Genomic DNA, 56,622 nt, shown 5'->3' with positions numbered 1-56,622 from the left:
GCAGATAGGAAAAGTCATGAAACAGGCTTCTGCCGTCATACGATTTTCCGATGGCCTCTGCTTCAATGACCTTTTTGCCGAGACGGCTGGAGAGGGCGGAGAGCGTCAGCGTTTCCTCCTGCTCCTGCACGGGCTGGCTGCTGAGCTCCTCAAAGCGGTTGATGCGGAACTGCGCCTTCGTACCGCGGGCGCGCGCGCCGCGCTGGATCCAGGCCAATTCCTTTTTCAGCAGGGCCTGCCGTTTGCGTTCGCTTGCGGCCTGCATTTCCTCGCGCTGGGCTTTGAGTTCGAGATATTTGGAGTAATTTGCGGGATACTGATAGAGGGAACCGTTCTGCAATTCCACAATGCGGTTGGAGATCCGCTCGAGAAAATACCGATCGTGCGTGATCATGACGACGGCCCCGTTGAATTTTGCGAGAAAGTCCTCGAGCCACAGGACGGTGTCCATATCGATGTGGTTCGTCGGTTCGTCCAGAATGAGCAGGCGGGCGTGTCCCGCGAGAGCGGCGGCGAGCGCCGCACGCTTCTTCTGGCCGCCGGAAAGCTGGGAGACATCCTGATCCAGATCGCGCAGGCCAAGGCGCGTCAGCAGCGCGCGGCATTCGTATTCCGCCGAGTCTCCCGAAGCGGCGTGCAGCATGGTCTGCCGCAGGACGGACAGTCCCTGGGTGAACTCCGGATTCTGCGGCAGATAAGCTGTGCGCAGTCCTGTCATGCGCGTGACGCTGCCGCTGTCCGGTGTTTCGAGACCGGCCAGGATTTTGAGCAGGGTGGATTTTCCTGTCCCGTTGACGCCGATCAGGCCGATCCGATCGCCCTCGTTGACCGTGAGAGATACGTTTTCAAGCAGCGTTTTCTCGCTGTAGCTTTTGCTGATGGCTTCCGCCGTGAGATAAACCGTCATGTGTCTGCGCCCGCCTTTCCACTTTTCCGCGCGTTGCGTTTCGCGCGGCGCTTTCCTATTGTACACGATCCGGCGCGGAAAAGCAAAGGCGTTTCGGAAAGGCTTCGCCCTTGAAAACGGGATCGGATGCGCCTATAATGAAAGCATCACGACTTGCCGGAAGGAGGCTTTTTTATGTCGGTTGGTCTTGTGCTCGAGGGTGGAGGAACCCGCGGCGCCTACACAAGCGGCGTGCTGGACGTTTTGCTGGAGGAAGGGATTTCCTTTCCGAGCGTCTATGGGATTTCCGCGGGAGCGTGCAACGCGGTCAGCTTTCTGGCAGGCCAGTATAAGCGCAACTATGAGATTTTCTACAACTATATCCGCGACGAGCGGTATCTGAGCGTGACCAGTCTGTATAAGACGGGAGCGATTTTCGGCTTTGACTTTATTTTTGGGGAGCTGTTTCACAAGCTGGTTCCCCTTGATTATGATGCCCTGTTTTCCTCGCCGGTTCGCCTGCGCACAGGCGCGACCGATCTGAAAACGGGCCAGGTGGTCTTTTTTGACAAGGAGGAGATGGACGACATGCTCGTCCCGGTGCGCGCGTCGAGTTCGCTGCCGTTTGTTTCCCCGATCGTCTCCTACAAGGGGTATGAGCTGCTGGACGGCGGTTGTGCGATGCCAATTCCGCTCGAACAGTCGATGGTGGACGGCAACCGCCGGAATGTGGTTGTGCTCACGCGCGATCCTGCCTACCGCAAAACGCCGAAATCGGATTTTCCGCGCGCCGTGCTCCGTGTAAAATACGGCGATTATCCGAATTTTGTCCAGACAATGCTGGACCGCAGCCAGATTTACAACAGTGAGATCGAGCTGTGCCGTGTGGAGGAACGGCTGGGCAACGCCGTCGTTGTGCGCCCGCGCACCCCCCTGCTGGTGAGCCGGTATGAGAAGGATCCCGAACGGCTCAAAGCAATCTATGAGCTGGGCTGCGAGGACTGCCGTGCCAAGCTTCCGCAAATTCGTGCCATTCTGGCACGTGACGCACAGGAAAGCGGCGCATCCTTTGCGCATACATAACCAGAAAACAAGAGGAGGGGGAGTGCCCGTGGAGCGTGAAGAGCTTTTGAACGTTGCGACGCAGGCAGGAAGTTTGCTGCTGTGCAGCGGTGCGGAGATTTACCGTGTGGAGGAATCCATGACACGGATTTTCGAAGCGTATGGCGTCCGGGACAGCAACATCTTTGCCATCCCAAGCTGCATCTATGTCACCATCAACACGCCCGGCGGTGCTCCCATTACCCGCGTCAAACGGATTTTGAACCGGCAGACAAATCTGGATCGCGTTGACAAAGCCAACGATGTGTGCCGGCGTATCTGCCGGGAATGCCCCTCGTTTGAAAAAGCGCGCGAGATGCTCGCGCAGGTGGAGGCGCGTCCGGTTTACGGACTTGGCGCCCAGCTTGCGGCGGCTCCGCTGGTGGGCTTTTTCTTTTGCCTGTTTTTTGGGGGAAGCTTTGAGGACGGTCTGTGGGCGGCTCTGTGCAGCGCTGTGATGCGTCTGCTGCTGTATGGGCTGGAGCGGCTGCGGGTCAACGCTTTTTTCTGCAACCTGTTCGGCGGGGCGGTATCGGGTTTCATCACGCTTGGAGCCGTCACGCTTGGGTTTGCCGTCAACACCGACAAGATCATCATCGGTGCGCTGATGAATCTGGTGCCGGGGATCGTGATCACCACCTTCATGCGCGACATGATGGCGGGAGATGTGGTCGCGGGGCTGATCCGTTTTTGCGAAAGCCTGCTGGTGGCCACGGCGATCGCGCTCGGTGTGGGCGTTTCGCTCATGCTGCCGCGTTTGATTTTCGGTGTGTAGAGGGGGTGCCGCGATGGAATATTTGCCGTGTTTTTATGCGTTTGGATGCTGTATGGCCTTTTGCGTCGCGCTGCATGTGCGCGGCGCGGCCATGTTCTGGACGTCGCTTGGCGGAGCGCTGGGCTGGTTTGTCTATGTGCTCTGCGCGCCGCTGCAAAACGACATCCTGCAATACTTTTTCGGCACGCTGGCGCTTGCCGTTTACGCGGAGGTGATGGCGCGCGTGCGCCGTTCTCCGGCCACGGGATATCTGCATGTCGCGCTTCTTCCCATGGTGCCGGGAGGCGGCATCTATTACACGATGGAATACGGCATCGCCGGGAACACGGAAATGTTTCTGGAAACGGGGATGCACACGCTGGGAATCGCGGGGGCGCTGGCGCTCGGAATCCTGGTGGTGTCAACGCTTGCGCGGATCGTGGCTCTTGTGGCGGAGGAACGTCGGGAGCGCCGCGCGGGGCGCGCAGGATGACCGAATTCTTTGCACCGTTTTTGACAAATTCTTCAAAAATATGACTTTATAAAAAGAAGGCAATATGATAAAATAGGGAGCAGAAAAAGGGAGATGCGGGGGGATTTTTGCGCCCGCGCCGCAAATTGGCCGCAAGGCCGGAAACGGGGGAAATTATGTCTGACGTAATTCGCGTATTTGTGGAGAAGAAACCGGGCTTCGATGTGGAGGCCCAGCACATCCGGGCGGATCTGGTGGAGAATCTTGGCATGAAGTCCGTCACGGACGTGAAGCTGCTCAACCGCTACGATATTTCCGGGATGAGCGCGGAGGAATTCGCGCAGGCGCGGGACACTATTTTCTCGGAGCCGAATGTGGACAATGTCTATGAGGAAACCTACGAAGCGCCCGCGGGATACCGCGTATTTGCCATGGAATACCTGCCCGGCCAGTACGATCAGCGCGCGGACTCTGCGGCCCAGTGCGTCCAGTTCCTCACGCAGGGCGAGCGCCCGCAGGTGGCCACGGCGCGCGTGGTAGCGATCGGCGGCGGCGTCAGCGACGCGGAGTTGGAAAAGATCGAGCAGTATATGGTTAACCCCGTGGAGAGCCGCCTGGCTTCCCTGGAAAAGCCGGAGGCGCTTGGCCTGCAAGCCGATGTTCCCGCCGACGTGGCGCGGATCACCGGCTTCATCTCCTGGAACGATGCGGAGATGGATGCGTTCTATGGACGCATGGGCTTTGCCATGAGCCGTGAGGATCTGTTCTTCTGTCGCGATTATTTCCGCGACAGCGAGCACCGCGATCCCACTGTGACGGAGCTGCGCGTGATCGACACCTACTGGAGCGATCACTGCCGCCACACCACCTTCTCGACGCGCCTGACGGATATCGAGGTGGAGAAGAGCCCTGTTTCCGCCGCTATTGAGGAGGCTCTGCGCCATTACTTCACGGTGCGCGACGAAGTGTACGGCCAGACGGATCGTCCCGTCTCCCTGATGGATATGGCTGTCATCGGCACGAAGGTGCTCAAGCGCCGCGGCCTTGTGCCGGATCTCGACGAGAGCGATGAGATCAACGCCTGCTCGATCCAGGTACCGGTTACGATCGACGGCAAAACCGAGGATTGGCTGGTTCAGTTCAAGAATGAAACGCACAACCACCCGACGGAGATTGAGCCGTTCGGCGGCGCGGCGACATGCCTTGGCGGCGCGATCCGCGATCCGCTGTCCGGCCGCGCTTACGTCTACCAGGCCATGCGTGTGACCGGCTCCGGCGATCCGCGCGTCCCGGTCGAAAAGACGCTGCACGGTAAGCTTCCCAGCCGCAAGATCACCACGGGTGCGGCCCACGGCTACAGCTCCTATGGCAACCAGATCGGCCTTGCCACCGGCCAGGTCACGGAGCTGTACGATCCCGGTTATGTCGCGAAGCGTCTGGAGATCGGCGCGGTGATCGGCGCGTCCCCGAAGGCGAATGTGGTGCGTCTCGAGCCCGCTCCGGGCGACGTGATTGTCCTGCTCGGCGGCGCGACAGGCCGCGACGGCATCGGCGGCGCAACCGGTTCCTCGAAGGCACACACGGAGAAGTCCGTGGAGGTCTGCGGCGCGGAGGTGCAGAAGGGCAATCCGCCCACCGAGCGCAAGATCCAGCGCCTGTTCCGTGATCCCGCTGTTTCCACGCTCATTAAGCGCTGCAACGATTTCGGCGCGGGCGGCGTCAGCGTTGCAATCGGCGAGCTGGCCCCCGGCCTGGATATCGATCTCGATAAGGTTCCGAAGAAATACGAGGGCCTCGACGGCACCGAGCTGGCCATTTCCGAGAGCCAGGAGCGTATGGCCGTCGTCCTTGCCCCGCAGGACGTGGAGGCCTTCTGTGCCGCCGCCGCGCGCGAAAACCTCGACGCTACGGTGGTAGCCGTCGTGAAGGCGGATCCCCGTCTCGATATGACATGGCGCGGCGATCGTGTTGTGAGCCTGGCGCGTTCCTTCCTCGATACGAACGGCGTGACCCAGAACGCGAAGGTGGAGATTGCCGCCGTTGACCCGGAGAAGAATTACCGGACGATGGTTCCCGCCGATCTGGCCGGCAAGAGCACGGCGCAGGCGTTCCGCGAGAACCTGTCCCGTCTCGAGGTCTGCTGCCAGAAGGGTCTGGCCGAGCGCTTTGACGCATCCATCGGCGCGGCGACCGTCAATATGCCGTTTGGCGGCAAATACCAGCTTACCCCGGAGGAGGCCATGGCTGCGAAGCTGCCGGTGCGCCATGGCGTCACCGACGACGCGACCGCGATGAGCTTCGGCTACATTCCCGGCGTGTCCCGCTTCTCGCCCTTCCACGGCGCGGCCTGGGCTGTGGTGGAGAGCTTGTCGAAGCTGTGCGCCATCGGCGCCGATCCGCTCAAGGCCCGTCTGACCTTCCAGGAGTATTTCGAGCGCATGACCGGCGATCCGAAGCGCTGGGGCAAGCCTGCCGCCGCGCTGCTCGGCGCGCTGGAAGCCCAGCTCGGCCTGGGCCTGCCCGCCATCGGCGGCAAGGACTCCATGAGCGGCACCTTTGAGACGCTCGACGTGCCGCCGACGCTGGTGAGTTTTGCCGTCACGATGACGAAGGCCAGCAAGACGCGTTCCGCCGCCTTCACAAAGGGCGGTTCCAAGGTGTGGCTGCTGCCCCTGCCGGAAAACCGTGAGACCCTTCTGCCCGACTGGGAAAAGGTCAAGGAATTCTACCGCACCGTTCTCGGCCTGATGGAGAACAGCGCGATCGGCGCGGTCTCCGTGGTGAAGGAGGGCGGCGCTGCCGCTGCCGCTGCGCGGATGTGCTTCGGCAATAAGATCGGCTTTGCGTTCGCGGATTGCAGCGAGACTGAGCTGTTTGCCCCGCTGTCCGGTTCTCTCGTGGTGGAAGCGTCCAGCGATCTGCCGGAGAGCCTTGGCGCGATCCTCCTCGGCGAGACGAAGGAGGAGCCGGAGGTGACGATCGGCGGCGAGACGATGGCGATCGACGATCTGCTGCGCCTGTGGATGGAGCCGCTGGAGAAGGTGTTCCCGAACTACGCGCCCGAGGTTCCCGTGGAGCGTGATGTGCCGCTCTTCACGGAGCGCAGTCAGAAGGCCCCGGCGATCAAGGCCGCGAAGCCGCGCGTCTTTATCCCGGTGTTCCCCGGCACGAACTGTGAATACGACACGGCGCGCGCCTTTGAGAAGGCGGGGGCCGAGACGGAGATCCTGGTCGTGCGCAACCTCTCCGCCGCCGCGATCGAGGAGACGATCGCACGCATGGAGGAGGCCGTGCGCCGCGCCCAGATCGTGATGCTGCCCGGCGGCTTCTCCGGCGGCGACGAGCCGGACGGCTCCGGCAAATTCATCGCCACCACCTTCCGCAGCCCGCGCATTGCGGACGCTGTGGCGGAGCTGCTGGAAAAGCGTGACGGCCTGATGCTCGGCATCTGCAACGGCTTCCAGGCGCTGATCAAGCTGGGCCTTGTGCCGTACGGCAAGATCACCCGTCCAAGCGAGGCTGCCCCGACGCTGACCTTCAACACTCTGGGCCGCCATGTTTCCCGCATGACCTATACCCGTGTCACCAGCGTGAAGTCGCCGTGGTTCGCGGGCGTGAACGCGGGCGACGTGTTCGCGGTGCCGGTGTCGCACGGCGAGGGCCGCTTTGTGGCAAGCCCCGAGGTTCTGGATACCCTGATCGCCAACGGCCAGATCGCCACGCAGTATGTGACGCCCTGCGGCAAAGTCAGCGGTTCGATCGAGTGGAACCCGAACGGCTCGGTCTGCGCGATTGAGGGCATCACCAGCGCGGACGGCCGCGTCCTGGGCAAGATGGGCCACACAGAGCGCAAGGGCGATCATCTGTATGCCAACGTTCCCGGCGAAAAGGATCCGCTTCTGTTCGAGTCCGGCGTGCGGTATTTCAAATAATGTGTTTCTGATCCTGTTTACCATCTGCAAGGAGGCAAGCTGATGAACTTGGACTTTATCCGCCGGACGTGGGCGGAGATTGATCTGGATGCCGTCGCCTATAATTTCCGCGAAATCCAGAAGCGCCTGAATCCCGGCACCAAGCTGTGCTGTGTGGTGAAGGCCGACGCCTATGGTCATGGTTCCGTCACCGTCGCAAAGGAATATGAGGCCATGGGTGCGGATTGGCTGGCCGTCTCCAATCTGGAGGAGGCCGAGGAGCTGCGCGGCGCCGGGATCCGCCTGCCGGTCCTGATTCTGGGCTACACGCCGCCGGAACTGGCCATGCGGCTGTGCTCCGGGAATTTCTCGCAGGCCATTCTCTCGCTCGACTATGCGCTGCGCCTTTCCGATGTCGCCCAGCGCGGCGGCTATACCGTCAAAGGCCACATCGCGGTGGATACCGGCATGAGCCGCATCGGCTTTCTGTATCAGGACAAGGAGCGCGACCGGGCAAGCATCGACGAGATGCAGCGTGCCAGCCAGCTTCCGGGGATTATTCCGGAGGGGATCTTTACCCACTTCTCCGTCGCGGACGGCGGGGAAGACGGCGGCTATTACACGGCGCGTCAGTTCCGGATCTTCACCCACGCCATTTCCCTTTTGGAGCAGCGCCGCGTAACCTTCCGCCTGCGCCATTGTGCCAACTCGGCGGGCCTGCTCGACTATCCCGAGTTTCAGCTGGATATGGTGCGCCCGGGGATCATCCTGTACGGCCTTCAGCCCTCCTTTGAGATGCAGCATCCGCTTTCCTCCCGCCCTGCCATGTGCCTGAAAAGCATGGTTTCCCTCGTGAAACAGGTGGAGGAAGGAACTACCGTCAGCTATGGCCGGTGCTTTACCGCCGACCGCAACATGATTGTGGGCACGGTGCCCGCGGGCTACGCGGACGGCTATCCTCGCGCCCTCTTTGGAAAAAGCTGGGTGACAGTCTGCGGCAAGCGCGCGCCGGTGATCGGTCGGATCTGCATGGACCAGCTGATGATTGATCTGACGGACATTCCCGAGGCCAAAGTAGGCAGCGAAGTGGTGCTGTTTGGCCGGGATCCCTCCGCTGACGAGCTGGCCTCCCTGATCGGCACGATCGGATATGAATTGATCTGCGGTGTGAGCCGCCGTGTTCCCCGCGTGTACCTGCGCAGGGGTCGTCCAATCTCCGTGGAGAACCGGATGCACCATCTCACGCCCTAAAAACATAAACCTTTCTTGCAAAGCTTCCATACAATCTCCCCTGGTATTACGCCGGGGGAGATTTTTTATTTTTATACAAAAAATTTTCTTGCACCGCGCACCTTTGCAATGATATCATAAAAAACAGCGGGAAAGAACGTTTCCCGCGCACCGAATCCCGCACCGGGCGGGAGCCGGGAGGAGAATGTGCCGTATTTGACGGCAGGGAAAGGAAGATGCAGAAAAATGAGAGAAAAGTTGGACAGCCTGATCGACAGCCTGTGCCGACAGGGAGATTACATGTGTCTGAACGTGCTGGTGCAGCGGGACGGCGAAACGGTGTATTCCAGAACAGCGGGTTATGCGGATAAAGAGCGCAACATCCCCGCGCGGGAAGATACGATCTTTCATCTGTATTCCATGAGCAAGCCTGTTACCGCGGCGGCTGTGATGAAGCTGTGGGAGGACGGTCTGCTGGATTTGATGGATCCGCTGACGCGGTATCTCCCCGCGTTCCGCGAACAGCCGGTGCGCGAGGATGGACGGCTTGTGCCGCGCCAGAGTGAGATCACCATCCAGGATCTGCTCAACATGACCTCCGGGATTCCGTATCCCGAGGGAGAGGAAACGCCGGAGATGAGCCGCTTATTTGAGGAGGCGATGGCCAAAGCCGAGGGGCCGGGCGCCTTCGGCACCGTGGAACTGGCCAACCGCATCGCCCAGACGCCGCTGGTGTTCCAGCCCGGCACGCGCTGGCGGTACGGTGCGTCCGCGGATGTTCTCGGCGCGGTCGTGGAGGTTGTGTCGGGCATGCGGTTTGGGGAATATCTGCGCCGTGAATTTTTTGAGCCGCTTGGCATGGAGGATACCGGATTTTTCATCCCGCCGGAGAAAAAGGATCGGCTTGCGGTAATTTACCGGATGCCCTCCGGCAGCGAACCGGTTCCCTACCACGACAAGCATCTGGTGATCCTCGATTCCGAGACTGAGCCGGCGTTCCAGTCGGGCGGAGCGGGGTTGGTCTCCACCGCGAAGGATTATGCCGCTTTCATGACGATGCTCATGCGGGAGGGGACAAGCGGCGGCCGCCGCTATCTGCATCCCGCGACCGTGCGCTTCCTGCGCTCGGGTCATCTCACACCGCGCCAGCAGGAAACCTTCGATTGGCCGCGTCTGCGCGGATATACCTACGGCAATCTGATGCGGATTTTGGAAAGCCCGCAGGAGCAGTGCGTCGTCTGCCGGAAGGGTGAGTACGGTTGGGACGGCTGGGCTGGGACCTATATGGAGATTCATCCTGAGGAGAAGGTCTGCGCGCTTATTATGACGGCGCAGATTGACAGGGAAAACGATTGCGCCAGACGCATGCTGCGCAACGGAATTTACCGCTGGGTGCTTTGAAACGCTTCTCTGCGTCCTTTTGCGCATAGGGCGGCTTTTTAAGGAGATAGGGGATATGTTTGAAGAAAAGCTGAGTTCTCTCCCGCAGATTTTGCATCCCGTTTGCCCCATGCCTTCGCATGCACACCTGGAGCATCTGCCGGAGAAGGAACGCGAACTGACACTGACCCGCGCGGCGCGCGCCGCGCAGACGCCGCTGTCCCGTATTCTGGCAAGTGACTGGCTGGCCTTTTCCCGCATCGGAGACCGCGCGCACTTTGAAGGCCTCTATTTTCCGCGCAGGCGGCGGCTGACGGATCTGGTGTGCGGCTTCCTGCTGAAAGAGGATTCCCGGTGGCTGGAGGAGGCGGTCAATACCATTTGGGCGCTGTGCGAGGAGAGCGCCTGGCAGCTTCCGGCTCACAATTCCTATGTGCGGGATGCGCCGCAGGCTCCGTGGCCGGATGTCTCCCGGCCTGTTGTCGACCTCTTTGCCGCGGAGACCGGCGCACTGCTTTCCTGTGCCGCCGCTGTCCTTGCGGATCATCTGTCGCAGCCGGTGCGGGATCGGATCTTTCTGGAGGTAAACCGGCGCATCCTGACCCCGTATCTGACGGAGCATTTCTGGTGGATGGGAAACGGGGACGAGGAAATGAACAACTGGACACCCTGGTGCACGCAGAACGTGCTCCTGTGCGCATTTACCCTGCCCTTCGATGAGACGGTGCGCCGCCGTGTGATCGGGCAGGCGTGCCGGTCGCTGGACTGCTTTTTGAAGGATTACGGGGAGGACGGCTGCTGCAGCGAGGGGGCGCAGTATTACGGTCATGCGGCGCTGTGCTTGTTCAGCTGCCTGCGGATTGTAGAGCTTGCCGCGCCGGGCGTCTTTGATTCTGTCTGGAAGGAAAAGAAGATTGCGAACATGGCGTCCTACATTTATCACATGCATGTGGATGGGATCTATTATTTCAACTTTGCCGACTGTTCTCCTGTTGCGGGACGGCGAGGCGCGAGGGATTATCTTTTCGCGGTTCGCACGGGAAACGGGGAGATGGCATCCTTTGCGGCCCGCGACTGGCTGGAGTCGCTTTCCGATCCGCAGGAGGATGGGGACGTGATGCGGATCAGCCTGTGGGAGCAGCTGCTGGAGCTGGATCATGCGGGCGAGATGGCACAGTATGCGGAGCGCGCGGGGAAGAACCCCCCTGCCGCCGGCGCCCTCTATCCCAGCAACGGTGTGTATACAGCGCGGCGCGGTGTATGGCAGCTGGCTGTCAAGGGAGGGAACAACGCGGACAGCCATAATCACAACGATGTGGGAAGTGTGATCCTGTACCGGGACGGCAAGCCCTTCCTGATTGATCTCGGTGTGGAAACCTACTGCCGAAAAACCTTCTCCCCGCAGCGCTATGAAATCTGGACGATGCAGTCCTCCTACCACAACCTGCCGGACTTTGACGGCGTGATGCAGTGCGACGGCGCGGCCTTCCGTGCGCGCGAGGTGCAGGTTTCCCAGCCGGACGGCGGGTTCTGCGTGTCCATGGAGCTTTCCGCCGCCTGGCCGGAGCAGGCCGGGCTGGAATCCTTCCGGCGCGTGGTCACGCTTTTGCCGGAGGGGCTGCGCCTGGAGGATGAGTGCCGGGGTTCTTATCGCCGTGCGGACATGCACCTGCTGCTTCAGGAAAAGCCGGAAATCCTTGGGGGCGGCCGGATTGCCGCCGGAGCACTGGGAGAAATCCTCTGTGAGGGTTTGACGGAATCTCCCCGCGTGGAGATTCTTTCCATCCAGAACGCGCGCCTGCGGCTGGCCTGGCCCGACACGCTTTACCGCATTGTTCTTCCGTTTTCCGATCGGCTTTCCATCCGTATCCGCTGAAAATGTTTTTTACCATGATTTTTTCTAAATATTTCTCGAAAAAAATTGATTTTTACTGCATCCTATGGTACAGTAGGTGCTGTCTGGACAACGGATATTTTGCCTTAGGGAGGAATGAAAAATGAAGGGCTTAACCCAGCGGGAAGAAAAAATGCTCTCTTGGTTTTACAAAGAAGGAAAGCTTCCTTTTGACGGGGACAAGGTGACGGTTTCCCATGAAGGGAAAGGTATTGCGGTTTCGTGCGAGAAAGGAAATGTGCAGATGCGTCTCGGGCGCGAAGCGTATTTCGGCCGTGCGCTGACGCTGCTTGAGGAAGGATTGGCCTCTGGAAAGGATTTCTCTGTGGAGGAAACGCCGGCCTATCGCGATCTGGGCCTGATGGCCGACTGCTCCCGCGGTGCGGTGCTCAACCGGGACGGTTTTAGCAAATTGGTCGTAAATCTGGCACGCATGGGCTATACGGTGCTTCAGCTTTACATTGAGGACGTTTATGAGCTTCCGGATTATCCATACTTTGGCTGGGGACGCGGCCGCTATACGGCGGAGGATCTGCGCTGGATGGATGATTTCGCGGATTCCTTCGGCATCGAGCTGGTTCCCGCGATCCAGACGCTGGCCCATCTGCGCCAGATTTTCCGCTGGCGTGTATTCCGCGATGTGCACGACCTCGACGATATCCTTCTGGCCGGAGAGGATAAGACGTATGAGCTGATCGACGCGATGTTCCGTCAGTTCTCCTCGTGTGTGAGAAGCCGCCGGATCAACATCGGCATGGACGAGGCGCATCTGGTCGGTCTGGGAAAATATCTGGATCAGCATGGCTACCGTGACAGAATGCAGATCATGCTGGATCATTTCAGCCGTGTGCATGAGCTGGCCAACAAGCACGGCCTGCATCCGATGATGTGGAGCGATATGTTCTTCCGTCTGGCAGCGGGCGGCGAATACTATGCCGAGGACTGCAAGATGGATCCGCGCATCGCGGAAACCATCCCGGAGGATGTGTCTCTGGTTTACTGGGATTATTATTCCGAGAAAAAATCCATCTATGACAACATGCTGGATCGGCATGCGGAGATGACGAAGAATATCATTTTCGCGGGCGGCGCGTGGAAATGGGTAGGCTTCTGCCCGAATAACCGGTTCTCCTTCCGCGTCACAAAGCTGGCTCATGAGAGCTGTGTCGAGCACGGCGTGAAGGAGGTCCTGGTGACCGCCTGGGGAGACAACGGCGGGGAAACCTCCTTCTTTGCCATTCTCCCGTCGCTGCAATACTGGGCGGAGCTGTGCTATGCCGGACAGGCGCAGGAGGACAGCCTGCGCAGCCGCTTCCGCTTTGCCTGCCATGCGGACTGGGATGATTTCCTGCTGCTCGATGAGCCGCATTTTACCCCCGGAAACCTCGAAAACCGCTGCTCCGTCACCGCGCACAAGTATCTTCTGTTCCAGGATGTGCTCCAGGGAATGTTTGACGCGCATGTAGAGCCGGATTCTTACGCCGCTCACTATGCCGCCTGTGCTGAAAAGCTGGAAAAAGCAGCGGAAAAAGGCGGGGAGTGGGACTTTCTCTTTGAGACGGAAGCCGCGCTCTGCCGGGTGCTGGAAATCAAGTGCCGTGTCGGGATTGATCTGCGCGCCGCTTATCTGGCCGGAGACCGCGATGAGGCAATCCGCCAGTCCGGAGAGGTCCTGCCGGAGCTGCTGCGCCGTGTCGGTCATTTTGCGGAGCTGTTCCGCCGCCAGTGGCTCATGGAAAACCGTCCCGCCGGCCTGGATGCGTTCGACGTGCGCATCGGCGGCCTGAAGGAGCGCCTTTGCTCCGCTTCCGCACGCATGGAAGGCTGGCTGACCGGCGAGGTATCGTCGCTCGAGGAGCTTGAGCAGCCGCGTCTGCCGTACGAAGGCAAGGAAATTGTGAAGGGCCGCGAGGACCTTCCCTCCATGCACTGGAACAACATCATTCTGCCCAGTGAGATCGGGGCAATCTAAGACGTTTTGCTGAAAAAAGCTGACACCGCTGTTAGCCGGTAGTCCATAAGACAGTGAACAACTAAATTATGGCGGCTGTCCGGCAGGAGCGGGGGCAAGCGGCACATGGACGAGAATCCATGTGCCGCTTCTCTTTTTGCCTGTTTCAAACACAATGGACTTATTCCCACTTTTCCGCTATAATCGTAGTAAACCCATCCATTCCTTTCCCATCCGGGAATTTTTCAAAAAATCTGAAAAAAGTTTGGAAACATTGGAACAATCCGGCCCTTCCCAAGCCATATAGAGTAGAGGGCCAGAAACGGAGGTGACGCGCATGGCACAGCAAAACGGCCCCAAAGGTTTCCTTGTGGTGCTGCCCGGAGAGATCATCGAGATACCGCAGGACGATGATAAATCGTGGCTGACCCTGTTTTACAGCCTGCCGGTGGAGCTGGCGGAGAAATGGAAGCCCGCCCTTACCCTGCCCCGCAGCCCCTATGAGGTGCTTCGGACGGACAAATACGACCCCATCATCCGGCACGATATGTTTAAGCTGCTGGTGTGGGACTGCTATTCCTGGACGGCGTGGCAATTCTTTCAGGTAAAAGACCGCAGAGGGAACTACCGGGACATTCCCGGCGACCGGGAGCAATACGCGGGCCACTCCCCCCTGTGGCGGCTGTCCTACGCCATCATCCCCTATCTCCGTATGAAGTTTGAGCAAAACGGTCTTTCCTTCCAGAGCCTGTACAATATGCCGCCGGGGATGGAGGTGCCGTGGCTGACCTACCAGCAATTCAGCAACCTTGTGGGGAACCTGACCGACATGGTGATCGCGGAGCAGAACTGGCAGCCGGTCATTGACGCGATGTGGGAGAACCGGGCGGTGGAGGACTACGACAGCCGGGGCAGCACCGTCAAGAAGGACTTTTTGCGGAAATGGCACCACGACCGCTCCGGCAAGGCCATCTCGTTAGAGGAACTGATGGAGAGCGGCGGCGAGTTTTCCCAGGTGGCAGACCCGCGGGCGGACTTTGAGAACTCCGTCCTGTCCCAAATGCAGATTGACACCTTCGCGGCGGGGCATATCAACGACACCGACAAGGAGATATTGAAGCTCCGCATGGAGGGCTATACTGAGCAGGAGATCGCGGACAGGGTGGGCTACAAGACCGCCAGCGCGGTACACAAGCGGATCGCCAAGATCGCGGGGGCATACGAGGACTTTGTACTGTCCGAATATCAGCAGTATTTAGACAGGCACGACAGCAAATAAGGCGCATGGAGCGGCAGCCGCCGGGGACGGGGGCCGCCGCTTTTTCACGGGCCGGAAAGGAGGACAAATGCCGGAACTTTTTGCAGCGTTTCCCGATGTGATGGATGTGCGGGAGCTGGCCGCCGCGCTCCACCTGTCCAGAGCGGGGGCCTACAACCTGATGAACGCGCCGGACTTCCCCACGCTGAAAATCGGCGGGCGCAAGCTGGTGATGAAGCAGGACTTGATCGCCTATCTGCGCCGCCACACCAACGGGGGCGGGAATCCCGGTCAAGAGCCGTAAAAAACGAAAATCAGGCGATAACAGCGGCCCGGAACGGACTATGACCCATCCGGGCCATTTTGAACGCAAAAACGCCGTTTTTTCCAAGTCAAGAGCCGGAAAAAAGAGGCGAAAAAGGCCCCTCTCGCGGGACGGGCCGAAAATCAAGGGAAAGGAGCGGAGGACATGAAAACAGGATTGAAGAAAAGCCAGAAAACGACTATAATTGAGTTTGACGAGCAAGGCCCCCGGATCACCGTCAGCACCCACAACACGGACTTGAAGAACCGGCTGGGAGCCTACGCCCGCCGCTGGCCGGAGTGCTGCCGGGAGGTGGACGATGACGGCTGGGGCTGCAAGACCTTTGAGATCGACAAGGGCCGCTTCTGTTTCCGGCTGACCGCGCCATACAGTGAGGAACGCCGGGAGGCGGCCAGGAAGTTTGCGAGGGAACACAATGCCACCGAAAGGTTAATATATCGTGGAGGATAATGCAATGGAACTTGGATATGATACATTTTCAACCGAACTACCAGATGATATCTTTGAACTATTACTTGAGTTGGGAAGCGAAATAGGAATTGACCCTTTTTCAAGTGTTGAAAGCGAAAACTATTTTTGTGAATTACTGAAAAATTATACTGGAAACAAAAATGAAATAAGAGAATATTTTGAGAGCGAAATAAAAAAAGATTTTCAAGTAATGAAAGAAAAACCCCAATGGATACAAGGGGATGACTGGCAGTTTAACAAGGGAAAGCCAATGATTTTTGTAGGGCAACTTGATACCATTACTAAACGAGATGGCGTGTCATACGGAACTTCTTTCTTTGTCTTTTGGGATTGTAAAGACGGAACCACGAAAACAGTTACTCAAAGTGATTAAAAAAGCAGCGGGTGTATAAATCCCTTTAGGAACCAGTCCAGCTAATAAAAATCAAGCAGAAAATCAGGACAAGCCAGCAGCCTACGCCCTCCACTGACCTGAGCATGGTCAGAAGGTACATAACAAAGAGTGGGGCTGCATGATCTTTGAGATCGGCAAGGGCCGCTTCTGTTTCCGGCTGACCGCGCCATACAGCGAGGAACGCCGGGAGGCGGCGAGGAAGTTTGCGTGGGAACACAACAGCGCCAAAAGATTGCTGAAATGGAAGGAGTGTTCAATAAAGTGAATACCATAGATATGCTGGAAAAAAGGATTGGTCTTTCACTTCCGAGTGACTATAAGAATTTTTTATGTCAACACCCGGACGGGGCAATCTATTACCCTAAAGTCATTCAAAAGAACGAGGTATTTCCCTCATTTTGCAATCCAACAAAAGATGTAGGAGATGAAGAAAGGTGGCTATGGGAACCAGATGATGGAATGATTGGACAGGTAGAAATCGAACTTTTCAAAGCTAGCGAAGCACTTGTTAATTTTCCGAGCAATGACGGAAATTGGGAAATGAAATGTATCCAGATCGGTGGCATGAATGATGATCGCATCTTAATTCTTGACTGTTTGACTGAAGATATTTATTGTTTGGAGCATGATGAAATTATATTCAGATTTGATACCCAAGAGGACTATGATAAAAACATGCCTACGAAGGCCGTTTGTTTTGCTGATTTCAAGAGTCTTTTAGACTGGTGTACTGGCGGTTGGGTCTATGATCCCACCGAAAGTAACAGACCTTATGTGGAAAAATGGAAACAGCGACAAAAGAATTATCCTAAAAATGTCATCTATTTGTGAGTTAAGTGTGGTTGCGCAAAATCCCTTTAGGAACAAGTCCAGCTAATAAAAATCAAGCAGAAAATCAGGACAAGTCAGCAGCCTGTATCCTTCCCTGACCGGAGCATGGTCAGCAGGCACACGACAATGGCTGGGGCTGCAAGACCTTTGAAATTGACGAGGGCCGCTTCTGTTGACCGCTGACCGCGCCATGCAACGAGAAACGCCGGGAGGCGGCGAGGAAGTTTGCAAGGGAACATTTGTGAAAGCAGCCTAAGAAATAGTCTTGCACTTGAAAGAAGGTGAACGAGTGAGCAGTGAGCATTATTGACAACATCAATAAACAATTAAAGTTTGATAAAGATGAAGTATATCCGGGTGGAAAAGAAATAATTAAACAAATTGTTGAAAAGGCGCCGATACAACTACCTGCTGATTATTATGAATTTTTAAGTTGTATTTCTGGTACTAGAAATATTGGCAGTATAGAATTTGAAATTGAAAGCGATGATGAAGATATTGGAAGCATACCTATTTGTCTTTGGTCAGCAAACAGGGCCTTAGGTATGCAAAATGAGTTTGCACATCCTATGAAAGAAAACTTTATCAGTAAGGTTTGGTTTATTGGTGATGATTTAGGCGATATGGTTTATTTATATGGGTTTGGCAACGATGGATTTGGCGTATATTTTGTGGAAGCAGGCAGCTTAGGTTTTGAATATGCGTATAAAATAGCAGACACACTCACAGATTTTCTCGTCAATGGAATCGGAATTGATGTTATAACAGCACTATGAGGATGTAACTGAAAACCCTTTAGGAACCGAATGGCGCACTTCTATACATAGCCTGACGGCCATGTATTCGTGCGCTCTGCGAGGCGGAACGGCGGATTGCCAGATGGAGCAACCCGCCGTTTTTGCGTCGCTACGCTCCGTCCAAGGGGGTGCCCCCCTTGCGGCGCTACCGCGCCTTACCCCGCCCGCCCCCGGAAGGGGGACACCCGCTGGCGCGTCTGTCCCCCTTCCGAGGGCCTGATAACCGAACACCGACACCCTGACCGCTCACCGGAAACACCCCGGAGGACGGTCATTTTTTTCGCCCATTTTCAGAAAAAGGAGGTCAACGACCATGAGCAAAGAGTTGGAACAGCTCCGGCAGGAGTACGCCGAGAACGAGGCCAAGTTGCAACAGTACCGGCACCGGGTACAGCGGTTGGAGCAGCGGAAGAAATACTATGAGAAGGGGGAGCGGCAGAAACGCGCCCACCGCCTGATTACCAGAGGGGCCGCCGTGGAGAGCGTGGCCCCGGAGGTCAAGCCCCTGTCCGAGCAGGGCTTCTATTCCCTTGCCGAGCAGATTTTTTCCATGCCGGAGGTGCGGGCCGCTGTCCAGGCCGCCGCCCAGCGGGAGGGCCGGTAAATGGCCCTGTTTCATTTGTCGGTCACGCAGGTGCAGCGCAGCGCCGGACAGTCTGCCATCGCGTCCTCCGCCTACCGCGCCGGGGAGCGGCTTTACAGTGAACGCTACGGCGAGTACAGCGACTACACCCGCAAGGGCGGCGTGATCTGCTCCGATATTCTCCTGCCGCCCCAGGCCCCGCCCGCCTACCAAGACCGGCAGACCCTGTGGAACGCGCTGGAAGCCGCCGAGCGCGGCAAGGACGCCCAGCTCGCATACAGCTTTGATATTGCCTTGCAGAACGAGTTTTCGCTGGAAGAAAACATCGCCCTTGCAAGGCAGTTTTTGTTGGAGCAGTTTGTCAGCCGGGGCATGGTGGTGGACTTCGCCGTACACCAGCCCGACAAAGAGGACGGGGGCATACCCAACCCCCACTTCCATGTCCTCTGCCCCATCCGGCCCATTCTGGAAAGCGGCAAATGGGGCTACAAACAGCGGCGCGTCTACCGGCTGGACGAGGACGGGAACCGCATTTTGGACGAGAAGGGCAAGCCCCTCTTTGACGCGGTGCCCACCACCGACTGGGGCCGCCCGGAAACGCTGGAACACTGGCGGGAAACCTGGGCCAAGATGTGCAACGCCAAGTTTGAGGAAAAGGGGCTGCCCTGCCGGATCGACCACCGCTCCTATCTGCGGCAGGGATTAGACCTGCTCCCCACCGTCCATGAGGGGCCAGCGGTGCGGCAGATGGAGGCGCGGGGGATCGCCACCGACAAGGGGGAACTCAACCGCTGGATCAGGGCCACCAACGCCCTCTTGAAAGAGCTGCGGCAGAAGGTCAAGGCCCTGTTCGGCTGGCTCAACGAGGTGCGGAAGGAACTGTCCCAGCCCCAGGCCCCCACCCTTGCCGACCTGTTATCCGCCTACTACGGGGCGCGGAACGCGGGCGCATGGAGCAATAAGGGCAAGGTGGGCAATCTCCAAAAGTTTGCCGATACCGTGAACTATCTGACCGAGCAGAAGCTCTATACCGTGGACGATCTGGAGGCCCGCGTCACTTCCCACAGCGGCGCGATAGACGCTTTGAAAAAGAGCATGGACAAGAAGAAAACGCGGATAAAAGAGCTGGACGGCCTGCTGGAACAGGCGGAACGCTACCGGGAGCTGAAACCCATCCACACCCAGCTCAACGCCATTCACCGCAAGGGCCAGCGGGAGAAATTCAAGGCCGCCCATGAGGGGGAGCTGCGGCAGTTTTATATGGCCCGCCGCAAGCTGGAACCCCACTTCACGCCGGAGGGCAAGCTGCCCCTTACCAAGTGGCAGACGGAGCGGGGGAAGCTGCAACAGGCGTATCAGGAGGACTACGCCAAGTACAAGCCCATCCGGGACGACCTGATGAAGCTGTACCAAGTGAAATCCACCGTGGACACCGCCCGGCGGCGGCAGGAGCAGGCCCACACCCAGCGCCGGGACAGGGATATGGAGCGGTAAGGGACTTCCCATTTCCCGCCGGGGATGGTACAATGGAATCAGCTTTGACGGGCCGCCCCTGCTGGGACACTTTGTCCCAAAGGCGGGGGCGGGCCAGCGATTGACCTGTTACTGGAGGAAGGAGAGAACTTTGTGCAGCGACCCAAGCAGCCAATAAAGAGAACCACGCCCTTGAAAAAGATCATAGCCGCCGCCCTTTCCGCCCTGCTCCTGTTTTCCCTTGCCGGTTGTGAACAGAAGGATTGGATCAAAGATGGAGAGTATTGGCCATACCCAACTCAAGAAAAAACCTTTGAAAAATTGTTCGATTTGGCTGAGGCAGGCGATATAGACGGAATCTATCAGGTGTTTTCTCGAACTGCCCAAAATGAAAATGCCGATTTGCGGGAGAAGGTAGGGGCATTTGTTCAATTCGCGCAGGAAGAAATGACCTCTTATGAGGTTGATGGTTCCAGTCGGTATCATAAAGACGCAGACCACGGAATGATCGTTGAGCGCAGGGAGATGTACGCCACACTCTACACGGACAATACAACATACCGCTGCCGCATTATAGATGTTCCACGGGACTCTTATGTCTCAGATAATGTGGGATTTTACAGCCTGATACTTTTCCCGGACAGCTTGCGGGAGGACTATAACAATTTGGGGGTACACGAAACTGGCTGCTATATCGTCTATCAGGGTGGAGCATTTGCGGAGCAGCCGATGGACGCCCTGTTAAGCTTCGCCTCTGCGGGTGACGCGGATGGATTGTATCAGATGTTTTCACAGCCTTCGCAGGAAAATGCAGATGACCTGCGGGAACAGGTGGACAAGATGGCGGCGTTTCTGCAACAGGAAATGACTTCCTGGGATTTTGATACCTGGACAACGGAGCAAAGGACACTGTTTGACATGGATGTTACCATGCGCCATTGGCTGGGGACGATCCATACCGACGATCAGGATTTTCGGTGCAGCATCCGAGATATGCTGTCCGACACAGGAGAATCCCTCGGTATTTACAGTATTTCCGTCTATCCGAAGGAGTTATATTTGGATTATAGGATGGATGGCCGGGACGAGCCGGGAGCGTTCCTGAAAATACTGACGATTAAACCGCAGGAAGACGATTTGAAACGCCTGTCCAGGGGTGAAACACACACGGTCAGGATCGTCACCAGTGTGGAGGCAGAGGTAACTGCTGCCCCAGCCCTTCCGTCAAATAATGAAATAGAAAGAGTTGTACTTATGCAAGTTGATGCGCTTACTTGGGAGGCCTCGTTTTCCGAGCTTGATTACCGAATGCCATATACCATTACGGCAACCACAGAAACAGAAAGTGTTTCCTGCAATGTGACAGTTCCGGAAGTGGAAAGCGATGATTGAAAAGTTTTGTTCCTGCCCAACGACCAGCCTACCGCCAACCTCTGGACACTTTGTCCTTCCAGTGGGCGGCATAGCAACCGAACACCACCCACCAAGGCGCGGCCAGCAAGCCGCGCCTTTCTCATGCAAAAAATGAAAGGAGCGCAAGACCATGAACGACAAGGAACACAAGGAATTTACCCCGGAGGAATTAGAGGAAATCCGGGCCTATGCCGAACAGGAGGCCGCCGCCCCGGACGAATACCGCTTCTCCAACCCCGACCCCTACGCCAAGCCGGAGCCTGCCCCGGAGGGCCAGCCCCGCCGCTTCTGGTTTGACGCGGAGGGCCATATCCGCGTCAAAAACCTTTCCGCCTTCTGGCTGCCGGAGCTTACCTTGCAGCGGGAGATCGGCGGCACCGTCTACTCCGTCACAGGCAGCTATGAGGGGACGGAAACGCTGGACAGAAAATTAAAGCGCATTATGGAGCAAAACGCCGGAGAAATGGAGGGGCAGGCATGACAAACGCCCCAAAAGCTGATATAATAAAGGCACTCGATCCTGTACGGACAGTTGCCCCCATAAAGGAGGAAACAGAAATGTTACGGGCAACTGATAAAATCACAGCGCTTTACTGCCGCTTGTCACAGGAGGACGCCAACGAGGGCGAGAGTAATTCCATATCGAATCAAAAGCGCATTTTGGAGCAGTACGCAAGGGAGCGCCGCTTCCCCAACCCCGTGTTTTTCGTGGATGACGGGTACAGCGGGACGAGCTTCCAGCGGCCCGGCTTTCAGAAAATGCTGGACGAGATCGAGGCCGGCCATGTGGCCGTGTGTATCGTCAAAGACCTGTCCCGGTTTGGCCGCAATTCCGCCCTGACGGGGATGTACACCAACATCACCTTTGCCAAGTACGGCGTGCGGTTTATCGCCATCAACGACAACTACGACACCATCGACCCCAACAGCGTGGACAACGACTTTGCCGGAATCAAAAACTGGTTCAACGAGTTTTACGCGCGGGACACCAGCCGGAAGATCCGGGCGGTGAACAAGGCCAAGGGGGAGCGCGGGGAGCCGCTGACAACGAACATCCCCTACGGCTACAAGAAAGACCCTGACACCCCGAAGGGCTGGCTTGTGGACGAGGAAGCGGCGCAGGTGGTCAAGCGTATCTTCACCCTCTGCATGGAGGGGCGGGGGCCGATGCAGATCGCCAAGGCGCTGACGGAGGCGAGGGTACTCACCCCCACGGCCTACAAGCACCGGCAGGGCCGCAAGACCCCCAACAAGGAGGGGGCCGACCCCTGCTACTGGCACCCGAACACCGTTGTCCACATTTTGGAGCGGCGGGAGTACACGGGCTGCACCGTCAATTTCAAGACCTACACCAACTCTATCTGGGACAAGAAGCAGCGGCACAGCCCGGAGGACAGGCAGGCCATCTTCTACAACACCCACCCGGCCATCATCGAGGCGGAAGTCTTTGACAAGGTGCAGGAGATACGCCAGCAGCGGCACCGGCGGACGAAAACAGGCAAGAGCAGTATATTCTCCGGCCTTGTCTACTGCGCCGACTGCGGGGCAAAAATGCGCTACTGCACCACGAATTACTTTGAGAAGCGGCAAGACCACTTTGTATGCGCCAACTACCGGAGCAACACCGGGAGCTGTTCAGCCCACTTCATCCGGGCGGTGGTGCTGGAGGAATTGGTATGGCAGCACATGGAGGCGGTGATTTCCTATGTGAGCCGCTACGAGGCCCACTTCCGGGCGGTGATGGAGGAACGCTTGAAGCTGTCCACCGGCGAGGCCATCCGGGTACGGCGGAAGAAGCTGGCGCAGGACGAAAAGCGGCTGGCGGAGCTTGACCGGCTGTTCATGCGGCTTTATGAGGACAATGTGAGCGGCAAGGTGAGCGACCAGCGGTATGCCACCATGAGCGCGGCCTATGAGGACGAGCAGGCGGCCCTGCAAGCGGAGGCGCAGACCTTAGAGAAGGAAATCGAAGTACAGGAACGACAGCTTGAAAATTTAGAACAGTTTATCCAGCGGGTACACAAGTACGCCGGTGAGCGGGAGCTGACCCCCTACGCCCTGCGGGAGCTGGTGAAGGCCATCTACATTGAGGCCCCGGACAAGAGCAGCGGCAAGCGGCGGCAGAATATCCGCATCGTTTATGACCTTGTGGGCTTTATCCCGCTGAATGAACTGATGAAAGAGGAAACGGCATGACCCCCAAAAGGCCATGCCATTCCCTCTAAAACACAATTACTTTCTTATGGCACCCCGGCTTTTTGCGGTGTCAGCTTTTTTGTGCGGTTTTGTCCAGGCGAAGCTCCAGTTCAGAAAGCCCGCCGCTGTGTGTCACCATATTCCCTGTCGGCAGGAATCCATTGCGTTCATAGAGGCGCTTTGCACCCGTATTGGTGCTGAGGATCCACAGTGTGGGGCAATCCGTGCATTGTTCGATGGCGAAGGAAAGCAGCCGCGTTCCATATCCTTTGTTTTGTTCGCTGGGCAGCACATACAGATTTTCGATCAAGCTGCCGCGCACCGACACAATACCGATTGGCCTTTCCTCTGTCAGCAGGTAAAGGCGCGCCCCCTTTGCGATCTCAGATTCCAGATAGCGCTTTTGGCGTTCGGGTGTATGGATGGCGAGAAATTCGGGGGAACATATTTCCTTGTGGGAATCTTTCCAGCTTTCGGAATGGACCATGGCGGCCTGTGCCAGATTCGTTTGCGTGACCGGTTGAATCATGGATGTGCCCCTCAAAGATCGTCAATCTTCATACGATCCAGCTCCTGCTGGTTGGCTTCCTTTTCCTGCCGCTTGCGGGATTCCCGCGTCAGATAACGGACCAGGAACACAATCCCGACCACAACAGCGGCGGTCGTGAGAAGTCCCAGAAACAGAAAGACGATTAGAATCAGCACGTTTGGAAAAATACTCATGGTGTTTCCTCCTTGTGACGGCGGTACTCCGAAATGAGGAGCTTCGCCGTATCGAAATCTATTTTTTCATCGAGAGCCAGGCGTTTGATCAGGGAAACATAGGGATCCGCAGCCCGTTCGCCGCTCAGGCGTATTTTCTGGATCAGGCGGTCCAGGCGCAGGCGCACGGTGGGATAGGTCACGCCGTATTCGCGGGCGATCTCCTTGAGCGAACCCGAGGCCAGCATAAAATTCCGGATAAAGGAAACCTCCTCCTCATCCAGCTCCGCCATCCAGTCCGGTACGGTTTGGATTGGCATGATATTCTCCTCCTTTCACTATATTCAATATAAACTTTAATTTTATTAAAGTCAATAGTAAAAATAAATTTTTATTTTATAAAAAATTCCCGCTGTACGCATAGAGTGTGCACAGCGGGAAACGATAAGCCGAGAGGCCGTCGCACGGCCGGAAAGGAGGGATGAAGCGATGGATTTCCTCTGGGCGTTTCTGGTGGGCGGAGCGATCTGCGCCGTGGGCCAGCTTTTGCTCGATTATACCAAGCTGACCCCGGCGCGGATTCTGGTTCTCTTCGTGACGGCGGGCGTTGTGCTCAGCGCCGTGGGAGTGTATGCCCCGCTGGTGAAGCTGGCAGGGGCGGGGGCGACCGTGCCGCTCACAGGCTTCGGATATCTGATGGCGGAGGGGGTGCGCAAGGCCGTGGCGGAGGACGGCTTGTTCGGCGCTTTGAGCGGCGGCGTGGCGGCAGCCGCGGCGGGAATTGCGGCCGCGGTGTTTTTCGGATTCTTAGCCGCCCTCTTTTCAAGATCCCGAGATAAGAGCTAGGCTGACGCAAAATCCCATCTATCGCACGGGAAAGCTCCTGTGGCGGGTGCTTCGTTTTCTTAGCGGAAAAATCCTGGGCTTTTTTCTCTGGACGTTGCTCAAGTGGAGCTGGAGAAGGCTGCGGCGCTTTCAGCGCACAAAAAAAGGAGGGGGCGATCCCCCTCCTTAAAATCGCACAGGCTTACTGGATGGAGCAGTCGAGATAATGCTCCAGCTCCTCCTCGTCCTTCTTTTTCTTCTCCAGAAAAACAAAGACGGCGATAGCGGCAGCCGTCAGAGCGGCGACTGCGGAAAGTACGGTGACGAGTACGGCGAATCCACTCTTTTTCAAATCAGGCACCTCCGACGAATTCAATGTAAAACATCGCGCGGGTCAGGCACCTTGTCCCTTCCCGGATCAACACGCTGCTTTCTGTTTTCTATGATACTCAATTCCGGCAGAAATGTCAACTGGAAAGCAACGCAGGGGTGCAAATTCATAGAATAGAAACAAAATAAAAAAAGCAGAGCTTTCGCTCTGCCTTTTTTAACGCTTGGGAACGCGAAGCTTACGCATTCGCCTTCTTCGTCAGCTGAGACTTCTTTCTCGCGGCGGCGTTCTTGTGCAGGATCCCCTTGGCGACAGCCTGGTCAATCTTCTTGACAGCCACGCGCACGGCCTCGGCCTTGTTCGCGTCGTTGCTCTCGATCGCGGCGTTTGCCTTCTTGATGGTGGTCTTGAGCTCGGAATTCGCGGCCTTGTTGATCAGCGTCTTGGTGGCGATGACTCTCACGCGCTTCTTCGCAGACTTAATGTTCGGCATGTGTACACCTCCTTTTCTTTTTCACGTAGAGTATATTTTACCATCAACCAAAGGAAAAAGCAAGAGAAACACACAGGATTTCACGCGATAGAGACAGGGTTTTCCTGTTTTCGGCAGACTGAACAAAAAGTGTTCCGGTCAGGCTCGGTGGAAGATGGAGAAAAGACGATGTTTATGGTGCTTCCAACGAGTTCTGAACCGGGGAAAGGATGGAACAGATGGAATACCGCACCGATCTGGCTGTGGAATACACAGAGGAATCAACGCACCGGCGGGAGGAACAGGGAGAGTATGCCATCACACGCCTGACACATGCGGGCCGCCGGTATGTGACGGTAGAAACGCCGCCTTTTTCGGATGCGGCGGACGCGGAGGAGCTCGCGGAGCTTTTGGCGGGGGAGCTTCGCAAGCTGCTCCCGGAGGAAGGGCCTGTGCTGGTCGCGGGGCTGGGAAACCGGTTTGTGACGCCGGACGCGCTTGGTCCCCGCATGGCGGATCGTGTGCTGGCCACACGGCATATTGGCGGAGAGCTGGCAAGGGTGTCCGGGCTCGACGGACTCCGGCCGGTGGCCGTGCTGGCTCCCGGTGTGCTGGGAAGCACGGGCGTGGAGTCGGGGGAGGTCGTGGCGGCGCTGACAGCGGCGCTGCATCCGGCGGCGGTGATCGCTGTGGACGCGCTTGCGGCCCGCAGCTTGTCGCGGCTGGGGTGCACGGTACAGCTTACGGACGCCGGAATTTCCCCCGGAGAAGGCGTGGGGAACCGCCGTCCCGCGCTGAGCTGGGAGAGCCTTGGCGCTCCTGTGATTGCCCTGGGAGTGCCGACAGTGGTGGACGCGGCCGCCCTGGCCGCCGGGCTGATGGGCGGGGATCCTCCATCCGAAGCGGTAGCTCCCCGCGGGGCCGCCATGATTGTCACTCCCAGGGAGATCGATCTTTTGGTGGACAGGGCTGCCCGTGTGCTTGCCATGGCTGTCAACCGTGCGCTGAATCCCGATCTTTCCCAGGAGGATTTTGCCCGCCTGGTGTCATGAGCGGACCCGGATGCGCATACGATTGACATGGCGGGATCTCCGCCGGACAGGAGGATGCCGGATGAGAAAGCGGGAGGAAAAGGGAGGAAAGCTGTTTTGCGCGGCGGCATTGTGCGCCGTGCTGGGAGCGGCGGGCGTGTTCTGCCTGTTTGAAACGCTTCCTGCCCTGGACGAGGGCGGATTTTCCGTGGCCGCTGCCGGGTTCATTCTGCCGGATGGCGCTTTAGCCGCCGTCCGGGAGGGAGAACTGTTCTGGGAAACGGGTTCCTCCATGCCGGATGAGAGTGTTTCCTCTTCGGATCCGGCGTCGTCCGCGCTGTCGGGTTCCTCCGCTGCGCCTCTTTCCTCCGTGCCCTCCGCGCAAAGCGAAGCGGAGCAGATGCAGGAAGCCGTGGCCGCCGGGCTGTTTCCCGAAAACGGGCCGGTGGAAACGGTGCTGGAAAACGGGATCAATGAGACGACCATCTCCAACACCGGCATTCAGTATGGCAACGTCTGGGTGAAAAATACAAACAAATATCACAGCATCGACATTGCGGCGGAGCTGGAAAAGCAGCCGGACGTCAGCCTCAAGCGCGACGGCAGTGTGGAGATCCTTCTGTATCATACGCATACAACGGAAGCGTTTCAGGGGGAAACGCGCACGCAGGACAACAGCCGGAACGTGGTTGCTGTGGGGGAAAAGGTTGCGGCGGAGCTGGAGGCGGCAGGTTTCGGTGTGGTGCATGACACCACCTGCCATGATTACCCCTCCTATAACGGCTCCTACGATCGATCCGGAGAAACCATCCAGCGCAATCTGGAGCAATACCCCGGCATCCAGGTGGCCATCGACATCCACCGCGACGCGCTCGGCACCTCCGATGCCCGCACCAAGCCGACCGTGATGGTCAACGGCAGAAAGGCAGCGCAGATTATGATCGTCTCCGGCTGTGACGACGACGGCACCATCGGCTTCCCGGACTGGGAATACAATCTGCGGCTTGCGGTGCGCTGCCAGCAGGCGGTGAGCGATCTGTATCCCTCCCTGGCCCGTCCGCTCAGCTTCTGTCCGAAAAAATACAACGAGCATATGACACACGGATCGATTCTGGTTGAATTCGGCACCGACGCGAGCACGCTTGACGAGGTTCTTTACTCGGGCGAGCTGTTCGGGAAAGCGCTGGTGCAGACGCTGCTGGGATTGGTGGAACCGTAAACAGAAAAGAGAGGAATGGAAAAGATGACGGATGGAAAAAGGAGGCTGCACGCCTTTCTGACGGCCTTTGTTGTCACCCTGTGCGTGCTGGCTTTTGGCATAGGGTTTCTGGAGGTGGATGCCCGTTCGAGGCAGGTAGGGTTCGGGGATGAAAATACGCTGCTGAACAGCCTGACAGGCCAAAACTGGCAGTTGCCGTGGTGAATACGTTATGTTATAATATGCATTAAGAATATTTTTCAAGAAAATATCCGTTTCCCGCGGCCGATGGGCCTTTTCTGCACACCGGCTGCCGCGGGCGGAATAACATAGATGCGGCGCGTCCGCACAGTTCGGACGCGGACAAGCCATCCGTATGGGATGGCAGGAGAGTTTTGAATGAGAAAAAAAAGGAATCGTTCTTTCCTTTCTGTGATATGGATTTTATGCGCCGTTCTGACGGCGTCGTTGTTTTGCAGCACCGCCATGCCGCTTGCTTCGTCGGAGGATCCCTTTTTTCCGCCTCCCTCGGCCTCAAGCGAGACTCCTGCTGCCAGTGAGAGCCCGGTGATGAGCGAGACGCCGGAAGTGAGTGAGACACCTCCTTCCGCCGAGCCGCCGAGTGAAGCGCCTCCCAGCAGTGCGCCGCCGGTAGTTCAAACGCCGTCCAAGGCTCCGGTACGATCCTCCGCTGCATCCCGGGCGGCGGCTTCCGCACAGGCTTCATCCGCCGTGAGCGGGCAGGAATCATCCGGCGTTTCCTCCGGGGAGAGCAGCACGGGGACAAGCAGCGAAGCGTCCTCCCGTGCGGGGGAGAGCCGTCTGGAACTGCCGAGTGTGGGAGACGTCAGCGGGGTCGGTCTGCTGTCCGCGGGAGAGGCTGGGCAGGGGAACCGGCAGATCAACTGGATCGGAATCCTTTCCTGGGCATGTATTGCCGCGGGTGTTCTTATTGTGCTCATTATCCTTCTGAGCAACCGCCGTCCGCCGCGCGGAGGCTATGGACGCAAGCGGTACCACCGTCCGCGCCGCCGCAAGAGCCGCCTGCTTTCCGATCGCTATTATCGGGGAAATTACCGCTGAGAAAGAGCGGAAAAGAATCAGAAAAAACAGAACCGGCATCCTTGGGAGCACAGCCCGCAGGATGCCGGTTTTTTGTGTTTCTGCTGAGCTTCAGGTGTTCCGCGTGCTCGTGCTGTTGACTCCCTTCATGTGATTTATTTTGCGGTGAACACGGAGAGCACGTCTGCTCCCTTCTTCACAAAGGCGATGAATTCATGCAGGGCTGCCGGGATCTCATACCACGCGCCGCCCTTGTATTCTTTGCCGTCGCGGGCGAAAACCCATTCGCCCTGCGGCAGATAGACGCGGTGGCTCGTCTGGCCCTGGCGCACAATCGGAGCAAAGAGGATATCGTCTCCGAACAGATACTGCTCGCCGAGCGTGTAGCACACCGGATCGTCCGGATAATCGAAGAACATCGGACGCATCACCGGCACGCCGGTCTCGGACGCGATATCCATATGACGGCGCAGGTAGGGGCGCAGGCGCTCGCGCAGGAAGATGAGATCGCGCAGGATTCCAAAGTCGTGGTCGCCGAAGCTCCAGATCTCGTTGTCGCCGCCGGTCGGCTCCAGAATATCGCGGGTTCTGTCGTGTCCGTTGCGGCTGCCGTGCAGGCGCATCACCGGGCAGAACAGGCCGTACTGGAACCAGCGCACAATCAGCTCCCGGAAATAATCGGACTCAATGTTGCCGCCGTAAAAGCCGCCGATATCGGTGGTCCACCACGGCATACCGCACATCGCCATGTTCAGGCCGGATTTCACCTGCATGCGCAGGCTCTCAAACGTGGAGGGAATATCGCCGGACCAGATGAGGTTGGCGAACTTCTGCGCACCGAGGTAGGAGCAGCGCGAAAGCGTCAGGATATCCTCGCGGCCGCTCTCCTTCATGCCGTCGTAGACAAGCTGAGCATAGTAGTAGGGGAACAGAAGGGCGGTTTCGCTGCCGTTTCCGACGGAGAGGATCAGGTTGTCAAAATGCTCCGGATGGATCTCCGGCTCCGCCTCGTCGAACCAGAGCAGGTCCACGCCGTTGTCGATGTAATTTTCCTTCAGACGCTGCCACACATAGGCACGCGTCTCCGGGTTGGTCGCGTCGATCTCAGCCTGCGGGCCGTAGAACTCAAAGACGCGGTTGGAGCCGCTGACGGTGCGGATCAGCATGTTGTTTTCGAGCATGTGGCGGTAGTTTTCGCTGTGCTCGTTGATCGTGGGCCACATGGAGACCATGAGCTTGATCCCCATTTTGTGCAGCTCTTCCGTCATGGCTTTCGGATCGGGCCAGTATTTCGGATCGAAGCGGTAGTCGCCCTGCTCCGTCCAGTGGAAGTAGTCGATCACAATGACATCAAGCGGAATGCCCAGCTCTTTATAGCGCCGGGCGACGGAGAGAAGCTGCTCCTGGTTTTCGTAGCGCAGGCGGCACTGCCAGAAGCCGAGCCCCCAGTCGGGCATCTTCGGGGCGTGGCCGGTCAGATCCGCCAGAGCGCCCGCCACCTCGCGCGGGCCGCCGCCGATCACCACATAGTCGACCTGGCGGGTCGCGTCGCTGGCCCAGCGGGTGCGGTTGTGTGCCAGCTCGCAGCGGCCTGTCGAGGGCTGGTTCCACAAAAAGCCGTAGCCGAGGGAGGAATAGACGAACGGGATCGCACACTTGGAATTGAGATGGCGCAGATCCATGGTGCAGCCCTTGAGGTCAAAGCAGTCCGTCGCCTCATGGCCCAGACCGTAGAAATGCTCGTCCTCGTTCGCGCGGAAGGAGACGCGGGCGGTCCAGAGATCGCTGCCCTTATTGCGGTAATTGCGGAACTGCGCGTCGAACGTCAGCTCACTGAGCTCTTCCAGGATCTTTTTGCCGTTGCGGTAATAGATGGTTTTGCCGTTCTCATACAGCTCGGCGCGCATCGTGCCGGTCTCCAGCACGGCGCGGCCTTCCTCAGTCCACGCCTTCGAGGGGGCTTCCTGCGGCAGGAGCGTCCAGTTCTGCTCAATCAGCTTGCCGGAGGGGGCAGCCTGGAAGCGGATGCAGTCCTTCCCGCAGGCGGAGAGGCAGGCGGCTTCTCCCGCCCGCACAAAGAAAATTTTGTTGTCCTTGATGCTGAAACTCATAAATTCCACCTTGCCTTTTCTGCGGCGGCGCGTTATCCTGAGAAGCAGGGCGGCTGCCGTTTTACTCTGATCCAAATTATATTGGCGGCAGAATAGTTTTACTAGGATTATTTTAGCAGAAATTATGATTATTTTGCTTTTTCCTTACCAAATCAGGAGGGAGAGAATGGCTGTTTATGAAACCATCCGGCATGGTACGCCGGATTTTCCTCTGGAGGTGCATGAGACGCAGGCTCCAATTGGCTTTCATTTATACCCGCATCTGCACGCGGAGTTTGAGTTTCTGGTCATGGCGCGGGGCAGCGGGATCCTCTGCGTAGATGGCGTGTCCCACCGGCTGGCGCAGGGCGACGGCGCCTTTGTCAACGCGCAGAGCATCCATCTGGGGATTCCGGACGGAACCGAACCGGTGTCGTTTTACGCCATCGTCTTTTCCCCCCGGATCTTTGGTTCCCTGCACAACGACGCCGTGACGGAAAAATATGTGGAGCCGGTGATCCGGCGTGCTTTGCGTCTGCCCTCCGTCTGCACGGGCGGGGACGGTTGGCAGGGGGAGGCCCTTCGCACCGCGGGAGAGCTGTACGCCTTGCGCGGAAAGAGCGGGGACTGCGCGGAGCTGGAAATGAAATCCCGCCTGTTCCATTTGTGGGCTGTTCTGTGCGCCCATGGGGAACGTGTGCACGAGGAGGGCGGAAAGCTGGACGAGCTGCGTGGGGTGATGGAGCTGATCGATCGGGAGTACGCCTCCCATCTGACGCTGGCCGATCTCGCCGCGGCGGCGCACATGAGCGAGAGCCATTTTTGCCGCAGCTTTTCCGCTGTCACGCATATGACGCCGTTTTCCTATTTGCAGCAGGTGCGGATCCAGAAAAGCTGCCAGTATCTGAAAAACAGCGATCTGCCCGTGAGCCGGATCGCGCTCTCCTGCGGCTTCAACGATCTGAGCTATTACGCGCGGCGTTTCCGTGAACGGATCGGCTGCACGCCCTCCGAATACCGCCGGGACGCTGTGCAGGAGGACTACAGCCGGTCGGGGGAGACGCCCAGCAGGGGATAAAGCGGCTGGCCGCATGCCTGCTCAAATTCCTGCTTCAGCTTTTGAAAGGCGCGCCATCTGTCCAGTGTCAGGCGGCTGAAACCGTGCCGCAGGGAAACGTCCACCAACCGCTTTTCAAGGATGGTGGGCCCGTCCGGGAGGGAAAGTGCGTCACACAGCTGGATCAGGCGGTCGTAGGCATTGTAGGAAATGCTTTTCAGCTCCCGCATTAAAATCTCCCGCTGTTCCGGTGTGCAGTCTTCCGTGTTTCCCGCATAGCAGTCCAGCTCCTGGATGGGGAACGAGTGTGTCAGGCAGATGCGTGCCGCCGCCGGGAATCCGAGCGCGTTCATCCGTGACCACCCGTTCCATACATGAAGAAAATCGTAAACACCGCCGCCGCGCCCAATGTCGTGCAGCAGGCCGAGCACACGGCAGGCCTGGGGATCCATGCCGCACCGCGCGCCGATGGTTTCGGCACAAAAGGCTGCCGTGCGGCTGTGGTCCTCCCATGGACCGGGGTTGGAGTTCACGGCCTCCTGCAGCAGCTCCTCGGCCTGCGCGAGGGAGGGAAGCCCCTTGAGACGGTTGGTTTCCTGCTTCATACGGTTTCCCCCTTTATTCCAAAGTCAGCTCGCGGGAACGGGACGTTTTACCGCTTCCGTCTCCCGCAATGGGAGGACCGCACAGGCTTTCCAGCAGCGGCAGAAGCTTTTCGTCGCTTCCCACATATTGGATGATTGCGTTGTGCCGCAGATAAAAATGCGGCGGAGCCACCCACTCTACGGTGACGGAACGGCTCGTGCCGTTTTCCCCCGGGTAGGTGAACAGACGGCCGGAAGGGTCGATGCAGGAGGCGTCCTGCTCGGCCTTGTCCGGGCTGGGATACTGGTAGAGCAGGATCGTCTGCTCCGGATCGCCGGAAAGGGTGATTTGTGTGGCGCGTCCGCGCAGAAATTCAGAGGACGCCATATCGGTGCGCACCTCATATCCCGCCCGCTGGAGGGTGGTTAAAAACGTATCGAGCGGAAACACCTCCGCCCCCAGTGTGTACATGCTGAGAAGCAGGAGCGCTGCCGCAAACACCGCCCCCATCACCGTCAGCCAGATTCCTTTTGCCTTCATGCCGCGTCCTCCTCTGTCCTTCCTCATGCAACGATTGTAGCATAGGGGAAAAGGGATTGCAAGGAAGCCCAGGGGGATCAGGGGATAAGTCAATCCTTTCGGAGAATAAATCATTGTGCTTTTTTTACGGCGACGGTATACTGAAAAAAACAGCCCGCCAATGGGGCGGGTAATGGAAAGGGGAGCATTCATACCGATGCCGTATTTGTTTGTTCATTTCAGAGAAAAAGCCACTCCGGACGGGGAGCAGGTGTATTTTGGACTGAGCCGCGACGCCTTTCACTGGGAGCAGGTGAATGGAGGCCGTCCGGTGCTCTGGGCGTATTACGGGGATAAGGGGGTGCGCGATCATACGGTAACGCGATCCGCCGATGGCAAAAAGTTCTATATTCTCTCGACGGATCTTTCCCTGTGCTATGGCATGAGAAGCCAATATCACGGCTCCTGGGATGAGATTGGCCGCAAGGGAAGCCATTTTTTGTCCCTGTGGGAGTCGGAGGATCTGGTGCACTGGACAGAGCAGCGGCTGATTCCCGTGGGGACGGAACGGCTTGGCTGCTGCTGGGCGCCGGATATTCTGGCGGAGAAGGACGGCTCTTTCCTGCTGCATTGGTCGTCCCCCGTTGTTGACGACGATTACGCCAAGAAACGTATTTTCTGCCGCCGGACGCGCGATTTTGCCAATTTCAGCGAGGCGGAGCAGCTTTATGAAAAGCCGGACGCCGATATCATTGATTCCGCTATGTATGAGGAGGACGGCGTCTACTATCTTTTCGTCAAGAGCGGGGAAAAGCCTTCCGGTGTGATCCTTCTGCGAGCCGATGCGCCGACCGGTCCCTTCACGCGCGTGGAAGCATTTGACGAGGCGATGAGGGAGGTACAGAACGGCCTCTACGAAGCGCCGACGGCAGTGCGCACGGAGGATGGGCGCTGGTGTCTGTTCCTTGACTATTATGGTGTGCGCGGTGCGGGACAGGGCTATGTCCCGTTTGTGGCGGACAGCCTGCGCGAGGCCAATTTCCGCCGCGCGGACGCAGAGTTTTCCTTCCCGTACGGCTTTAAGCACGGCACGATTTTGAAGATCACGGATGAGGAGTATGAGCGGATCCGCTCGTTTGATTTTGCGGCAGAGGAGCAGGGAAGCCCCTGCTGAGGAAAAACGGGCCGCGTTCCCCGAAAAGGGAGCGCGGCCCGTTTCCTGTCTGCGTTTCTACATGACGGTGTGCGCTGTTTCGCTGGTGTCGCGGAACAGAAGCGAAATGCACCACAGGGCGGAGATCGCAACCAGCGTATAGATGACGCGGCTGAGGATGGCGGCCTGGCCGCCGAAGATCCATGCCACGAGATCAAGCTGGAAAATGCCGATGGCGCCCCAGTTGATACCGCCGATAATCAAAAGCAGAAGCGCAATTTTGTCGATGATCATACCAGTTCATCCTCTCTTTATTTGCTTTGGAAAACGAGGACGTTGGTTATTGTGGACGGTTTGCTTTGGAATATGCGTTTCGCGTACAAAAAGAATTAAAAATTTGTATCGCCGCGCGGCAGCCAGTCCATGGAGGCCAGCGTGTCCAGCGTTTCCCGCGGCAGATCTTCCAGAGTTCCCTCCTCCAGCAGCGTGCAGCCGTAAGCGTCCATCTGTGCGGGGTACGTTTCCCGGATCATGCCGTCGGTAAGCACCTCAATCCGATCGCCGCACGAAAGCCCTGCAAAGAGCTCCTCCTGCCCGCTTTGGTTGCTCAGCACAATCGGTTCGTGATGTTCCTCCTCGATCAGCAGGACGGTTCCGTTTTCCTCCACAAAGCAAAGCCCCTGCATCGAGACACGCTCCTCCTGTTGGGTGCAGCCCGCCAGAAGAAGTATGCCCAGCAGCGCGGACAACATTATTTTTTTCATGCTTTTTCCTCCCTTGCCGACGCGCTTCTTTCCTTCTATCACAAATACCGGTTTGCCGCGCGGAACGTTACAAAACTGTTCGTTTGCCGGCGGGAATGTGACAGGACTGTTCTTGCAGCAAAAGGGCGGCGCTGCTACAATGAAGGCATCGGTGGAAGTACGGCAAAACGCCGCGCTTTCGATACTCTTACGCTGCAACAGAGAGGAGTGTTTTCCATGAAAAAACAGCGAAATGTGATGCTGCTCTGCGCTGTCGTTCTGCTTTTCCTTTTCAGTGGATGCATGCGCCGGATCAGCTTTGCGGAAACCCTGAAGGCTAATTGGGATCTCACCATTCCGTCCGGCTACACCATCCTGTATGAGACAGATACCGGAGCAAGCTTTCACGGCGACGGTGTCCGGTATGATGTTCTGGAATACGAGGACGATTCCGCTTTGGAGGATCTGGTAGACTGGCGGGAGGAGCAGCTTCCCACACGGTATGCGGACAGCGAGACACAAGCGGCCGCAGAGTGCCTGGAGCGGCTGGACGTCCCGGCAGAGTGGGAGATTCCCGACGGAGATTGCCGGTATTGCTGTATCACAAAGGATTATTGCGAAATGATTTTGTTGTGGCACACGCCGGATCAGCGGTTGTATCTCATACAGAATCTGGTATAAGGCCATGAGAAGGACGCAAGGACTTGACAAGATTTTGATTCTGTAGTATAGTAAAGCTTAACATTCCAAAATCAGATGCTGGGATGGGGAAGGAAGCCGGAAAATCCCTTTTCAGAGAGCCGCCGGGTGCTGCGAGGCGGTGAGGGACCTGTGCTGAAATCACCCCGGAGCATGCGGCCGAACCGCCCGAAAGGCTCAGTAAGCGCGCACGGAGATCCCCTCCGTTACCGGGGAGCGCATTGACAGATGCGCACAGAGCGCCCCCATCGGGGGAAGTTAGAGTGGTACCGCGAGCATGGTAAGAAAATGCCCGTCTCTATCGAAGGATAGGGGCGGGCTTGTTTTTTTGAAAGGGAGGGTATTTCATGTTACTGACAGGAGCACAGATTGTGATGGAGTGTCTGCTGGAGCAGGGAGTGGACACGGTGTTCGGCTATCCGGGAGGAGCGGTGCTGAACATTTACGACGCATTGTACGAATACCGCGACAGAATCAATCATGTCCGCACGGCGCATGAGCAGGGCGCGTCCCACGCCGCCGACGGTTATGCCCGTTCCACCGGGAAAACGGGTGTCTGCATCGCCACCTCCGGCCCCGGCGCGACAAACCTGGTCACCGGTATTGCCACCGCTTACATGGACAGCGTGCCGCTGGTGGCCATCACCGGCAACGTGAACCTGAACCTGCTGGGGCTCGACAGCTTCCAGGAGGTCGACATCACAGGCATCACCATGCCGATCACCAAGCACAACTATATCGTCAAGGACATCAACGATCTGGCCGACACGCTGCGCGAGGCCTTCCAGATTGCGGGCAGCGGACGCAAGGGGCCGGTCCTGGTGGATATTCCGAAGGATATCACGGCGCAGACCTGTGAATATGAGAGGAAAATGCCCCTGCCGCCCCTGCCGCATGATTTTCCGATCGAGGACCGTTTCCGTCAGGCGCTGGAAATGATTGCCCGCGCGGAGCGTCCCTTCCTCTACTGCGGCGGTGGTGTGATTTCCTCCGAAGCGGAGGAGGAGCTGCGGGTCTTTGCCAAACGGCTCGACGCCCCCGTGGCCTGCTCGCTGATGTGCCAGGGCGGCTTTGATCAGGCCGATCCGCGCTATATGGGCATGCTCGGCATGCACGGCACGAATACGGCGGCGCTTGCCATTAAAAACTGTGATCTGTTTGTGGCCGTCGGCACGCGCTTTTCCGACCGCGTGCTGTGCAACGCGGGCTTGTTTGCCCGCCACTGCCCGATCATCCAGATCGAGATTGACACGGCGGAGTTCAACAAGAACATTGAAGTGCAGCTCAAGGTGAAGGGCGACGCCAAGGAGGTTTTGGAGCGCTTTAACAGACTCCTCCCGCAGCAGAGCCATCCCCAGTGGATGGAGCAGGTGGACGCGTGGAAAAAGGAATTCCCGCTGCGCCAGGAGCCGAAAACCCCGAACGGCGTGACGCCCCAGCAGGTGATCGAGACGCTGGACCGCCTTACGGATGACGATGCGCTGATCTGTACGGAGGTCGGCCAGAACCAGATGTGGGCGGCGCAGTTTTACACCTATCGCAAGCCGCGCACGTTTATTTCCTCCGGCGGCCTCGGCACGATGGGCTTTGGCCTGGGCGCAGCGATCGGCGCGAAGATCGCGAACCCGCAGAAAACGGTGGTCAATATCGCGGGCGACGGCAGCTTCCACATGAACTGCGCAGAGTTGGCTACGGCGGCCGCTTATCATGTTCCGATTGTGGAGCTGATCCTCAATAACGAGGTACTTGGCATGGTGCGCCAGTGGCAGAAGCTGTTCTATGAAAATCGTTTCTCCCAGACGGATGTGGATCCCACCACAAACTTCCCTGCGCTGGCGGAGGCATTCGGCCTGAAGGCGTATACGATCGAGACGGCGGATCAGGTGGAGCCGGTTCTGCGTGAGGCACTTTCCCAGAACGGACCGGTGCTGATCGACTGCCGGATTGACCCGGATATCAATGTGCTGCCCATGGTCCCGGCGGGCGCTTCCGTGGAGAGCCCGATTCTCGAGATGGACAACTGAGCGCGTGACGGAAAAGGAGGCTTACTTCATGGAATACACGAACAGCAATCCTTCCCCGGTGAAGGAATATATTCTCTCCGTGCTGGCCCGCAACCGTGCGGGTGTGCTCCTGCGCATCGCGGGACTGTTCAGCCGCCGCTGCTACAACATCCTGAGCATCGTTGCCGCACAGACGGAGGATACGGAATATTCACGGATCCTGATCGTCGTTTCGGGTGACGACCGCATTGTCCGCCAGGTGGATAAGCAGCTTTCCAAGCTGATTGATATCGTGCAGGTGGACGTCCTCGAGCGGGAAAAGATCGTGGAACGCGAGCATCTGCTGCTCAAGGTGGAGCGCACGCTTCAGACCAGCGAGAAACTGGTTGAGATCGCGAACATCTTCCATGCCAATATCCTCAATGTGGAGCCTGATTCGATGATCCTGGAACTGACAGGGGACGCAGGCACCATCAATTCCTTCATTGAGCTGTATAATCCATACAATGTTCTGCGCATCCTGCGCACGGGCGCGATGGCGATGCCGAAATAAAGCGGAGGGGACAACAATGCTCACACTGGACAAAGTTTATCATGCGGCGTATGTGCTGAAAAATGTGATCCGCACCACGGATCTGATCCGCGCGCCGAAGATCAACCGCGAAGCCGAGGTTTACCTGAAAACGGAAAATTTGCAGAATACCGGTTCGTTCAAGCTGCGCGGCGCGTACTATAAGATTTCCCAGCTTTCCGAGGAGGAAAAGGCCAAGGGCGTGATCGCCTGCTCAGCGGGCAACCATGCGCAGGGCGTCGCGCTGGCCGCCCAGCACAGCGGGATCCCGGCGATCATCTGCATCCCGGACGGCGCGCCGATCTCCAAGGTGGAGAATACCAAGAGTTACGGCGCGCGTGTGGAGCTGGTCAAGGGTGTGTACGACGACGCATATCGCCATGCCTGTGAATTGCAGCAGGAAACCGGCTGCACCTTTATCCATCCGTTTGACGATCCGGACGTGATCGCCGGGCAGGGAACGATCGGACTGGAATTGCTCGATCAGCTCCCCGATCTGGATGCCGTCATCGTCCCGGTGGGCGGCGGCGGCCTGATTGCGGGCGTGGCCTTCGCGGTGAAGTCGCTCAATCCGAAATGCAAGGTGTACGGTGTGCAGGCAGCGGGCGCTCCCGGCATGGTGCACGCAATCGCGGAGGGAAAACCGGACGCGCTCGAGCGCGTTTCCACCTTTGCCGACGGCATTGCCGTCAAATGTCCCGGCACGCTGACGTATGACCTGACAAGCAAATACGTTGATGACGTTGTTACAGTGACGGACGATGAGATCGCTACCGCCGTGCTCACGCTGATTGAGGAGCAGAAGCTGATCGCAGAGGGCGCGGGCGCTGTCTCCGTGGCTGCTGCCATGTTCAACAAGGTGGATATCAAGGGGAAAAAGGCGGTCTGCCTGATCTCCGGCGGCAACATCGATGTGACGATCCTCTCCCGCGTCATCACGCGCGGTCTGGTCAAAGCGGGCCGCGTGGCTGATATGACGATTGAGCTGGCGGACAAGCCCGGCCAGCTGCGCGAAATTGCCGCGATCATCGCGGACCACGGCGGCAACGTGATCCATGTTCGCCACGACCACGGCGGGCTCGATACCGATATCGTCGGATGCTTCCTGAGTATTCAGATGGAGACGCGGAACCACCAGCATGTCAAGGAAATCCGCGACGCGATTTCCGCCGCGGGATATAAAATCATCCACAGCACCAAGGTGATGTAAAACAAGATTCGGATACAACAGAAAAAGGCTGCCGCACGCTTTTCCCGCGTGCGGCAGCCTTTTTTCTGATCCAGCCGTGTGATCCGGCCGGAAAAATTATTGAATGTGCGAATTCTTGTGGTGAGGAACCTCCTCCTCCATTCTTGTTTGAAGGTCGGAGTTCGCAAAGTTCTCCCAGATCTCGTTGACCATTTCCACGCAGTCAAAATAAATCTGCGCGAGGATATCGGTTTCCATGCCCAGCTCGTTGGCATAGACTACGATCGACTTCCAATCGGCCTTTTCGTAGCTCAGCATCAGCTGATACAGCTTGCCGCAGATGCCCTCCTGGGAGACAATGGCGGTACGGACCTCGTCGGCCACCGGAATCTCAGCCATAACCTCCTCGATAGGAGCATCCACCAGAACATCCAGGGTGGAGAACATGCCGAGCAGATAAGCGTCAGCCTGCGTGATCGGCATCCCATCAATATGCGGATACAGCTCAGAGCAGAAATTAGCGCGCAGGAAGGATTTCTTCAGCACCTCTTCGGAGCCGCGGCTGGTTTCATTCTGCTCAAAGCTCAGAAGGTAAACCCACTGCTTGAGCTGGCTCAGACCAAGGATGACGAGAGCCTGCTTGATGGAGGAGGTTCTGTGGCGCAGGGCAAAATAAGCGGAGTTGACCATTTTCAGGAGCGCGTATGTAAGGGATGCGTCTCTTGAGATGATGGCCTCGATCTCGTCCATATCCGGCATATCCTTCGTTACAGCCACTACCAGCTGGAAGAAGTTGGATTGCAGATATGCCGTCTTGCCGGCCTTTGTGGTCATGGCCTCCGCAATATAGGAGCCCTCAAAATAATCAAAGGGAACTGTCTTGGCCTTGTCGTAAAGCTCTTTGCTGTCAATGCCGGTGACAATGCACTTTTTATGGAAAGCCTTGCTCAGCTTGAGAATGTTGTCGATGGAGGTGATGTTGGAAATCAGCTTGACATCAATCTTGATAAAATCGATGAATTCCAGAAGAGCAAAATAACGGGGCGTGAACTGAAAATCCGTCATGCAGATTTTATATCCGTCCGCCTTGTATTTTTCGAGCATCTTCTGAGCCAGGGGATGGATGATGAAGCTGTCCTCAATCTGTATGACAACCTCTCCCTGCTTGAACATTCTGGGAGTGTTTTTAAACAGAAGGTTGGGCGTGAAGGTGATGAATGTCATACCATCGGAGAAAACCTTGTCGCTGTTTTGCAGCAGGAAGGAAGAGATGGTATCAGCAGCGGCGTAATCTCCGCTGTAGGGACCGCTGTCCACGTTAAACAGTATTTCATATCCGATGGTAGCGCCGTCGAGGTCCTTGATTGGCTGTCTGACGACAAATTTGCGCATAATTGATTCCTCCTCATTCTTCCCTGTTATTAGGATTATCGAATGGCAGATTTTCTCATATCTGCAAAAATTATACTTTATTGACTCGCAAATTCCCGCTTTTATATATATCGACGAGACTTTAGAAAAATAAAGGGATCAAAATCACGAAAATAATTTTTTCTTACATTTATTTGGAAATTGCAAAATGATTTTCACCGGAAATGCAAAGCCAAATCCTTGACGGAGGATTGGAATTCACGGGGTGACATGCCGGTGCAGCGCTTGAAGCGGAGAGAAAAATACTGGGGAGAAGTAAACGAGAGATGGTAGGAAAGTTCGGTGATATTCATGGTTCCATTTCGGATCAGCTCCTTGGCACGGTCGATCTTCATTTTAATAAAGTAGTCAATAACGCCGCATCCCTTTTCGGTGTGAAAGATTCGTTCCAAACGAGAGCGGGAGATCGAAAACGCCGCGCAGATTTCAGGAAGGGTAAGCCTGTCGTTGATATGGATTTCCAGAAAAGAGAGGACTTGTGCCAGAAGCTCCCGGGGAGGCAGATCTTCGGGAACCTCCTCCAGCGGCGGCAGCATATGCGGGCTTTCATTTGTCTGTGTCCGGGCGCGCCGCACGGTGAGCAGGAACAGCTCCAGATAGAGCAGAATCGCCTGTGCGCAGCCGGCCGGAGCATCCGGGCGAAGCTCCATCTTTTCCACAGCAGGGACATGCAGCGGAGTAGAGAAGCACTCCGCCGCATTGGAGAGAATTTTGGAAATCAGCCCTCGCTCCTCGCCGGAAAGCGTCAGCACCGCTCCACGGAAAAAGTCCAGGTAGGGGGAATCGCACAGAAAGGAGAATACGGCCAGATTAGGCGGACGCTTCCCCACGGAACGGAAGGCATGAAATTCCCATGGCTCGTGAAAAATGGCCTGTCCCGCTGTCAGCGTGCGTTCCTGATTGCCTGCCGTCACACGGATGCTGCCGCGATCAACATAGAGGAATTCCCAAAAGCCGTGTGATTCGCCGTGGAATACGAAATTCAGCGGATATTCAAAGTAATGAATCGTCACCAGCTCATCGATCTGAAATTCCCGCCGGAGACGTGTGCTTTCATATCCCATGTACGGCCCTCCCAGAGCAAAATAGCGGAAATACTATACGATTTCAGGACAATAGTATAAGCGCAGCAAGAGAAAATGATGTAAGATCATAGTAGCATAAATTCGGGGAACTTACAAAAGATTTTGCAAAAAAAGACAAAGATCCCCCGGTTTTCCGAACAAGGGAAGCCGGAGAGAAAGGGAGTGTACCATGGAAGGAAACGGAAAATCCATCCACATCACCGGAAAGAAAACCGATGTAAGCCTGGATCCGGTGACAGGAAGGCTTCGGATTTCCCACAGCGGCGTGAAGTGGGAGTGGGCTGCGGACTATGAACCGGGCTTTTGCACCGCGGAGGGAAACCGTCTGCACTTTTCCGATGCGCTGGAACAGGAGTATATCCGCCGGGAAACCGGCCTGGGACAGGAGATCGTCAGCCGTTACAGCCGCTTCCCGGGAGAGAAGGAGATCTCGTTTGAAACAAGGATCTGGCTGGAGGAGGCGTCGGAAGCTCTGCATCTGGAGTTCCTTCCGGTTACGGGGAAGGAACGCATGGCCCACATCTGCTGGCCGGGGCCGATGGCGTTTGACGAAGCGAGAGCCGACTGGCAGACGCTTCTGCCCCTGCGGCAGGGGCTTTTGATTCCCAATGATTGGCCGTCTCCGTTGGGACGGCTCCCGTTCGGCGGGCGCTTCGGCACAGCGGACGCTTACCTGCCCTGGTTCGGGCAGATCCGGGAGGGGGAGGGCTATCTGCTGGTGTGCGATACCCCGGCCAACGCGGGATATGAAGTGTTCCAGCGGGAGGGCGGCCCCACGCGTGTGGGCATCTGGCTGGAGAGCAGCCTGGGAGAAATGACGGCACGGCGTTTCCGCCTGCTCCTTTTCTCCGGATGCACCTATACCGATCTGTGCAAAGCCTACCGCCGGATTGTCCGCGAGGAGGGGCGGCTTGTCACGCTGGAGGAAAAAGCGGTGCGCCTTCCCTCCGTGCGTACACTGGCGGGATGCTCTTTCCTGCACAAGAGCGTCAAAACGCATGTGGATCCGCAGTCCCGTTTTTTCGATCCGGAGCAGCCAGGGAAAAACGATCACCTGACTCCCTTTGCGGATCACGCGGCGCATGTCCGCGAGCTGACGCAGGCCGGAGCGGGGCCGCTCTATGTGCATGTGGACGGCTGGGCGCAGGCAGGGTATGACAACTGCCACCCGGACGCCTGTTCTGTGTGCGGGGAAGCGGGAGGCCCCGAGGGGCTTCTGGATCTGATGGCGGCGGTGCACGAGGGCGGAGGATTGCTCGGCCTGCACGACCAGTACCGCGATTTTTACCATCACGCTCCCAGCTACGATCCCGATCTGGCCTGCCAAAATCCGGACGGCTCTCTTCCCGGCCACGCCATGTGGGCGGGCGGGCCGCAGAACTATTTGTGCACAACGCAGGCCGGCTATTTTCTGCGGCGCAATCTTGCCCGCATCGGGGAAGCGGGCATCCACCCCGACTGCTCGTATCTGGATGTGTTCACCTGCAACGAGGGCGATGAGTGCGCCAACCCGCGCCACCGCATGACGCGCGAGGACAGCTACCGCCTGCGCTGCCGCAGCTTCTTCTACCTGGCTTCGCAGGGGATTCTCTCCAGCTCGGAGGAGGTCAACGACTGGGCGGCGGGCGTGCAGATTTTCTGCCACTACGCGCCGTATGAGTTTATGATGAATCCGCCCGGCGCGCCGCAGCCCGGTCTGCCCGTACCCCTGTTCAATCTTGTCTACCATGACTGTGTGATCCAGCCGTGGATGATGGAGAAAACGCCGGAGGGCGGGGACTATATGCTGTACGCTTTGCTGAACGCGGGCGCGCCGTATCTGGAGCGCGATCCGGCCTATCCGAACATCGACGGTGCCTTTGGCGGCGGGGAAGAGATGACGCTGCGGGAGCGGATCCGCCGCTGCCGGACGGTTTCCGATCTGCAAAGGGAAACGGTGTTCGCGGAGATGCTTCTGCATGAGTTTGTGGACGGGGACCCGCACCGTCAGCGCACGCTCTTTTCCAACGGCTGGGAGGTGCGTGTGAATACCCGGGAGGATACTTGGGAAATTTGGCGTGACGGAAGCTGTGTCAAAAGCTCCAGCGCGCAAGAGACAGAAAAAGGAGGAGAATAACATGGACAAGCAGTTGAAGCTGGGTGTGATCGGCCTGGGAAACAGAGGAATCAGCCTTCTGGAGCATTGCTTCCTGCCGCGTGAGGATGTGTGTGTGGCGGCGGTCTGCGATACCTACGAGGATCGCCGTGTGAAAGCACGGGAGATGGTGGAGAAGGCGGGATCTCCGTCGCCGGTGTGCACGGGAGATTACCGGGAAATCCTCGCCATGCCGGAAATTGACGCTGTGGTGATTATGGCATCGTGGGAATCCCATCTGAATCTGGCCTGCGATGCCATGCGGGCTGGAAAGTATACGGCCGTGGAGGTCGGCGGCGCGTATTCCATCGACGACTGCTGGCAGCTGGTGCGCACGCATGAACAGACGGGCGTGCATTGCATGCTGCTGGAAAACTGCTGCTACGGCCGCGATGAGCTGATGGTGCTCAACATGGTGCGCCAGGGGATGCTGGGGGAGATTGTCCATTGCCAGGGCGGCTACCGTCATGATCTGCGGGATGAGGTATCCTTCGGCCGGGAAAACCGGCATTACCGCTTTTTCAATTACCTCCTGCGCAGCGGCGAAAATTACCCCACGCACGAGCTTGGACCGATCGCTAATGTACTTGATATCAACCGCGGCAACCGGATGCTGACGCTTGTTTCCGTAGCTTCCAAAGCGGCTGGGCTGCATGAGTATCTTCTGCGGGAAAAGGGAGCGGATTATGACGCGTCCTCCATGTCGTTTGCACAGGGCGATGTGGTGACGACGATCATCAAGTGCGCGCGGGGAGAAACGATCTGCCTGACGCTGGACACCACACTGCCGCGCTTTTATTCGCGCGGCTTCCATGTGCAGGGAACGAAAGGCATGTACATGGAGGATAACAACAGCGTGTTCCTTGATAAAAAGGACAACGAATTTGATTTCAAGTGGAAGGAAAAATGGAACAACGCCGAGGAATACCGCGAGACCTGTGAGCATCCGGTGTGGAAACGCTATCTGGAGGAGGGTGTGCGCGGCGGCCATGACGGTATGGACTGGCTGGTGACAGGTGCATTTCTCGACGCGGTGCGCCGCAATGCGCCCGCGCCCATTGATGTGTACGACGCGGCGGCCTGGATGAGCATCACCTGTCTGAGCGAGCAGAGCGTCGCAATGGGTGGGATGCCTATGGCGATCCCGGATTTTACAAACGGCAAATGGCTCCGCCGCGACCCGTGGCAGCCGTAACGCTTTCAATATTTTGAAAGCGGAAAACAGGAATTGTAAGGCGCCCTTTGATGTGGTTTTGGGACCGCATCAAAGGGCGCTGATTTTATTTTTTACCCTCAAAAGGCTGGTGGATTATCGTATCAAAAAAACGGACTATTTTCTAAAGACAAGAAATCCTGCTTTTTCCTTTATTTTCCTTGCTTTTTTTTGCTTCTTCATCAGGAGAAAAGCATGATGATATTGTCACAAAATTTATATTTATTGCTTTCTTTGCTTTTGAAGATCGAATTTGCCCGTTTTGGAGTAATACGAATTTTTAAGAAAAATTAGGCATATTTACAAAAAATTATCAACACTTTTTAATATGTTGAAATAGATGACGGATAGTGATATACTTCGATTGGAAATAAATTGTAAAAATTGTTAAAAACAGACACTTGGCTTATTCTCGCTCATGTTTGAAATCAAGGAGAAAAAGGGGGGAGGTATACCAGATTTTAAGAAATCTTGCTTTTATTTCCCCACATACTTCTGTCCAGTGCAGCTTTGTTTTTTACAGAAAAGGGGGCTGAGATACGCCGGAAGGATTTTTGCCCGTTCGGCACAAAAGAGGAAAACGCAAATGATTTTCGTTTAAAGAAGGGAAGAATGGCATGAAACACAGATTGCAGAGATTTCTGTCTGGATTTCTGGCTGCGGCTATTGGCCTCAGCGTGATCACAACCGCTCTGCCTGCTCCGGTTTTTGCCGCAGAACCTGTCACAGATTTGCTGGAACAGGGCGGCAGGGAGATGACGCTTGTCACCGCCGGCCCCAACAATGGCAACGGGCACTTTAATCCCAGTGGGACGCCGGAAGCCTTTTATCTCACCGATAGTGCATACACCAATGAGGCGTTTTCCGTCAGACTGGTTCTGAAAAGCGAAAAGGCTCAGACGCGCCTGCGTGTGGTCAACAAGTATGCAGATGACAGCCATTGGAGCTATCTGGCCTACGATGGGGCAGGCAATGGAAACTGGTTTGCAGAGTACAAGAATGGCGACGCATCAGGATATCCCGGTATGACCGGGCTTCCCGCTCTCAACGCCGGCGATGAAGTTGTGATTTCCGGCGAGTGGAGCGGCGAGGGCCTGAATGTAACGGTGGAAAATGAAACCACCCAAAAAAGCGGCTCCTTCACCGTTACCGACCCCAATTTTGTAGGCCTGAAGGATCAAAGCGGAAAAATGGGTATTGGCGCGGGTACTTATAGCACAGAGTATACCGCCGTCTATTTCTCCGATCTGACCATTGATGCCCAGCCTTACAGCGGAGACCACGTTTGGTATCGAGATATCGATGGACAGACCGCGGAAAAAGCCAGCGTTGGCGGAACCTTCCAGCACCGTCTTGTGGCGGCGGGAAACGAGAATGGCAATACCAAAACGGATAAAGCCTATGTCATCGCCCCGTCCGTGCAGGGCGTGAAGGCAGGCACGCTGGAAACTACCTTCCGTGTTCCCGTTGCGGATACCGGAAAAAATTCTCTGAAATATGCTGTGCTGTTCCGTTATACCGATGCGAACCATTGGGCTGCCGTCGGCCATGATGGGAGCAAATGGTATGTGCAGGCGGTAAACGGAACAACCAATACCGTCAAAGAGCTGAGCGGTATTACCGCCAAGCCGGCAGAGAAAATCACGCTGTCCGTCTCTTATACGGCGGATCAGATTGCATCTGTCACGATAAACGGCAAAAAGGCCGTTTTTGAGCAGCCTGACGGCTTTACGGGACTTGCAGGCGGCAAAATCGGCTATCTGCTCAGCCAGAATACCCGTCTGGAGGTAAGCCAGCTGTCCTTTACCAATGACGGGAGCGGCACCGATCCGGAGCCGCCGGTGGAAGGCGGAAGAAAATGGATCGCCTTTAACAGCGTGGGCGGCGGACATTCCTATGGACAGGCTAACGGTCCCGCTGTTGTTATCGATCCCAACAAAACCATCCAGGAGGCTGACAAGCTCAGCCTTAAGTTCCGCCCGACTACCGAAACCAAGAATTTCGGTATCTTCTACTATTACCTGGACGATAGCAACTGGCTGTATGTGGGCTACGATGCTTCCAGCGGCTGGTACTACCAGTTCATGAACAACGGATCCGGTGAGTATCCCAAGCTGGACGGCCTGCCCGCTCCTGTGACGGGAGAGTCCATGGAAATTGAGATTTCCCTGAGCCGTGAAACACTCCAGGTAACGGTGGATGGCTTCTCCTCCACCAAGCCAAATAGTAATTTGAATATCAGTAAATTATGACCTTTCAACAGAGGTTACAGTGCTTTAATAAAATCCTCCAAAAGCCTTGAAAATAAAGGATTTATCGCAATGTGTTCGCCTTATCTCTTTATACGGTTACACACAAGTTTACTCTTTCCCTCATTGCTCATAAGGGCAAACGCAAGGGCAAGAAAATCTCATAACAAGATATAACAGTGTGTTATAACAGTGTGTGGCAATCGGAAAACTGTGATGTATGTGCGAATATATTATAACGGAGGATTTTTCAATGGACAAGTACATTTACGATAATAAAAATGGTCTGTGGTATGAACTGCAAGGAGATTATTATATCCCTTGTCTTATCTTGCCAGCCGAAAAAGAACAGCCTATCGGTTTGTGGGGACAGCGGCATTTGCGGTATCTGAAAGAATACTGCAGAGCCACCTACGTAACCCTGCTCACAAGCGGCAGGCTGAATACTTATCTTGTCGATATAGATAAACAAGCGCAGGAGCGCATGGAAAGGCTCACAGAGCAGATGAAACGGGCGCAGGGTATCACGGAGCACCTAAAGGCGGAAAATGCCTTAGAATGGAAGCAGAGAATGGATAACATAAGGAACTGTGCTACAGAAATTATAGATAGAGAAATCATTTACACTTAATCAATTAACGGCAGGAAACTAATGTGTTTTCTGCCGTTTGGTTATATTGTAGTGATCTTGTGGTCAAGTCTTTACTAATTATTTATATCGGCTATTTATTGAACTACTAAGAATTTTTAAGGTATAATGGAATTCAGTTATAGGAAAGGAACAAACAAATGAAAATAGAACGTCTTTATGCGATAACCGTGTATCTTCTTAATCATGGCAGAACATCTGCCAATGAATTGGCAAAACATTTTGAAGTCTCCGTGCGAACTATACAGCGAGATATTGATTCATTATGTCTTTCAGGAATTCCGATTGTTTCCGTTGCCGGAGCGGCAGGTGGTTATGAAATATCCGCACAATTTAGGCTTGATAAACACCTTGCTACTTCAAATGACTATTCTTATATCTTAGCTGCGCTCAAAGGATTGGTTTCAGCTACAAATGATGTAAATGCAAAACATACATTAGAAAAAATATCTCATATTCACAAGCAAAATGATATGAACATTATATTGGATTTTTCTGTTTTACGAGAAGACGAGCAAGTTACTTTGCAAGCGTTACAAACTTCCATAGCAAAAAAACGTATGGTAGATTTTATATATACGAATAATAATAATGAAACTCGCACACACAGTGTAGAGCCTATTGCAGTACTATATCGGTGGTACGCATGGTATCTTCTTGCCTATTCTAAAGTAAAAAACGATTACCGTACATATAAACTTGTAAGGATGAGTAATTTAAAAATTACAGATACTCCTTTTACAAAAGAACACGATACCCCAGATATGATTTTGAAAAAATCTGACAAAACAGACTCCCGTCAATATACGGATGTTTTTGTAAAATGTAAAGAGAAGGCACGATCACGAGTCCAAGAATATTTGAAAGGAATGGTAATTGAATATTTGCCGAATGGTGATACATTCATGAAATTTACGGTAGTAGAAAATGAGCAGTTCTGGTTCGGCACTTTATTGTCTTTGGGAGATGATGTTGAAGTAATTGAACCAAAGGGGATTCGCAATCGACTTTTTGAAGCAGCTTCAAAAATTATTTCTTTATACAAATAACTATGACATACTGTTGTCATACATATTATGATATAGTGTTTATAAAAAACGGAGGTAACCTTATGATTAACCCTTATGAAAAATGTCCTGTATATGAGAATGAAAATTATATGTTAAGAATGGTAAGAAAAGAGGACAAAGAAGATTTATTAAAAGTATATTCTGATGAGAAAGCCGTACCATTCTTTAATAGTGATAATTGTGGTGGAGATGATTTTCACTATACAACTGAAAGCAGAATGGAACAAGCGATTGAATATTGGGTTTGGGAGTATAACAGACAGGGGTTTGTTCGTTGGACTATTGTTTCAAAAACAGTTAATAAAGCAATAGGAACTATTGAATTATTTAATCGGAAAGCAGATGATTATTTTAATAATTGTGGTTTGTTAAGGCTTGATCTGAGAAGCGATTATGAGCAGGAAGAAAACATTTTTGAGATACTATCGCTTATCATACCATCAGTATTTAAATTGTTTAAATGTCAGATAATTGCGATAAAAATTCCTTCCTTTGCCTCCGAACGAAAATTGGCAATATTACGGTTGGGTTTTGTTGCTTCTAAGGAAAAATTGATAGGGCATGATAAAAAGATTTATACTGATTATTATGTTCTGCAAGAATAGAATCGGGGATTTAAAATGGATCAAATATATCTTAGTAAAGGTGAAGTCCGAAAATTTATACTATACAAGCAGGGGCTATTAGGGGACTACAGATTTATCGGAAAAAGCGGCGTTCTTGATTTCATCCGACAGGCAGGATGTATTCAATTCGACCCGATTGATGTGTGTGGAAAGAATGCAGAGATTGTTTTGCAATCCAGAATCAGTGGCTTTACAAAACAAATGCTATTTGAGTTATTATATACCGATAGGAAATTACTGGATTATTTTGATAAAAACCTATCCATTATTCCAATAGAGAACTGGAAGTATTTTGGACGACAAAGGGAAAGTCATCGTAATTGGGAACGAAGTTACAATGAAATTCAGCAGGTACATGACCAAATAATTGCTGCCATTTCAGAGAATGGTCCACTTTGTTCTTCTGATTTAAATTTTTCTCAAAAGGTTGACTGGTATTGGAGCAAAACCAAACTCTCACGAGCAGCACTTGAACATATGTATTTTAGTGGGGAACTGGCAATACATCATAAGGAGGGAAACATTAAATATTATGATTTGATTGAGAAGTGCATACCAGAAGATATTCTTAACGAAGCAGACCCATATCCCTGTGATTTTAAGCATAAGAAATGGCGTGTTTTGCAAAGGATAGGTTCTGTAGGCTTACTGTGGAATCGGGCATCTGATGCCTGGCTTGGGATTTCAGGTCTGAAAGCAAATGAGCGAAACAATATTTTCACTGAACTTCTATCTGAATCCTGTATCGTTCCCATTAAAGCGGAAAATGTTAACGATTCATTATATTGTCTTACTGATGATATAAAGATTATTGATTTTATCAAAAGAAAAAAACATGAAAAGAAGCGTTGTGAATTTATAGCCCCTTTAGACAATATGATGTGGGACAGAAATTTGATAAAAGCTATTTGGGACTTTGATTATAAATGGGAAATATATACGCCTCCATCAGAACGCAAATATGGATATTATGTATTACCAATTCTTTATGGAGAAAGATTTATTGGCAGAATAGAAATGACATATGACAGAAAATGTAAAAAATTAAATGTTTCTAATATATGGTATGAGCCAAATATAGAATTGACAAAAGATATAGAAAAAAACGTAGTATCTACCATTAAACGCTTTGAAATATTTAATGAGGCATACAGATGTGTACCACCGCCGCATGGGTAAACCATAGCGGCGGTTTTTCGTTCCTATCGGCTGTCTCTGTCAAAGGATTTCTTTCTCTGTCTCGGCTGGTTTCGCTCTCTGCCCTCTGCCTGAAGCTGGCGCAGGCGTTTCAATACGCTCTCCCGTTTAGGCGGCTTTGTCTGCTCATTTTGGGAGGGTTTCTGTTTTTCCCTGACTTGTCGTTCCCATGCGGCAAGGTCACGGTTGTGCTGCTCCACAACAGCCTCCGCCTTGCGGTAGGTTGCCATGAACGCCTGCACATCGGGATAACCGTCCTCTTTCAGAACATCGGGCAGTTTATCCAGCTTTTCAGCGATTTCCTTTTCTGTCCGCTGTATCTGCTCTGTGAGCGCCTTGCGCTCCTTACCTTTGAAAATCCCCTTTGTGTCGGCGAGCTGCTGTTTCAGCTTCGGAAGTACCGTATCCTGCAAATGCCGGATTTCTTTCGCCTTATCCTGTGCCTTTATCATCAGCTTTTGCATGGTGCGGAACTCTGCCATATCTATCTCAAGGACAGGCTTCGGCGGCATATCGTGTTCACGGATTAGGTTTTGCAGGAAGTCCTTTGCCTTGCTGACGATACTGCGGAACAGACCCGGCAGCCAGCCCTTGCTTTTGATAAACTGGCTCGCCTTTTCGTGTATCTCTGTCTGCTTGACTTCTAAAATCTTTGCTTCGGAGATACCTGATAATAACGCCATATCCGCTGTCCTGTTCCATTTCTGCCTTGCGGCATTGTCGGCTTTGATTTCGTCCTCTTTGGGATTGTTCTTGCCGATTTTCTTGGTCGGCAGATAGACGCTGTTTTTATCAAATACCTTTAAGTGCTGCTCAGGATCAGAGATATGGCGGTTGATAAGTTCCGTATACACTTCCTTTATCTCTCGGAGAAAAGGCTCTCCCTTAAAGCGTGTATCTTTGGCAGTAAACAGATGGCTTTCGTATACCTCGCCTTTTTTGATGACGGTACAGTCTTTCCGTATCTGCCCGTCCTCCCCCGTGATTTCCTTTTTGGTGCGGACACGCTTCCCAGTCTCGTCAAAGAACACGCTGCGGGAAGCAACCTTCACATCAGGTTCGGGGAGCAGTTTCCTCTCGCTGAAAATCAGATGGATATGATAATTCGTCTTGCGCTTGTTGTGGTGGAGGGCGGACACGCACTCCACACCGTACCGCCTGCGGAACTCCTCTGTAAAGTCCGTGAGTACCTGCTGCGGCTCGTATTGCGTATAGATTTCGGGCAAGGCGATAATCAGTTCCCTTGCTTCGATACATTTGCCCTCTGCGCCGCTGCGCTGAAACTTTAGTAGTGGAACTTCCCGGCTATTTCCGGTTCGTCCCACTACTATTCTCTCATGCCTGTCTATGCGCCGCAGGTTTTGACGGTTACTGACCGCGAACGAAAAGCCTGAGTTTGTGGCGGGATCTCCCTCGTTTACCGTGGAATTCGTGAAGAACGAAAGCAAAGACTGGTTCTTCCGCATCCGTGCCACCGGCAAGCCCGGCGACGCCTGCGGCTTCTACATCAACAAGTCACCCAAGCCCGTCACCGTTGTGACAATTGCCTGATTTAAAATCATCAGCAGGCAGCAAAAATCCCCCTCGTGCAGTTCGTTCTGCACGAGGGGAATTTTTTTGCTTATTTCTGTTCAAAGTCGCGGTACATCAGGCTGGGCTGGATCCCGGTGTTGTCCTGGTATTTTCCGCTGTGGTACGGCTCGTAATCGCCGTGAATATCGTGATAGTAAATTTGGCAGATTTCCACGTTTGGGTAAATGACAATCGGCTGAACGCAGAAAATTTCCAGTGTCCAGTATCCGGCGAAGCCCACATCCCCAAAGCCTGCCGTCACATGGATGAACAGGCCGAGCCGCCCCGTGGAGGAGCGTCCCTCCAGCATGGGGACAAAGCCGTCTGTGCGCGTGTATTCGTTGGTCCGGCCCAGATACAGCCGGTTCGGTTCCAGTTTAAGCCCCTCCGCAGGGATAACCAGATGGCGGCAGGGGTTCGGAGTTTTCATGTCGAGCACTTGGTTTTCGTAGACCAACAGCTCCGGAGCCAGCGTCAGGTTGTAGCTGTTGGGGTTGAGACGGCGGCGGTCAAAGGGCTCGATCACAATCTTTTCCCCGATATGCCGTTCAATTTCTTTTCCGGAAAGAATCATGCAAGGCCTCCTCAGCCGCGGTTCCCGCTCAGATAAAAGATCGCAATGCCGCCCGGTCCGGTGTGCGCGCCCAGGATCGGTCCGAGATCGTTGACAATGATTTCCTTGGGCTTTACACGGCTTTTTGCCTGCTTATACAGGTATTTGGCGTCGTCGGGGGCATCGCAGTGAACAATAAAGATCGTTTGCTTTTCCGGATCCTGGATGGATTTTTCCATCTGATTCAGGAGAGCGTCGAGCGACTGGCGGCGTCCGCGTACCTTCATCGCAGGGATCAGATGGCCTTCGTCGTCGATGCGCAGAACCGGCTTGATCCCCAGCATGGAGCCGAAAAGAGCCGCGGCAGCGGAGAGACGCCCGCCGCGCTTGAGATGGTTGAGGTCGTCCACGGTAAAATACTGGGAAAGGCTGTACCGGTGCACACTGACCCACTCCGCGGCCTCGTCGATGGAAGCCCCGGCCTGCTGCTTCAAAGCGGCGTAATAGACCAGAAGGCCCTCGCCCATGGAGACGGCGAGCGAATCGACCGGCACAACGCGCCGCTGCGGATACTTTTTCTTGAGCTGGGCAATCGCCTCGAGAGCCCGTTCATAGGTACCGGAGAGTGAGGAAGAGAAACCAATATAGAGGACGTCAAGACCGCGCTGGAGGAAGGGCTCAAAGGTTTCCACAAAGGTGACGGTGTTGATCTGGTTTGTCTTGGACATTTCCCCGGCGCGCAGGCGGGCATAAAATTCCTTGCTGGACATTTCGCGGGCGTCCGGGTAATTGTGATACACCTCATCCCCAAGAATAAACTCCATAGGGATCACTTCCACTCCAAGCTCCTCCACGAGCTTGGGAGTCAGGTCGCTGGTGGAATCCGTGACAATCTGATAGCTTGCCATAGCAGGGCAGATCTCCTCTCCCGAAATTTCAATTCAATCTTTATTGTCTGCCATGAAGAACAGCGCGATGGTTCCCGGGCCGGAATGTGCGCCGATCACAGGGCCGATCATATTGATGTAAATCTTGGTGCCCGGAAATTTTTCCTGAATCTGTGCCGCAACGTAGTCGGCGTCCTGCTGTGCGTCTCCGTGGCTGAGAAACACGGTTTTCGCGTTTTCCAGCTGGGCTGTTTTGCCCATATGCTTCACAAGAGCGTCAAGCGACTGGCGGCGTCCGCGCACCTTCTCCACCGGGATTAAATGGCCCTCGTTGTCCACGTGCAGCACAGGTTTGATGCCGAGCATGGTGCCGAAGAAGGCCGCCGTGCCGCTGACGCGCCCACCGCGCTTGAGGTGGTTGAGGTCGTCCACGGTGAACCAGTGTGCCAGATGGTTCCGGTTGTCAATCACCCACTGCTCAAGCTCCTGCATGGACAGTCCGGCGCGCTTCTGCTGCACGGCGTAGTAAACCAGAAGGCCCTCGCCCATGGAGGCGGCCAGCGTGTCGACCACAATCACCGTGCGCTCCGGAAAGCGCGAGCGCAGCTCCTCCGCCGCCATACAGGCGCTGTTGTAGGTGCCGGAGAGGCCGGAGGAAAATGCCATATAGAAGATATCGCGCCCCGCGTTGAGCACGGGGGTAAACACATCGATAAAGGTAGCGGTGTTGATCTGGTTGGTGGTGGAAACCTCGCCGCTCCGGATGCGGCTGTAAAATTCCTTCGCGCTCATATCGCGCTCGTCGGGGTAATTGCGGTACACCTTTTCCCCGATGACAAACTCCATCGGGATGACCTGCACATCAAGCTCATCGATCAGGGCAGGGGTAAAGTCGCAGTTGGAATCCGTGATGATTTTATAGTCCATCATGAAAAAGCTCCTCTCATTTTGCTGGAGTCCGAAAAGGGCAGGAAAGCCGGATACAGCCGGATCTTTTCTGTTTATTATACCCTTTTTTTCGGATGCTGTCCACCGTTTCCGGGGGTTGTTTGAAAATAGAGGAAGAAAAAGCTCCCCTCCCAGAAGGAGGGGAGCCTAATCGTTCAAAGAGACCCCGCCTGGCCGTAATGTGTGAGAATAACCTGCCTACGGTAAGCAGGTGGGTGCCCGCCCAACGGTTTCTCGCTCCCTTCTTCCGGCAAAGCCGGGAGGTCTGCAGTCCCCCGCCGGAGCTAAGCTCCCGAATTAAAAGTGTAGGGTTATCATACGCAAGTCCGCGAACCAGGCAGGAAATCCTGCATTATTCTTCGGAACCCTCTTCCTCGAACATCTCGTCGAAATGGGCCTCGAACTCGGCGGCCAGACGATCCAGCAGATCCTCGTCCTCCACCTCAGCAAGCTGCTGCTCGCCGTCTTCCTCAAAGGCCTGGAAGATGTAATACGTTCCTTCGGATTCCACCTGCTCCTGCGGGTCGTCAAAAGTGGGGAGCAGGGCATAGAAGCAGCCGTCGTCGTTCTCTATGATGTCAAGGATCTCAAACTCATGCTCCTGACCGTCCTCGTCCACGAGCGTGAGCAGATCCGCGCTGAAGTCTTCATTCATAAAAGGCAGCTCCTTTCTAAGAACTCTTTCGTATGTATTGTACATGCGATTTGCCGCGAAGTCAACTGTAAAATCTGAGAAAGTAAAAATAACTAGTTTTTTTACACTTTTTAGAATTTTTTCAGAAAAACCTCTTGACAAGGCGCGAAATCTATAGTATAGTATAGTCACAGAAAAGAAAGAGAGACAAGAAGAGACAGACAAAAGCAAGTTCGCCAAGTGAAACAAAGGGGTTTTGCAATAACAAAGTTCTTTTGGGGCGGAGAAGCAAAAGAGGAAGTGTCTGTAATTGTACCACTCGCTTTTGTGTATATGAAAAAGAAAGGGGTGCAGTCCGATGGACAATAATCCGCAGCAGTATCCGGCAGGCGTTGCTCTGACGGGCTGCGTCTGCTGAGATAAAAGGACAGCTTTCCGAAAAAACGCGGCTGGAACGGTGAATACCAAAGGAATAGCAGCAAAGGCATAGAGGTATGTATTGCGGGTTATTCGGAAAAGGAAAAACCGGGAGGCCGTAAATAGGAATCCCAAATTTTTGAGATAAGGAATGAGTCCAAAGTACAACGCAGATTTTGATTGAACCATTATAACAGAAAGGAACGGGACATTAATCCAGTGCAGTTTCTGAGAATGGTCTCAAAAAATCAAAGGTTTGCAGAATAGCGTGATCTATTTTCAAAAACCCAGTTGTTGCTTTTGGAAAAGCATGAAACCATTTGTGAGTTTCGCAGACAAAAAGAGTGCGGTAATTCTGGAAAATAGCCAAGCACGCAAAAGGTTCTGAAATCTTTTCTTAGGTGAAT

Annotated in this window: 56 protein-coding genes and 1 other RNA gene (1 of these 57 only partly in view); 38 read left to right on the top strand and 19 right to left on the bottom strand. The window is 55.3% G+C overall.

Annotation, left to right across the window (positions count from 1 at the left end):
• Positions 1-907, bottom strand: the 5' portion of a protein-coding gene (locus B5F35_RS04215) for an ABC-F family ATP-binding cassette domain-containing protein (protein WP_087238375.1). 875 nt of this gene lie to the left of the window's left edge; the window shows 907 of its 1,782 coding nt (coding positions 1-907); its start codon is at positions 905-907; its stop codon lies beyond the left edge, outside the window.
• 174 nt (positions 908-1,081) lie between these two features.
• Here B5F35_RS04215 and B5F35_RS04210 point away from each other — a divergent pair, with 174 nt between their 5' ends.
• The 19 genes from B5F35_RS04210 (at position 1,082) to B5F35_RS04120 (ending at position 23,320) form a co-directional block, all read left to right on the top strand.
• Complete coding sequence (locus B5F35_RS04210) at positions 1,082-1,969, top strand: patatin-like phospholipase family protein (RefSeq protein WP_087238374.1); 888 nt, start codon at positions 1,082-1,084, stop codon at positions 1,967-1,969.
• Positions 1,970-1,997: 28 nt separating this feature from the next.
• On the top strand, positions 1,998-2,762 hold the full coding sequence (locus tag B5F35_RS04205; RefSeq protein ID WP_162611325.1) for a threonine/serine exporter family protein: 765 nt from the start codon (positions 1,998-2,000) through the stop codon (positions 2,760-2,762).
• A 13-nt stretch (positions 2,763-2,775) separates the two neighbouring features.
• A complete protein-coding gene (locus B5F35_RS04200; RefSeq protein ID WP_087238370.1) occupies positions 2,776-3,234 on the top strand; it encodes a threonine/serine exporter family protein in 459 nt (152 codons plus the stop codon).
• A gap of 155 nt (positions 3,235-3,389) precedes the next feature.
• Positions 3,390-7,145 carry a phosphoribosylformylglycinamidine synthase gene (locus tag B5F35_RS04195; protein WP_087238427.1) on the top strand — a complete coding sequence of 1,252 codons (3,756 nt, stop codon included), beginning with the start codon at positions 3,390-3,392 and terminating at the stop codon, positions 7,143-7,145.
• A gap of 42 nt (positions 7,146-7,187) precedes the next feature.
• Positions 7,188-8,375 carry an alanine racemase gene (gene alr / locus B5F35_RS04190; protein ID WP_087238368.1) on the top strand — a complete coding sequence of 396 codons (1,188 nt, stop codon included), beginning with the start codon at positions 7,188-7,190 and terminating at the stop codon, positions 8,373-8,375.
• A gap of 225 nt (positions 8,376-8,600) precedes the next feature.
• Positions 8,601-9,755, top strand: coding sequence for a serine hydrolase domain-containing protein (locus B5F35_RS04185; RefSeq protein WP_087238366.1), 1,155 nt, complete (start codon positions 8,601-8,603; stop codon positions 9,753-9,755).
• Positions 9,756-9,810: 55 nt separating this feature from the next.
• Positions 9,811-11,610 carry a heparinase II/III domain-containing protein gene (locus tag B5F35_RS04180; RefSeq protein ID WP_087238364.1) on the top strand — a complete coding sequence of 600 codons (1,800 nt, stop codon included), beginning with the start codon at positions 9,811-9,813 and terminating at the stop codon, positions 11,608-11,610.
• 121 nt (positions 11,611-11,731) lie between these two features.
• On the top strand, positions 11,732-13,600 hold the full coding sequence (locus tag B5F35_RS04175; protein ID WP_087238362.1) for a beta-N-acetylhexosaminidase: 1,869 nt from the start codon (positions 11,732-11,734) through the stop codon (positions 13,598-13,600).
• A gap of 316 nt (positions 13,601-13,916) precedes the next feature.
• A complete protein-coding gene (locus tag B5F35_RS04170; protein WP_087238359.1) occupies positions 13,917-14,858 on the top strand; it encodes an RNA polymerase sigma factor in 942 nt (313 codons plus the stop codon).
• A gap of 67 nt (positions 14,859-14,925) precedes the next feature.
• Entirely contained in the window at positions 14,926-15,141 is a 216-nt protein-coding gene (locus tag B5F35_RS04165) for a helix-turn-helix domain-containing protein (RefSeq protein ID WP_087238357.1), read from the top strand.
• A 165-nt stretch (positions 15,142-15,306) separates the two neighbouring features.
• The gene (locus B5F35_RS04160) at positions 15,307-15,612 is read left to right on the top strand and encodes a hypothetical protein (RefSeq protein ID WP_087238354.1); all 306 of its coding nucleotides are present in this window, start codon (positions 15,307-15,309) and stop codon (positions 15,610-15,612) included.
• Between the two features lie 4 nt (positions 15,613-15,616).
• On the top strand, positions 15,617-16,006 hold the full coding sequence (locus B5F35_RS04155; protein WP_087238352.1) for a hypothetical protein: 390 nt from the start codon (positions 15,617-15,619) through the stop codon (positions 16,004-16,006).
• A 228-nt stretch (positions 16,007-16,234) separates the two neighbouring features.
• Complete coding sequence (locus B5F35_RS04150; RefSeq protein ID WP_162611319.1) at positions 16,235-16,858, top strand: SMI1/KNR4 family protein; 624 nt, start codon at positions 16,235-16,237, stop codon at positions 16,856-16,858.
• 296 nt (positions 16,859-17,154) lie between these two features.
• The gene (locus B5F35_RS04145) at positions 17,155-17,634 is read left to right on the top strand and encodes an SMI1/KNR4 family protein (RefSeq protein ID WP_242969392.1); all 480 of its coding nucleotides are present in this window, start codon (positions 17,155-17,157) and stop codon (positions 17,632-17,634) included.
• 334 nt (positions 17,635-17,968) lie between these two features.
• Positions 17,969-18,259 carry a DUF3847 domain-containing protein gene (locus B5F35_RS04140; RefSeq protein WP_087238348.1) on the top strand — a complete coding sequence of 97 codons (291 nt, stop codon included), beginning with the start codon at positions 17,969-17,971 and terminating at the stop codon, positions 18,257-18,259.
• Positions 18,260-19,732: a MobQ family relaxase gene (gene mobQ / locus B5F35_RS04135; protein WP_087238347.1), complete on the top strand. Its 1,473-nt coding sequence runs from the start codon at positions 18,260-18,262 to the stop codon at positions 19,730-19,732.
• Between the two features lie 171 nt (positions 19,733-19,903).
• Positions 19,904-21,103, top strand: coding sequence for a DUF5104 domain-containing protein (locus tag B5F35_RS04130; RefSeq protein WP_140401141.1), 1,200 nt, complete (start codon positions 19,904-19,906; stop codon positions 21,101-21,103).
• Positions 21,104-21,254: 151 nt separating this feature from the next.
• Positions 21,255-21,605 (top strand): hypothetical protein, encoded by a 351-nt coding sequence (locus B5F35_RS04125; RefSeq protein WP_087238343.1) that lies wholly within the window; start codon positions 21,255-21,257, stop codon positions 21,603-21,605.
• A 77-nt stretch (positions 21,606-21,682) separates the two neighbouring features.
• Positions 21,683-23,320 carry a recombinase family protein gene (locus B5F35_RS04120; protein WP_087238341.1) on the top strand — a complete coding sequence of 546 codons (1,638 nt, stop codon included), beginning with the start codon at positions 21,683-21,685 and terminating at the stop codon, positions 23,318-23,320.
• Positions 23,321-23,390: 70 nt separating this feature from the next.
• On the opposite strand, the gene B5F35_RS04115 is transcribed toward B5F35_RS04120, so the two are convergent.
• Genes B5F35_RS04115 through B5F35_RS04105 form a run of 3 tightly spaced genes read right to left on the bottom strand, consistent with a single transcriptional unit; the run spans position 23,391 to position 24,342 of the window.
• A complete protein-coding gene (locus tag B5F35_RS04115; protein WP_087238339.1) occupies positions 23,391-23,849 on the bottom strand; it encodes a GNAT family N-acetyltransferase in 459 nt (152 codons plus the stop codon).
• 11 nt (positions 23,850-23,860) lie between these two features.
• Positions 23,861-24,043, bottom strand: a complete 183-nt coding sequence (locus B5F35_RS04110; protein ID WP_087238337.1) for a hypothetical protein — start codon at positions 24,041-24,043, stop codon at positions 23,861-23,863.
• Complete coding sequence (locus tag B5F35_RS04105; protein ID WP_087238335.1) at positions 24,040-24,342, bottom strand: DUF2089 family protein; 303 nt, start codon at positions 24,340-24,342, stop codon at positions 24,040-24,042. The genes B5F35_RS04110 and B5F35_RS04105 overlap by 4 nt, the downstream gene beginning before the upstream one ends.
• A 169-nt stretch (positions 24,343-24,511) precedes the next feature.
• Between B5F35_RS04105 and spoVAE the strand changes: the two genes are divergently transcribed.
• Positions 24,512-24,868 (top strand): stage V sporulation protein AE, encoded by a 357-nt coding sequence (spoVAE, locus tag B5F35_RS04100; RefSeq protein WP_087238333.1) that lies wholly within the window; start codon positions 24,512-24,514, stop codon positions 24,866-24,868.
• 181 nt (positions 24,869-25,049) lie between these two features.
• Here spoVAE and B5F35_RS18875 read toward each other — a convergent pair whose 3' ends face one another.
• On the bottom strand, positions 25,050-25,199 hold the full coding sequence (locus B5F35_RS18875; RefSeq protein ID WP_164488509.1) for a hypothetical protein: 150 nt from the start codon (positions 25,197-25,199) through the stop codon (positions 25,050-25,052).
• A gap of 217 nt (positions 25,200-25,416) precedes the next feature.
• Complete coding sequence (gene rpsT, locus B5F35_RS04095; RefSeq protein ID WP_087238332.1) at positions 25,417-25,671, bottom strand: 30S ribosomal protein S20; 255 nt, start codon at positions 25,669-25,671, stop codon at positions 25,417-25,419.
• 209 nt (positions 25,672-25,880) lie between these two features.
• Between rpsT and gpr the strand changes: the two genes are divergently transcribed.
• The 4 genes from gpr to B5F35_RS18380 all read left to right on the top strand — a co-directional run bounded on the left by gpr (position 25,881) and on the right by B5F35_RS18380 (position 28,962).
• Positions 25,881-26,702, top strand: a complete 822-nt coding sequence (gene gpr, locus B5F35_RS04090) for a GPR endopeptidase (protein WP_242969391.1) — start codon at positions 25,881-25,883, stop codon at positions 26,700-26,702.
• Between the two features lie 61 nt (positions 26,703-26,763).
• On the top strand, positions 26,764-27,900 hold the full coding sequence (locus B5F35_RS04085; RefSeq protein ID WP_087238330.1) for a stage II sporulation protein P: 1,137 nt from the start codon (positions 26,764-26,766) through the stop codon (positions 27,898-27,900).
• A gap of 24 nt (positions 27,901-27,924) precedes the next feature.
• A complete protein-coding gene (locus tag B5F35_RS04080) occupies positions 27,925-28,104 on the top strand; it encodes a hypothetical protein (protein ID WP_140401140.1) in 180 nt (59 codons plus the stop codon).
• Between the two features lie 174 nt (positions 28,105-28,278).
• A complete protein-coding gene (locus B5F35_RS18380) occupies positions 28,279-28,962 on the top strand; it encodes a hypothetical protein (protein WP_140401139.1) in 684 nt (227 codons plus the stop codon).
• 134 nt (positions 28,963-29,096) lie between these two features.
• On the opposite strand, the gene B5F35_RS04060 is transcribed toward B5F35_RS18380, so the two are convergent.
• Positions 29,097-31,052: a glycoside hydrolase family 31 protein gene (locus tag B5F35_RS04060; RefSeq protein ID WP_087238320.1), complete on the bottom strand. Its 1,956-nt coding sequence runs from the start codon at positions 31,050-31,052 to the stop codon at positions 29,097-29,099.
• A 166-nt stretch (positions 31,053-31,218) separates the two neighbouring features.
• Between B5F35_RS04060 and B5F35_RS04055 the strand changes: the two genes are divergently transcribed.
• Positions 31,219-32,109: an AraC family transcriptional regulator gene (locus B5F35_RS04055; RefSeq protein WP_162611324.1), complete on the top strand. Its 891-nt coding sequence runs from the start codon at positions 31,219-31,221 to the stop codon at positions 32,107-32,109.
• Here B5F35_RS04055 and B5F35_RS04050 read toward each other — a convergent pair.
• Complete coding sequence (locus tag B5F35_RS04050) at positions 32,073-32,693, bottom strand: HD domain-containing protein (RefSeq protein WP_087238316.1); 621 nt, start codon at positions 32,691-32,693, stop codon at positions 32,073-32,075. The two genes, B5F35_RS04055 and B5F35_RS04050, sit on opposite strands and share 37 nt — an antisense overlap.
• 13 nt (positions 32,694-32,706) lie before the next feature.
• The gene (locus B5F35_RS04045; RefSeq protein WP_087238314.1) at positions 32,707-33,213 is read right to left on the bottom strand and encodes a hypothetical protein; all 507 of its coding nucleotides are present in this window, start codon (positions 33,211-33,213) and stop codon (positions 32,707-32,709) included.
• A 196-nt stretch (positions 33,214-33,409) separates the two neighbouring features.
• Between B5F35_RS04045 and B5F35_RS04040 the strand changes: the two genes are divergently transcribed.
• Positions 33,410-34,366, top strand: a complete 957-nt coding sequence (locus tag B5F35_RS04040) for a glycoside hydrolase family 43 protein (protein ID WP_087238312.1) — start codon at positions 33,410-33,412, stop codon at positions 34,364-34,366.
• 57 nt (positions 34,367-34,423) lie between these two features.
• Here the strand turns inward: B5F35_RS04040 and B5F35_RS04035 are convergent, their stop codons facing one another.
• On the bottom strand, positions 34,424-34,636 hold the full coding sequence (locus B5F35_RS04035) for a DUF378 domain-containing protein (protein WP_087238420.1): 213 nt from the start codon (positions 34,634-34,636) through the stop codon (positions 34,424-34,426).
• Between the two features lie 98 nt (positions 34,637-34,734).
• Entirely contained in the window at positions 34,735-35,109 is a 375-nt protein-coding gene (locus B5F35_RS04030; protein ID WP_140401138.1) for a DUF3221 domain-containing protein, read from the bottom strand.
• A 216-nt stretch (positions 35,110-35,325) separates the two neighbouring features.
• On the opposite strand from B5F35_RS04030, the gene B5F35_RS04025 reads away from it, so the two are divergent.
• The 4 genes from B5F35_RS04025 (at position 35,326) to ilvA (ending at position 39,571) form a co-directional block, all read left to right on the top strand.
• Entirely contained in the window at positions 35,326-35,769 is a 444-nt protein-coding gene (locus B5F35_RS04025; protein ID WP_087238309.1) for a hypothetical protein, read from the top strand.
• Positions 35,770-36,134: 365 nt separating this feature from the next.
• Complete coding sequence (ilvB, locus tag B5F35_RS04020) at positions 36,135-37,811, top strand: biosynthetic-type acetolactate synthase large subunit (RefSeq protein WP_087238307.1); 1,677 nt, start codon at positions 36,135-36,137, stop codon at positions 37,809-37,811.
• 28 nt (positions 37,812-37,839) lie between these two features.
• Complete coding sequence (gene ilvN / locus B5F35_RS04015; protein ID WP_087238305.1) at positions 37,840-38,343, top strand: acetolactate synthase small subunit; 504 nt, start codon at positions 37,840-37,842, stop codon at positions 38,341-38,343.
• Between the two features lie 16 nt (positions 38,344-38,359).
• Entirely contained in the window at positions 38,360-39,571 is a 1,212-nt protein-coding gene (ilvA, locus tag B5F35_RS04010) for a threonine ammonia-lyase (RefSeq protein ID WP_087238303.1), read from the top strand.
• Between the two features lie 96 nt (positions 39,572-39,667).
• Here the strand turns inward: ilvA and B5F35_RS04005 are convergent, their stop codons facing one another.
• Both B5F35_RS04005 and B5F35_RS04000 read right to left on the bottom strand, forming a co-directional pair.
• Positions 39,668-40,942, bottom strand: coding sequence for an EAL and HDOD domain-containing protein (locus tag B5F35_RS04005; protein WP_087238301.1), 1,275 nt, complete (start codon positions 40,940-40,942; stop codon positions 39,668-39,670).
• A 194-nt stretch (positions 40,943-41,136) separates the two neighbouring features.
• A complete protein-coding gene (locus tag B5F35_RS04000; RefSeq protein WP_087238300.1) occupies positions 41,137-42,045 on the bottom strand; it encodes an AraC family transcriptional regulator in 909 nt (302 codons plus the stop codon).
• Between the two features lie 190 nt (positions 42,046-42,235).
• Here B5F35_RS04000 and B5F35_RS03995 point away from each other — a divergent pair, with 190 nt between their 5' ends.
• The 7 genes from B5F35_RS03995 (at position 42,236) to B5F35_RS03965 (ending at position 51,186) form a co-directional block, all read left to right on the top strand.
• Positions 42,236-44,182, top strand: a complete 1,947-nt coding sequence (locus B5F35_RS03995) for a DUF5696 domain-containing protein (protein WP_087238299.1) — start codon at positions 42,236-42,238, stop codon at positions 44,180-44,182.
• Between the two features lies 1 nt (position 44,183).
• Positions 44,184-45,395 (top strand): Gfo/Idh/MocA family protein, encoded by a 1,212-nt coding sequence (locus tag B5F35_RS03990; RefSeq protein ID WP_087238297.1) that lies wholly within the window; start codon positions 44,184-44,186, stop codon positions 45,393-45,395.
• A 635-nt stretch (positions 45,396-46,030) separates the two neighbouring features.
• Complete coding sequence (locus B5F35_RS03985) at positions 46,031-47,665, top strand: hypothetical protein (protein ID WP_087238295.1); 1,635 nt, start codon at positions 46,031-46,033, stop codon at positions 47,663-47,665.
• A gap of 250 nt (positions 47,666-47,915) precedes the next feature.
• Positions 47,916-48,293: a TnpV protein gene (locus B5F35_RS03980; RefSeq protein WP_087238293.1), complete on the top strand. Its 378-nt coding sequence runs from the start codon at positions 47,916-47,918 to the stop codon at positions 48,291-48,293.
• Positions 48,294-48,451: 158 nt separating this feature from the next.
• On the top strand, positions 48,452-49,360 hold the full coding sequence (locus B5F35_RS03975; RefSeq protein ID WP_087238291.1) for a helix-turn-helix transcriptional regulator: 909 nt from the start codon (positions 48,452-48,454) through the stop codon (positions 49,358-49,360).
• A gap of 62 nt (positions 49,361-49,422) precedes the next feature.
• Positions 49,423-49,986, top strand: a complete 564-nt coding sequence (locus tag B5F35_RS03970) for a GNAT family N-acetyltransferase (protein ID WP_087238289.1) — start codon at positions 49,423-49,425, stop codon at positions 49,984-49,986.
• A gap of 15 nt (positions 49,987-50,001) precedes the next feature.
• Positions 50,002-51,186: a winged helix-turn-helix domain-containing protein gene (locus B5F35_RS03965; RefSeq protein ID WP_087238288.1), complete on the top strand. Its 1,185-nt coding sequence runs from the start codon at positions 50,002-50,004 to the stop codon at positions 51,184-51,186.
• A gap of 23 nt (positions 51,187-51,209) precedes the next feature.
• Here the strand turns inward: B5F35_RS03965 and B5F35_RS03960 are convergent, their stop codons facing one another.
• Positions 51,210-52,529: a MobA/MobL family protein gene (locus B5F35_RS03960; RefSeq protein ID WP_242969390.1), complete on the bottom strand. Its 1,320-nt coding sequence runs from the start codon at positions 52,527-52,529 to the stop codon at positions 51,210-51,212.
• A gap of 73 nt (positions 52,530-52,602) precedes the next feature.
• On the opposite strand from B5F35_RS03960, the gene B5F35_RS18655 reads away from it, so the two are divergent.
• Positions 52,603-52,755 (top strand): hypothetical protein, encoded by a 153-nt coding sequence (locus B5F35_RS18655; RefSeq protein WP_162611323.1) that lies wholly within the window; start codon positions 52,603-52,605, stop codon positions 52,753-52,755.
• 70 nt (positions 52,756-52,825) lie between these two features.
• On the opposite strand, the gene dcd is transcribed toward B5F35_RS18655, so the two are convergent.
• The 5 genes from dcd to B5F35_RS03935 form a co-directional block, all read right to left on the bottom strand.
• Positions 52,826-53,350 carry a dCTP deaminase gene (gene dcd / locus B5F35_RS03955; protein WP_087238286.1) on the bottom strand — a complete coding sequence of 175 codons (525 nt, stop codon included), beginning with the start codon at positions 53,348-53,350 and terminating at the stop codon, positions 52,826-52,828.
• Between the two features lie 11 nt (positions 53,351-53,361).
• Entirely contained in the window at positions 53,362-54,237 is an 876-nt protein-coding gene (locus B5F35_RS03950; protein ID WP_087238284.1) for a DegV family protein, read from the bottom strand.
• Between the two features lie 33 nt (positions 54,238-54,270).
• Positions 54,271-55,146, bottom strand: coding sequence for a DegV family protein (locus tag B5F35_RS03945; protein WP_087238282.1), 876 nt, complete (start codon positions 55,144-55,146; stop codon positions 54,271-54,273).
• Positions 55,147-55,323: 177 nt separating this feature from the next.
• Positions 55,324-55,511, bottom strand: a non-coding RNA gene (gene ssrS / locus B5F35_RS03940) — 6S RNA.
• 5 nt (positions 55,512-55,516) lie between these two features.
• Positions 55,517-55,819, bottom strand: a complete 303-nt coding sequence (locus B5F35_RS03935) for a DUF1292 domain-containing protein (RefSeq protein ID WP_087238280.1) — start codon at positions 55,817-55,819, stop codon at positions 55,517-55,519.
• Positions 55,820-56,622 lie beyond the last annotated feature (803 nt).

Source organism: Anaeromassilibacillus sp. An200 (assembly GCF_002160025.1).
GTDB lineage: Bacteria > Bacillota > Clostridia > Oscillospirales > Acutalibacteraceae > Caccousia > Caccousia stercoris.
This window is presented reverse-complemented; position numbering and strand designations above follow the sequence as displayed.

Excerpts from the sequence above, each read along its gene's own strand:
- B5F35_RS04210 (WP_087238374.1), top strand. The coding sequence starts at position 1,082 with ATGTCGGTTGGTCTTGTGCTCGAGGGTGGAGGAACCCGCGGCGCCTAC.
- B5F35_RS04200 (WP_087238370.1), top strand. The coding sequence starts at position 2,776 with ATGGAATATTTGCCGTGTTTTTATGCGTTTGGATGCTGTATGGCCTTT.
- B5F35_RS04195 (WP_087238427.1), top strand. The coding sequence starts at position 3,390 with ATGTCTGACGTAATTCGCGTATTTGTGGAGAAGAAACCGGGCTTCGAT.
- alr (WP_087238368.1), top strand. The coding sequence starts at position 7,188 with ATGAACTTGGACTTTATCCGCCGGACGTGGGCGGAGATTGATCTGGAT.
- B5F35_RS04185 (WP_087238366.1), top strand. The coding sequence starts at position 8,601 with ATGAGAGAAAAGTTGGACAGCCTGATCGACAGCCTGTGCCGACAGGGA.
- B5F35_RS04180 (WP_087238364.1), top strand. The coding sequence starts at position 9,811 with ATGTTTGAAGAAAAGCTGAGTTCTCTCCCGCAGATTTTGCATCCCGTT.
- B5F35_RS04175 (WP_087238362.1), top strand. The coding sequence starts at position 11,732 with ATGAAGGGCTTAACCCAGCGGGAAGAAAAAATGCTCTCTTGGTTTTAC.
- B5F35_RS04170 (WP_087238359.1), top strand. The coding sequence starts at position 13,917 with ATGGCACAGCAAAACGGCCCCAAAGGTTTCCTTGTGGTGCTGCCCGGA.
- B5F35_RS04165 (WP_087238357.1), top strand. The coding sequence starts at position 14,926 with ATGCCGGAACTTTTTGCAGCGTTTCCCGATGTGATGGATGTGCGGGAG.
- B5F35_RS04160 (WP_087238354.1), top strand. The coding sequence starts at position 15,307 with ATGAAAACAGGATTGAAGAAAAGCCAGAAAACGACTATAATTGAGTTT.
- B5F35_RS04155 (WP_087238352.1), top strand. The coding sequence starts at position 15,617 with ATGGAACTTGGATATGATACATTTTCAACCGAACTACCAGATGATATC.
- B5F35_RS04140 (WP_087238348.1), top strand. The coding sequence starts at position 17,969 with ATGAGCAAAGAGTTGGAACAGCTCCGGCAGGAGTACGCCGAGAACGAG.
- mobQ (WP_087238347.1), top strand. The coding sequence starts at position 18,260 with ATGGCCCTGTTTCATTTGTCGGTCACGCAGGTGCAGCGCAGCGCCGGA.
- B5F35_RS04125 (WP_087238343.1), top strand. The coding sequence starts at position 21,255 with ATGAACGACAAGGAACACAAGGAATTTACCCCGGAGGAATTAGAGGAA.
- B5F35_RS04120 (WP_087238341.1), top strand. The coding sequence starts at position 21,683 with ATGTTACGGGCAACTGATAAAATCACAGCGCTTTACTGCCGCTTGTCA.
- B5F35_RS04115 (WP_087238339.1), bottom strand. The coding sequence starts at position 23,849 with ATGATTCAACCGGTCACGCAAACGAATCTGGCACAGGCCGCCATGGTC.
- B5F35_RS04110 (WP_087238337.1), bottom strand. The coding sequence starts at position 24,043 with ATGAGTATTTTTCCAAACGTGCTGATTCTAATCGTCTTTCTGTTTCTG.
- B5F35_RS04105 (WP_087238335.1), bottom strand. The coding sequence starts at position 24,342 with ATGCCAATCCAAACCGTACCGGACTGGATGGCGGAGCTGGATGAGGAG.
- spoVAE (WP_087238333.1), top strand. The coding sequence starts at position 24,512 with ATGGATTTCCTCTGGGCGTTTCTGGTGGGCGGAGCGATCTGCGCCGTG.
- rpsT (WP_087238332.1), bottom strand. The coding sequence starts at position 25,671 with ATGCCGAACATTAAGTCTGCGAAGAAGCGCGTGAGAGTCATCGCCACC.
- gpr (WP_242969391.1), top strand. The coding sequence starts at position 25,881 with ATGGAACAGATGGAATACCGCACCGATCTGGCTGTGGAATACACAGAG.
- B5F35_RS04085 (WP_087238330.1), top strand. The coding sequence starts at position 26,764 with ATGAGAAAGCGGGAGGAAAAGGGAGGAAAGCTGTTTTGCGCGGCGGCA.
- B5F35_RS04080 (WP_140401140.1), top strand. The coding sequence starts at position 27,925 with ATGACGGATGGAAAAAGGAGGCTGCACGCCTTTCTGACGGCCTTTGTT.
- B5F35_RS18380 (WP_140401139.1), top strand. The coding sequence starts at position 28,279 with ATGAGAAAAAAAAGGAATCGTTCTTTCCTTTCTGTGATATGGATTTTA.
- B5F35_RS04060 (WP_087238320.1), bottom strand. The coding sequence starts at position 31,052 with ATGAGTTTCAGCATCAAGGACAACAAAATTTTCTTTGTGCGGGCGGGA.
- B5F35_RS04055 (WP_162611324.1), top strand. The coding sequence starts at position 31,219 with ATGGCTGTTTATGAAACCATCCGGCATGGTACGCCGGATTTTCCTCTG.
- B5F35_RS04050 (WP_087238316.1), bottom strand. The coding sequence starts at position 32,693 with ATGAAGCAGGAAACCAACCGTCTCAAGGGGCTTCCCTCCCTCGCGCAG.
- B5F35_RS04045 (WP_087238314.1), bottom strand. The coding sequence starts at position 33,213 with ATGAAGGCAAAAGGAATCTGGCTGACGGTGATGGGGGCGGTGTTTGCG.
- B5F35_RS04040 (WP_087238312.1), top strand. The coding sequence starts at position 33,410 with ATGCCGTATTTGTTTGTTCATTTCAGAGAAAAAGCCACTCCGGACGGG.
- B5F35_RS04030 (WP_140401138.1), bottom strand. The coding sequence starts at position 35,109 with ATGAAAAAAATAATGTTGTCCGCGCTGCTGGGCATACTTCTTCTGGCG.
- B5F35_RS04025 (WP_087238309.1), top strand. The coding sequence starts at position 35,326 with ATGAAAAAACAGCGAAATGTGATGCTGCTCTGCGCTGTCGTTCTGCTT.
- ilvB (WP_087238307.1), top strand. The coding sequence starts at position 36,135 with ATGTTACTGACAGGAGCACAGATTGTGATGGAGTGTCTGCTGGAGCAG.
- ilvN (WP_087238305.1), top strand. The coding sequence starts at position 37,840 with ATGGAATACACGAACAGCAATCCTTCCCCGGTGAAGGAATATATTCTC.
- ilvA (WP_087238303.1), top strand. The coding sequence starts at position 38,360 with ATGCTCACACTGGACAAAGTTTATCATGCGGCGTATGTGCTGAAAAAT.
- B5F35_RS04005 (WP_087238301.1), bottom strand. The coding sequence starts at position 40,942 with ATGCGCAAATTTGTCGTCAGACAGCCAATCAAGGACCTCGACGGCGCT.
- B5F35_RS04000 (WP_087238300.1), bottom strand. The coding sequence starts at position 42,045 with ATGGGATATGAAAGCACACGTCTCCGGCGGGAATTTCAGATCGATGAG.
- B5F35_RS03995 (WP_087238299.1), top strand. The coding sequence starts at position 42,236 with ATGGAAGGAAACGGAAAATCCATCCACATCACCGGAAAGAAAACCGAT.
- B5F35_RS03990 (WP_087238297.1), top strand. The coding sequence starts at position 44,184 with ATGGACAAGCAGTTGAAGCTGGGTGTGATCGGCCTGGGAAACAGAGGA.
- B5F35_RS03985 (WP_087238295.1), top strand. The coding sequence starts at position 46,031 with ATGAAACACAGATTGCAGAGATTTCTGTCTGGATTTCTGGCTGCGGCT.
- B5F35_RS03980 (WP_087238293.1), top strand. The coding sequence starts at position 47,916 with ATGGACAAGTACATTTACGATAATAAAAATGGTCTGTGGTATGAACTG.
- B5F35_RS03975 (WP_087238291.1), top strand. The coding sequence starts at position 48,452 with ATGAAAATAGAACGTCTTTATGCGATAACCGTGTATCTTCTTAATCAT.
- B5F35_RS03970 (WP_087238289.1), top strand. The coding sequence starts at position 49,423 with ATGATTAACCCTTATGAAAAATGTCCTGTATATGAGAATGAAAATTAT.
- B5F35_RS03965 (WP_087238288.1), top strand. The coding sequence starts at position 50,002 with ATGGATCAAATATATCTTAGTAAAGGTGAAGTCCGAAAATTTATACTA.
- dcd (WP_087238286.1), bottom strand. The coding sequence starts at position 53,350 with ATGATTCTTTCCGGAAAAGAAATTGAACGGCATATCGGGGAAAAGATT.
- B5F35_RS03950 (WP_087238284.1), bottom strand. The coding sequence starts at position 54,237 with ATGGCAAGCTATCAGATTGTCACGGATTCCACCAGCGACCTGACTCCC.
- B5F35_RS03945 (WP_087238282.1), bottom strand. The coding sequence starts at position 55,146 with ATGATGGACTATAAAATCATCACGGATTCCAACTGCGACTTTACCCCT.
- B5F35_RS03935 (WP_087238280.1), bottom strand. The coding sequence starts at position 55,819 with ATGAATGAAGACTTCAGCGCGGATCTGCTCACGCTCGTGGACGAGGAC.